Annotated in this window: 47 protein-coding genes, 2 tRNA genes and 1 pseudogene (2 of these 50 running past the window's edge); 26 read left to right on the forward strand and 24 right to left on the reverse strand. The window is 73.1% G+C overall.

Annotation, left to right across the window (positions count from 1 at the left end; genetic code table 11):
* Positions 1-22, reverse strand: the beginning of a protein-coding gene (locus ACZ6TV_RS29040) for an O-methyltransferase (protein ID WP_465300462.1). Its footprint begins 533 nt before the window's first position; the window shows 22 of its 555 coding nt (coding positions 1-22); its start codon is at positions 20-22; its stop codon lies off the left edge, out of view.
* Between the two features lie 51 nt (positions 23-73).
* Here ACZ6TV_RS29040 and ACZ6TV_RS29045 point away from each other — a divergent pair, with 51 nt between their 5' ends.
* Entirely contained in the window at positions 74-778 is a 705-nt protein-coding gene (locus tag ACZ6TV_RS29045) for a DUF4097 family beta strand repeat-containing protein (RefSeq protein WP_465300463.1), read from the forward strand.
* A gap of 4 nt (positions 779-782) precedes the next feature.
* Here ACZ6TV_RS29045 and ACZ6TV_RS29050 read toward each other — a convergent pair whose 3' ends face one another.
* The 6 genes from ACZ6TV_RS29050 to ACZ6TV_RS29075 all read right to left on the reverse strand — a co-directional run bounded on the left by ACZ6TV_RS29050 (position 783) and on the right by ACZ6TV_RS29075 (position 9,271).
* A complete protein-coding gene (locus ACZ6TV_RS29050; RefSeq protein ID WP_465300464.1) occupies positions 783-2,021 on the reverse strand; it encodes a serine hydrolase domain-containing protein in 1,239 nt (412 codons plus the stop codon).
* 170 nt (positions 2,022-2,191) lie between these two features.
* Positions 2,192-2,767 carry an ATP-dependent Clp protease proteolytic subunit gene (locus tag ACZ6TV_RS29055; protein ID WP_465300465.1) on the reverse strand — a complete coding sequence of 192 codons (576 nt, stop codon included), beginning with the start codon at positions 2,765-2,767 and terminating at the stop codon, positions 2,192-2,194.
* 87 nt (positions 2,768-2,854) lie between these two features.
* Positions 2,855-4,741 carry a propionyl-CoA synthetase gene (locus ACZ6TV_RS29060; protein WP_465300466.1) on the reverse strand — a complete coding sequence of 629 codons (1,887 nt, stop codon included), beginning with the start codon at positions 4,739-4,741 and terminating at the stop codon, positions 2,855-2,857.
* A gap of 41 nt (positions 4,742-4,782) precedes the next feature.
* Entirely contained in the window at positions 4,783-5,061 is a 279-nt protein-coding gene (locus ACZ6TV_RS29065; protein WP_465300467.1) for a DUF6295 family protein, read from the reverse strand.
* A gap of 2 nt (positions 5,062-5,063) precedes the next feature.
* Complete coding sequence (locus ACZ6TV_RS29070; RefSeq protein ID WP_465300468.1) at positions 5,064-5,813, reverse strand: dienelactone hydrolase family protein; 750 nt, start codon at positions 5,811-5,813, stop codon at positions 5,064-5,066.
* Between the two features lie 893 nt (positions 5,814-6,706).
* The gene (locus ACZ6TV_RS29075; protein ID WP_465300469.1) at positions 6,707-9,271 is read right to left on the reverse strand and encodes an FHA domain-containing protein; all 2,565 of its coding nucleotides are present in this window, start codon (positions 9,269-9,271) and stop codon (positions 6,707-6,709) included.
* Positions 9,272-9,387: 116 nt separating this feature from the next.
* On the opposite strand from ACZ6TV_RS29075, the gene ACZ6TV_RS29080 reads away from it, so the two are divergent.
* The 16 genes from ACZ6TV_RS29080 (at position 9,388) to ACZ6TV_RS29155 (ending at position 26,328) form a co-directional block, all read left to right on the forward strand.
* Positions 9,388-10,566, forward strand: coding sequence for a S8 family peptidase (locus ACZ6TV_RS29080; protein ID WP_465300470.1), 1,179 nt, complete (start codon positions 9,388-9,390; stop codon positions 10,564-10,566).
* A gap of 326 nt (positions 10,567-10,892) precedes the next feature.
* The gene (locus tag ACZ6TV_RS29085; RefSeq protein WP_465300471.1) at positions 10,893-11,447 is read left to right on the forward strand and encodes an RNA polymerase sigma factor; all 555 of its coding nucleotides are present in this window, start codon (positions 10,893-10,895) and stop codon (positions 11,445-11,447) included.
* A 40-nt stretch (positions 11,448-11,487) separates the two neighbouring features.
* Positions 11,488-11,919: a hypothetical protein gene (locus ACZ6TV_RS29090; RefSeq protein ID WP_465300472.1), complete on the forward strand. Its 432-nt coding sequence runs from the start codon at positions 11,488-11,490 to the stop codon at positions 11,917-11,919.
* A gap of 51 nt (positions 11,920-11,970) precedes the next feature.
* A complete protein-coding gene (locus ACZ6TV_RS29095; RefSeq protein WP_465300473.1) occupies positions 11,971-12,378 on the forward strand; it encodes a VOC family protein in 408 nt (135 codons plus the stop codon).
* Positions 12,369-12,441, forward strand: a tRNA-Ala gene (locus ACZ6TV_RS29100). Before ACZ6TV_RS29095 ends, ACZ6TV_RS29100 begins: the two co-directional genes overlap by 10 nt.
* Positions 12,442-12,525: 84 nt before the next feature.
* Positions 12,526-12,598: transfer RNA gene (locus ACZ6TV_RS29105), tRNA-Gly, on the forward strand.
* Between the two features lie 38 nt (positions 12,599-12,636).
* A complete protein-coding gene (locus tag ACZ6TV_RS29110; protein ID WP_465300474.1) occupies positions 12,637-13,905 on the forward strand; it encodes an SDR family NAD(P)-dependent oxidoreductase in 1,269 nt (422 codons plus the stop codon).
* Entirely contained in the window at positions 13,899-15,023 is a 1,125-nt protein-coding gene (locus tag ACZ6TV_RS29115) for a leucine-rich repeat domain-containing protein (protein WP_465300475.1), read from the forward strand. Before ACZ6TV_RS29110 ends, ACZ6TV_RS29115 begins: the two co-directional genes overlap by 7 nt.
* Positions 15,020-16,621, forward strand: coding sequence for an ankyrin repeat domain-containing protein (locus ACZ6TV_RS29120; protein ID WP_465300476.1), 1,602 nt, complete (start codon positions 15,020-15,022; stop codon positions 16,619-16,621). Before ACZ6TV_RS29115 ends, ACZ6TV_RS29120 begins: the two co-directional genes overlap by 4 nt.
* Positions 16,618-17,976, forward strand: coding sequence for a hypothetical protein (locus ACZ6TV_RS29125; RefSeq protein ID WP_465300477.1), 1,359 nt, complete (start codon positions 16,618-16,620; stop codon positions 17,974-17,976). Before ACZ6TV_RS29120 ends, ACZ6TV_RS29125 begins: the two co-directional genes overlap by 4 nt.
* 294 nt (positions 17,977-18,270) lie before the next feature.
* Positions 18,271-19,800, forward strand: coding sequence for a hypothetical protein (locus ACZ6TV_RS29130; protein ID WP_465300478.1), 1,530 nt, complete (start codon positions 18,271-18,273; stop codon positions 19,798-19,800).
* A gap of 31 nt (positions 19,801-19,831) precedes the next feature.
* Entirely contained in the window at positions 19,832-21,019 is a 1,188-nt protein-coding gene (locus tag ACZ6TV_RS29135; protein ID WP_465300479.1) for an AAA family ATPase, read from the forward strand.
* 1,528 nt (positions 21,020-22,547) lie between these two features.
* The gene (locus ACZ6TV_RS29140; protein WP_465300480.1) at positions 22,548-23,732 is read left to right on the forward strand and encodes a vWA domain-containing protein; all 1,185 of its coding nucleotides are present in this window, start codon (positions 22,548-22,550) and stop codon (positions 23,730-23,732) included.
* 99 nt (positions 23,733-23,831) lie between these two features.
* Positions 23,832-24,512 carry a YqeB family protein gene (locus tag ACZ6TV_RS29145; RefSeq protein ID WP_465300481.1) on the forward strand — a complete coding sequence of 227 codons (681 nt, stop codon included), beginning with the start codon at positions 23,832-23,834 and terminating at the stop codon, positions 24,510-24,512.
* Positions 24,509-25,681 carry a sensor histidine kinase gene (locus ACZ6TV_RS29150; protein WP_465300482.1) on the forward strand — a complete coding sequence of 391 codons (1,173 nt, stop codon included), beginning with the start codon at positions 24,509-24,511 and terminating at the stop codon, positions 25,679-25,681. The genes ACZ6TV_RS29145 and ACZ6TV_RS29150 overlap by 4 nt, the downstream gene beginning before the upstream one ends.
* Positions 25,669-26,328: a response regulator gene (locus ACZ6TV_RS29155; protein ID WP_465300483.1), complete on the forward strand. Its 660-nt coding sequence runs from the start codon at positions 25,669-25,671 to the stop codon at positions 26,326-26,328. Before ACZ6TV_RS29150 ends, ACZ6TV_RS29155 begins: the two co-directional genes overlap by 13 nt.
* Positions 26,329-26,335: 7 nt before the next feature.
* On the opposite strand, the gene ACZ6TV_RS29160 is transcribed toward ACZ6TV_RS29155, so the two are convergent.
* Positions 26,336-27,268, reverse strand: coding sequence for an SDR family oxidoreductase (locus ACZ6TV_RS29160; protein WP_465300484.1), 933 nt, complete (start codon positions 27,266-27,268; stop codon positions 26,336-26,338).
* Positions 27,269-27,353: 85 nt separating this feature from the next.
* On the opposite strand from ACZ6TV_RS29160, the gene ACZ6TV_RS29165 reads away from it, so the two are divergent.
* Both ACZ6TV_RS29165 and ACZ6TV_RS29170 read left to right on the forward strand, forming a co-directional pair.
* Positions 27,354-27,968, forward strand: coding sequence for a TetR/AcrR family transcriptional regulator (locus ACZ6TV_RS29165; protein WP_465300485.1), 615 nt, complete (start codon positions 27,354-27,356; stop codon positions 27,966-27,968).
* 77 nt (positions 27,969-28,045) lie between these two features.
* Entirely contained in the window at positions 28,046-28,960 is a 915-nt protein-coding gene (locus ACZ6TV_RS29170; RefSeq protein ID WP_465300486.1) for a proteasome assembly chaperone family protein, read from the forward strand.
* Between the two features lie 768 nt (positions 28,961-29,728).
* On the opposite strand, the gene ACZ6TV_RS29175 is transcribed toward ACZ6TV_RS29170, so the two are convergent.
* Complete coding sequence (locus ACZ6TV_RS29175; RefSeq protein ID WP_465300487.1) at positions 29,729-30,712, reverse strand: phosphoribosylaminoimidazolesuccinocarboxamide synthase; 984 nt, start codon at positions 30,710-30,712, stop codon at positions 29,729-29,731.
* Here ACZ6TV_RS29175 and ACZ6TV_RS29180 point away from each other — a divergent pair.
* Entirely contained in the window at positions 30,632-32,620 is a 1,989-nt protein-coding gene (locus tag ACZ6TV_RS29180; protein ID WP_465300488.1) for an FAD-dependent oxidoreductase, read from the forward strand. The two genes, ACZ6TV_RS29175 and ACZ6TV_RS29180, sit on opposite strands and share 81 nt — an antisense overlap.
* A 17-nt stretch (positions 32,621-32,637) precedes the next feature.
* Here ACZ6TV_RS29180 and ACZ6TV_RS29185 read toward each other — a convergent pair whose 3' ends face one another.
* The 4 genes and pseudogenes from ACZ6TV_RS29185 to ACZ6TV_RS29200 form a co-directional block, all read right to left on the reverse strand.
* Positions 32,638-33,699 (reverse strand): D-alanine--D-alanine ligase family protein, encoded by a 1,062-nt coding sequence (locus ACZ6TV_RS29185; protein ID WP_465300489.1) that lies wholly within the window; start codon positions 33,697-33,699, stop codon positions 32,638-32,640.
* Positions 33,692-34,795, reverse strand: a complete 1,104-nt coding sequence (gene alr, locus ACZ6TV_RS29190; protein ID WP_465300490.1) for an alanine racemase — start codon at positions 34,793-34,795, stop codon at positions 33,692-33,694. Before alr ends, ACZ6TV_RS29185 begins: the two co-directional genes overlap by 8 nt.
* Positions 34,796-34,861: 66 nt before the next feature.
* Complete coding sequence (locus tag ACZ6TV_RS29195; RefSeq protein WP_465300491.1) at positions 34,862-35,602, reverse strand: ABC transporter permease; 741 nt, start codon at positions 35,600-35,602, stop codon at positions 34,862-34,864.
* A 68-nt stretch (positions 35,603-35,670) separates the two neighbouring features.
* Positions 35,671-36,312, reverse strand: a pseudogene (locus ACZ6TV_RS29200) (ABC transporter ATP-binding protein); the annotation flags it as partial.
* A gap of 133 nt (positions 36,313-36,445) precedes the next feature.
* On the opposite strand from ACZ6TV_RS29200, the gene ACZ6TV_RS29205 reads away from it, so the two are divergent.
* Both ACZ6TV_RS29205 and ACZ6TV_RS29210 read left to right on the forward strand, forming a co-directional pair.
* Entirely contained in the window at positions 36,446-38,263 is a 1,818-nt protein-coding gene (locus ACZ6TV_RS29205; protein WP_465300492.1) for a sensor histidine kinase, read from the forward strand.
* Positions 38,227-38,865 (forward strand): response regulator transcription factor, encoded by a 639-nt coding sequence (locus ACZ6TV_RS29210; protein ID WP_465300493.1) that lies wholly within the window; start codon positions 38,227-38,229, stop codon positions 38,863-38,865. The genes ACZ6TV_RS29205 and ACZ6TV_RS29210 overlap by 37 nt, the downstream gene beginning before the upstream one ends.
* Here ACZ6TV_RS29210 and ACZ6TV_RS29215 read toward each other — a convergent pair.
* The 5 genes from ACZ6TV_RS29215 to ACZ6TV_RS29235 are packed head-to-tail and all read right to left on the reverse strand — an operon-like array spanning position 38,833 to position 45,534.
* Complete coding sequence (locus ACZ6TV_RS29215; protein ID WP_465300494.1) at positions 38,833-39,780, reverse strand: WxcM-like domain-containing protein; 948 nt, start codon at positions 39,778-39,780, stop codon at positions 38,833-38,835. The two genes, ACZ6TV_RS29210 and ACZ6TV_RS29215, sit on opposite strands and share 33 nt — an antisense overlap.
* The gene (locus ACZ6TV_RS29220) at positions 39,780-40,745 is read right to left on the reverse strand and encodes a glycosyltransferase family 2 protein (RefSeq protein ID WP_465300495.1); all 966 of its coding nucleotides are present in this window, start codon (positions 40,743-40,745) and stop codon (positions 39,780-39,782) included. The genes ACZ6TV_RS29215 and ACZ6TV_RS29220 overlap by 1 nt, the downstream gene beginning before the upstream one ends.
* A gap of 5 nt (positions 40,746-40,750) precedes the next feature.
* Positions 40,751-41,854, reverse strand: a complete 1,104-nt coding sequence (locus ACZ6TV_RS29225) for a DegT/DnrJ/EryC1/StrS family aminotransferase (RefSeq protein ID WP_465300496.1) — start codon at positions 41,852-41,854, stop codon at positions 40,751-40,753.
* Positions 41,851-44,217 (reverse strand): hypothetical protein, encoded by a 2,367-nt coding sequence (locus ACZ6TV_RS29230; RefSeq protein WP_465300497.1) that lies wholly within the window; start codon positions 44,215-44,217, stop codon positions 41,851-41,853. The genes ACZ6TV_RS29225 and ACZ6TV_RS29230 overlap by 4 nt, the downstream gene beginning before the upstream one ends.
* Positions 44,218-44,259: 42 nt before the next feature.
* On the reverse strand, positions 44,260-45,534 hold the full coding sequence (locus tag ACZ6TV_RS29235) for a hypothetical protein (protein WP_465300498.1): 1,275 nt from the start codon (positions 45,532-45,534) through the stop codon (positions 44,260-44,262).
* A 91-nt stretch (positions 45,535-45,625) separates the two neighbouring features.
* Here ACZ6TV_RS29235 and ACZ6TV_RS29240 point away from each other — a divergent pair, with 91 nt between their 5' ends.
* A complete protein-coding gene (locus ACZ6TV_RS29240) occupies positions 45,626-46,645 on the forward strand; it encodes an ROK family protein (protein WP_465300499.1) in 1,020 nt (339 codons plus the stop codon).
* Between the two features lies 1 nt (position 46,646).
* Here the strand turns inward: ACZ6TV_RS29240 and ACZ6TV_RS29245 are convergent, their stop codons facing one another.
* Entirely contained in the window at positions 46,647-47,213 is a 567-nt protein-coding gene (locus ACZ6TV_RS29245; RefSeq protein WP_465300500.1) for a hypothetical protein, read from the reverse strand.
* Between the two features lie 53 nt (positions 47,214-47,266).
* On the opposite strand from ACZ6TV_RS29245, the gene ACZ6TV_RS29250 reads away from it, so the two are divergent.
* Positions 47,267-48,157, forward strand: coding sequence for a pirin family protein (locus ACZ6TV_RS29250; RefSeq protein ID WP_465300501.1), 891 nt, complete (start codon positions 47,267-47,269; stop codon positions 48,155-48,157).
* Here ACZ6TV_RS29250 and ACZ6TV_RS29255 read toward each other — a convergent pair.
* From ACZ6TV_RS29255 to ACZ6TV_RS29275, 5 genes are all read right to left on the reverse strand, one after another.
* Positions 48,154-51,060 carry an RICIN domain-containing protein gene (locus ACZ6TV_RS29255; RefSeq protein ID WP_465300502.1) on the reverse strand — a complete coding sequence of 969 codons (2,907 nt, stop codon included), beginning with the start codon at positions 51,058-51,060 and terminating at the stop codon, positions 48,154-48,156. The genes ACZ6TV_RS29250 and ACZ6TV_RS29255 overlap by 4 nt on opposite strands.
* A gap of 89 nt (positions 51,061-51,149) precedes the next feature.
* Complete coding sequence (locus ACZ6TV_RS29260; protein WP_465300503.1) at positions 51,150-52,259, reverse strand: hypothetical protein; 1,110 nt, start codon at positions 52,257-52,259, stop codon at positions 51,150-51,152.
* Positions 52,256-52,843, reverse strand: a complete 588-nt coding sequence (locus tag ACZ6TV_RS29265; RefSeq protein ID WP_465300504.1) for a sigma-70 family RNA polymerase sigma factor — start codon at positions 52,841-52,843, stop codon at positions 52,256-52,258. Before ACZ6TV_RS29265 ends, ACZ6TV_RS29260 begins: the two co-directional genes overlap by 4 nt.
* 577 nt (positions 52,844-53,420) lie before the next feature.
* On the reverse strand, positions 53,421-54,272 hold the full coding sequence (locus tag ACZ6TV_RS29270; RefSeq protein WP_465300505.1) for a hypothetical protein: 852 nt from the start codon (positions 54,270-54,272) through the stop codon (positions 53,421-53,423).
* A gap of 278 nt (positions 54,273-54,550) precedes the next feature.
* Positions 54,551-55,567, reverse strand: coding sequence for a potassium channel family protein (locus ACZ6TV_RS29275; protein WP_465300506.1), 1,017 nt, complete (start codon positions 55,565-55,567; stop codon positions 54,551-54,553).
* Between the two features lie 84 nt (positions 55,568-55,651).
* Here ACZ6TV_RS29275 and ACZ6TV_RS29280 point away from each other — a divergent pair, with 84 nt between their 5' ends.
* Together ACZ6TV_RS29280 and ACZ6TV_RS29285 are read left to right on the forward strand one after the other, a co-directional pair.
* Positions 55,652-56,764, forward strand: coding sequence for a polysaccharide pyruvyl transferase family protein (locus ACZ6TV_RS29280; RefSeq protein WP_465300507.1), 1,113 nt, complete (start codon positions 55,652-55,654; stop codon positions 56,762-56,764).
* Positions 56,765-57,000: 236 nt separating this feature from the next.
* Positions 57,001-57,671: the beginning of an FAD-dependent oxidoreductase gene (locus tag ACZ6TV_RS29285; RefSeq protein ID WP_465300508.1), read on the forward strand. The gene runs 739 nt beyond the window's last position; only the first 671 of its 1,410 coding nucleotides appear in the window; it begins with the start codon at positions 57,001-57,003; the stop codon falls past the right edge of the window.

The raw sequence follows: 57,671 nt of genomic DNA on the forward strand, positions 1-57,671 counted from the left end.
ACGCGGCATCGACAAGATTCATGCCGCCGACCCTATCGAACGGGGACCGGCGGCCCGTGCGAAGCTGACGTCCGTGAAGTCACCGCGGATCCTGACGCTCGCATCCCTGCTGGCCCTCGCGACGCCGGTGGCCCTCGCCGGCTGCGGCTCGTCCGACACCCCGCCGGCGACCGGCGGCGGCGAGCAGTCCGCCACCAGCACGTTCGAGGTCAAGGACGACGTCAGCGTCGTCGAGGTGGACAGCGCGGGCGGCGCGATCACGGTGAAGGTCGGCTCCGGACCGACGATCAAGGTGACGGAGACCGCCAAGTTCAAGACCGACAAGCCCGGCCGCAAGCAGAGCGTCGAGGGCGGCGAGCTCGTCCTCACGTCGACCGGCTGCAAGAGCGGCGACTGCTCCATCTCGTACACGGTGGAGATCCCGTCGACGCTCAGCGTGCGGCTCGACAGCGCGGGCGGTGCGATCTCCCTCGCCGGCCTGACCGGCATCATCGACGTGTCCTCCGACGGCGGGGCGCTGACCGGCGAGGGCCTGGCCCCGCCGGAGCTGACCGCCCGCACCGGCGGCGGCGCCGTCCAGCTGACCATGGCGCAGGCCCCCGACCGCATCGACGTGGACAGCGGCGGCGCCGACGTGACGCTCAAGCTGACCGCCACCGGCTACGCCCTGGACGTGGAGCTCGACGGCGGCCAGCAGTCCGGCACCGTGAAGTCGGAGGCCGCCTCCGTGCACAAGGTGCACGTGGTCACCGGCGGCGGGGACCTGAAGTTCGGCTGACGCGTCAGTCCGTGAGCGCCGAGTAGATGAGCTGGCGCAGCTGGGGCCGGATCGGGTGGGTGCTGGACGGCAGCAGCTGCGTGTAGAACTCGACCGTGAGCCGCTCCGCGGGGTCGATCCAGAAGGCGGTGCTGGCCGCGCCGCCCCAGTAGTACGTCCCCGGTGAGCTGGGCGTCCTCGCCGGCACCGGATCCCGGACCACGGCGAAGCCGAGCCCGAACCCGACCCCCTCGAACGTGGTCTCGGCGAAGCCGCCGGTCTGCAACCGGTCGAGGTCGACGCCGCCGGGCAGATGGTTGCGCGTCATGAACCGCACGGTCCTGCTGCTCAGCAACGTCCCGTCCGGGCCCGCGCCCTCCCGCAGCAGCATCGCGGTGAACCGCTGGTAGTCCGCGGCGGTGGAGATCAGCCCGCCCCCACCGGACTGCATGGCGGGCTCGTCGAGGGCGTGCCTGCCGATCACGTCGAACCGGACCGCCCTGCCGTCCGCGGGACCGGGCACGTACAGCGCGGCGAGCCGCTTCGCGTCGTCCCCCTCCGGGTCGACCGACCACCGGGTGTCCGTCATCCCCAGCGGCTCGAAGATCCTCTCCCGCAGGAAGTCCCCGAGCGGCTGCCCCGCGACGACCTCGACGAGCCGCCCGAGGACGTCGGTGGACACGCCGTACCCCCACCGCGTCCCGGGCTGGAAGAGCAGCGGCAGCGCCGCCCAGTCCCGGCTGGACTCCGCCAGATCGACACCCGTCTTGGGCAGGATGTCGTACCCGGCCTTGCGGTACAGCGCGTCGACGACCGAGGTCTGCAGGAACCCGTACGTCAGGCCCGACGTGTGCGTCAACAGGTGCCACACCCGGATCGGCTCGGCCGCCGGCACCGTGAACGGCGCCCCGGCGGAGCCCCGGTCGTACACCTGCGACTGGGCGAACTCGGGCAGCCACCGGCTGATCGGGTCGGTCAGCTCGAACCGCCCCTCTTCCCAGAGCATCATCGCGGCGACGGAGGTGATCGGCTTCGACATCGAGTAGATCCGCCACAGCGTGTCTGCCTCGACCGGCAACCCGGCCTCCATGTCCCGCTGCCCGTACGTCGAAGCGTGCGCCACCCGCCCGTCCCGGCTGACGACCAGCTGCCACCCCGCCAGCCGCCCGTCGTCGACGTAGCGCGCGAAGTGCGCGTCCAGCACATCCAGCCGCTTCGCGTCGATGCCGACTTCCCCGGGCGCGACCTCACGTTCGATACTCACGCCCGGCAGCCTAAACGCGAGTTCACCTCCAGCGCGAGACCGCCCGGCGCGAGACCAACCTGACCCAAGCCGGGCTGACACGAGACCAGCCCGACAGGCGAACCGACTAGCGACCCGGCGCGAGACCCCGCGCGCGGCCGATGCGCGCGGGAGGTCGGCGTGGTGTGGGGTCAGCTCACGGCGAGCTGCTCCGCGCCGGCGACCACCTTGTCGACGAAGCCGTAGTCGACGGCTTCCTGGGCGGTGAACCAGCGGTCCCGGTCGGAGTCGGCCTCGATCTGCTCATAGGTCTGGCCGGTGTGCTCGGCGATGAGGCGCTGCATGGTCTTCTTGGTGAAGAGCATCTGCTCGGCCTGGATGGCGATGTCGGCCGCGGTGCCGCCGATGCCGCCGGACGGCTGGTGCATCATCACGCGGGAGTGGGGCAGGGCGTAGCGCTTGCCGGGGGTGCCGGCGCTGAGCAGGAACTGGCCCATCGAGGCGGCCATGCCCATGACGACCGTCGACACGTCGTTGGGCACGAAGCGCATGGTGTCGTAGATGGCCAGCCCGGCGCTGATGACGCCGCCGGGTGAGTTGATCCAGAGGCTGATGTCCTTCTCGTGGTCCTCGGCGGCGAGCAGGATCAGCTGGCCGCAGATGCGGTTGGCGCTCTCGTCGTTGACCTCGGTGCCGAGGACGATGATGCGCTTGGCGAGCAGCCTGTCGAACACGGCGCTGTCGAAGGGGACCTGCGTGTCTGCCATGTGCGGCGTCCTTTCCCGGGGCTTTCCTCGACCGTAGTGATCGCGCCCCGGGAATGGACCCCCGGTTCGCTGTGAGCGTGTTCGCTGTCAGCGTTTTTCCGGAGCGCGCAGGATCGGGCGCAGGGTGTCCAGGACCGACGGGTCCTCGATCGTGGACGGGACGACCGGGTCGCCGCCGTCGGCGATGCCGCGCATCGTCTTGCGCAGGATCTTCCCGGACCGGGTCTTCGGCAGCGCGGGCACGACCTGCACCCTGCGCAGGGACGCGACGGCGCCGATGCGCCGGCGTACCAGAGCGACCAGTTCGTCCTGCAGGGTGCCGGGGTCGGCGTCCACGCCCGCTTTCAGCACCACGAAGCCGCGCGGCACCTGCCCCTTGAGCTCGTCGTCGACGCCGATGACCGCGCACTCGGCGACGGCGGGGTGCGCGGCGAGGACCTCCTCCATGGAACCTGTGGACAGCCGGTGACCGGCGACGTTGATGACGTCGTCGGTGCGGCCCATGACGTACAGGTATCCGTCCTCGTCGAAGCGGCCGCCGTCGCCCGTCAGGTACGTGCCCGGGAACTCGGTCAGGTAGGACTCGACGAACCGTTCGTCGTCCTGCCACAGGGTCGGCAGGCAGCCCGGCGGCAGCGGCAGCCCGATGACGATCGCGCCGTCGACGCCGGCCGGGGCGGGCGTGCCGTCCGGCTGGACGACCCGCACGTCGAAGCCCGGCACCGGCACCGACGGCGAACCCGCCTTCGTCGGCATCGGCTCCAGGCCGCGCAGGTTCGCCGCGACGGGCCAGCCGGTCTCCGTCTGCCACCAGTGGTCGACGACGGGCACGCCGAGGGTCTGACCTGCCCACTCGTACGTCTGCGGGTCGAGCCGCTCCCCGGCGAGGAACAGCGTCCGCAGCGACGACGTGTCGTGCCGCGCGACCATCCTGCCCTCCGGGTCCTCCTTGCGGATCGCGCGGATCGCGGTCGGCGCCGTGAACAGGGCCGTCACCTTGTGCTGCTCGATCACCCGGAAGAACGCGCCGGCGTCCGGGGTGCCGACGGGTTTGCCCTCGTACAGGACGGTGGTGGCGCCGGCGAGCAGCGGCCCGTACACGATGTACGAGTGGCCGACGACCCAGCCGACGTCCGACGCCGCCCAGAAGACGTCACCGGGTCCCGTCGCGTACACGTTGGCCATCGACCAGGTCAGCGCCACGGCATGCCCGCCGTTGTCGCGGACGATCCCCTTCGGCCGGCCCGTCGTGCCCGACGTGTAGAGGATGTACAGGGGGTCGGTGGCGGCCACCGGTACACACGCCGCCGCCGTCGCCGCGGAGATGGCGTCCTCCCAGGTCAGGTCGCCGTCGCGCAGCGTGCCGGGCGCCTGCTCGCGTTGCAGGATGACGCGGTGCTCCGGCTGGTGCGCGGCCTCGGCGAGGGCGGCGTCGAGCAGCGGCTTGTACTCCACGACGCGGCTGCCCTCGATCCCGCACGAGGTGGCGACGACCACCTTCGGCCGGGCGTCGTCGATGCGGGCCGCGAGCTCCTTCGGACCGAACCCCCCGAACACGACCGAGTGCACGGCGCCGATCCGGGCGCAGGCCAGCATCGTGATCACCGCTTCAGGGACCATCGCCATGTAGACGACGACCCGGTCCCCCTTGCCGACCCCGAGCTTCCGCAGCGCCCCGGCGAAGATCGCGACCTCGTGTTGCAGGCGGCTCCAGGTGTACGACCTGAGCGTGCCCGTCACCGGACTGTCGTAGACGAGCGCCGTCTCCCCGCCCCGCCCGGCGGCGACGTGCCGGTCGACGGCGTTGTGGCAGGTGTTGAGCTCGGCGTCCGGGAACCAGCGGTAGAACGGCGGGCGGTCGCCGTCCAGGACCCGGATCGGCATGCGGTCCCAGTCGACCCCGGCGGCGGCGTCGCGCCAGAACCAGCCGGGATCGGTGAGACTGCGCTCGTACGTGTCGCGATAAGCGCCCATCCCTCGATGCTTACACGTCCGCCGCCCTTTCCACAGGGGTGCTAGACAGGGGCGCTCGCGCTGGCCAGTCCGGGCGGGGCGTGGTCGAGCGCGGCGGTGATCGCGGCGACCAGTGCCCGGGCCGCCTCCTCGGTCAGCTCCACGGCGACCCGCGCCGCCGGCCCCTGCGCCGGGTCGGCGAAGTCGATGTTCAGCGTGTGCCCGAACGGCGCGTGATGCGGATGGTCGACGTAGACCGCCGCCCGGGTCACGGGAAACCACCCGGCCGGCCCCTTCGCGCTGCCTTCGAGCTCGACGGTCTCGGTGTCGTACGTGCACATGCTCAGACCTCCAGCCGCTTGCCACCGAGGTGCAGGTCGAAGAACGCGAAGATCTTCTTCCACCCGTCGACGGCGGCCTGCGGCCGGTACCCGGGCCGGTCCGGCGAGAAGAACCCGTGCCCGGCACCCTCGTAGCTGTGCCGCTCGAACGCCTTGCCGTGCTCCGCGAGGATGCCGGCGAGCCGGTCCACCTCGGCGGGCTTCGGGTTCGCGTCGTCGTCGCCGAACAACCCGAGCACCGGGCAGCCCAGCTCCGGCAGCCGATCCTTGATCGACGTCATCTTCAGCCCGCTCGCCGCCGGCGGCGGCTCCAGCGCGAACGCCCCGTAACAGTCGACGGCCGCGTCCAGCGGCAGCGCCGTCGACACCAGCAGCGCCTGCCGCCCTCCCGAGCAGTGCCCGATGACCCCGACCTTGCCGTTGTGCCCGTCGAGCGCCCGCAACGCGTCCATCGCCGTCCGCACGTCCCCGATGACCTGCTCGTCAGGGACACCGCCCTGCCCCCGCACGAACGCCGAAGCGTCATCGGGCGCCGCCCCTGGGGCTTCCCGCCAGAACAGGTTGGGGCAGATCGCCAGGTACCCGTTGGCAGCGAACCGCCGCACCATCTCCTTCGTCGACTCGTCGTAGCCCGGCAGATGATGGATCACCACCATCCCGGGGAACGAGCCGGGCCCGAGGGGCCTGGCCTGGTACGCCTGAATCTGCTCGTCCCCGACGTAGACCGTCTCGGCGCGGATCGCATCACCCATACCCCCAACCTACTGCCGCCTCCCCCGCACCCACTCGGAGGAGGCTCCCGCCGCACCCTCATGATCCGGTGGACCTCGTGCACCCATAACGACACAAACTCTTCCGGATCATGGGGCGCCAACGACGGTGATCGCCGGCCTGGCACCGGCTCGGGACCGCTCCAAGCCGCCGTGGATTACGTACGGGCCAGCAGGACGGTCACGTGAACCGACCACCTCGAAACCACCTCCGAACCGAGCCGGCTCACGCAGACCGCCCCGCGGCTCGGACCGGCTTCGCAGACTGTGCCGAGCCCGCCGCAAGACAAGCGCTCCGTCCGGAGACGGGACGCTCTGGCCGCAGCTCAAGCTGACCCGGAGACAGGGGTCGACCCGGGAGCTGAGCCGATGCCGCACGCCAGGGTGACCCGCAGGCCGAGCGTTTCCTCCGAAGGCGGCCGCCCACCTGCAGTCCGCACCGGACTGGACCAGGCCGCGGGCAGAACCCGGACCGGGGCCGGACCGCGGGTGAGACGTCCCGGGGCCGCAGACCGAGCCACTCCGACCCGTAGGGCGGGCCAGGCTCCGGGCAAGGCACCTCGCCCGGAGGTGGAGCGTCCGGGCCGAAAGCCAAGCCGGACCCACAGGCTCGGCAGCCTGTGCTCCAAGCCGGACCACAGGCCAAAGGCTTTCCGGATACATGGCGGCCCGGGCCGCAGACGAAGCCGACCCGCAGACCAAGCCGGGCCGCAGACCGGACCAACCTCCCGGCCGGGCCGACCCACAGACGGGGCCGACCACAGTCAGGTCGGTCGCAGACCCGACCCGCAGACCCGACCCGCAGACCCGGCCGGGGGTCGGAGTGCGGCGAGGTGTTGGGGAAGGTCCAGGCGGGGAGGTCGGGCGAGGGGTGGTTACTGGCGGCCGGGTTCCAGGCGGCGGAGGGCGAGGCGGGCCAGGCCGATCAGGGCGGCGATCTGCAGGATCAGGATGAGGACAGAGCGCCACCAGGCGCCGGTGGTGGGGTCCCAGAGGGTGTCCGTGAAGGGGATCATGGACTGGAGGTCGACGGTGGAGGCGCCGGCGGCGAGGCCCCAGCGGGTGGGGAAGAGCCAGGCGATCTGTTGCAGGACGGTCTGGCCCTGGAGCTCGAACAGGCCGCCGGACAGGACGAGCTGGGCCATCACGACGACGACGAGGACCGGGGTCGTCTGCTCGGTGGTCTTGGCGAGGGCGCTGACGAGGAGGCCGAAGGCCATGGAGGCGAGGGCCACCAGGGCGACGGGGATGCTGATCTCCAGGAGCCAGTGCTCGGGGAAGATCAGGGGGGCCTTCGGGGGCTTCTTGCCGAGGAGGGCGAGCCAGGTGAACAGGGCCGTCTGGCCGACGATGATGACGGCGAAGACGAAGACCTTCGAGGCGAGATACGCGCCCGCGGAGAGGCCGACGGCGCGTTCGCGTTTGTAGATGGTGGCCTCGTTGACGATCTCGCGGATGGCGGCGGCGGTGCCGAGGAACGCGGCGCCGACGGCGAGGACGACGAGGAGGCGTTGCGCTTCGAGGCTGATCCTGCCGGTGCCGGGGGCCAGGCCGTTGTCGCCGGGGACGGTGCGGGTCAGCAGGGCCAGGGCGAGGGGCAGGCCGATGGTGAACAGGGCCAGGCCCCGGTCGGCGCCGATGACCCAGAACATGCGCAGGCACAGGGTGAGGAACTGCCGGATCGGCGCCGCGGGGTGCAGGGCCCGGTTGCGCAGTGAGGCGCCGCCGAGCTTGACCCTCGCCCGCCCGACCGCCCGCGCCGGCTTGCCGGAGGTGGCGGGCTCGGCGGGCGCTGCCGCAGCGGGAGAAGGCGCGGCGGGAGAGGGCGCGGCGGCCGGGGTCTCCGGGCGCTGCGGCATCGTCTGCTCGGCCGTCGGTGACTCGAGCCCTGAGGAGGCGGCGGGCGGCGCGTCCGCCGGGGTGCGCGGCATCGGGACGGTGACGCGCTCGACGGCGGCCGGCTTCGGCAGCGGCGCCTCGGCGATCTGGGCCGTCACATACCGCGTATACAGCTCCGAGCTGCGATAGGTCCGCATCCAGTGGTCGGCGTTGGTGGTGACCTCGCGGAACACCTCGGCGTAGTCCTCGGCGCCGAAGAAGGAGAGCAGCTCGCCGGGCGGGCCGAAATAGCCCATCCGGCCGCCGACGGTGAGGACCAGGACGCGGTCGCACAGGTCGAGGTGCATCACGTTGTGTGTCACGACGGCGACGGTGCGGCCCTTGTCGGCGAGGTCGCGCAGCTCCTCCATGACCTCCTTGTCCAGGGCCGGGTCGAGGCCGGACGTGGGCTCGTCGAGGAAGAGCAGCGACGGCTCGGTCAGCAGCTCCAGGGCGACGGAGACGCGCTTGCGCTGGCCGCCGGACAGCTTGTCGATGCGCATCTTGGCGCGCTCGGTGAGGTTGAGCGTGCGGAGGACCTCGGCGACGCGGCCGCGGCGCTCGTTGCGCGGCACGTCGTCGGCGAAGCGGAGCGCGGCGGCGAAGCGCAGCGCGCGGCGGACGGTGAGCTGGCGGTGCAGGACGTCGTCCTGCGGGACCATGCCGATGCGGTAGCGCAGCTCGGCATAGTCGGCATAGAGGTCGCGGCCGTCATAGCGGACGGTGCCCTGGGTGGCCGGGCGCAGGCCGGCGACGGCCTTGATGAGGGTCGACTTGCCGCAGCCGGAGGGGCCGATGACGCCCAGGAGGCTGCCCTCGCTGAGCGCGAAGCTGACGTCGTCGAGCAGGATCGAGTCCTTGATGCGGACGGTGAGGTCGTCGGCGATGAGTGAGGACGGGCCGGCGTCCTCGAACTCGTGCAGGCGCATCCCGTCGAAGATGAACTCGTGCCGGCCGATCGAGATCATGTCGCCGGCCTGGATCGCCTGGCGGGCGATCGGCTTGCCGTTGTGGAACGTGCCGTTGCGGCTGCCGAGGTCGACGACCTCATAGCCGGTCGGGGTGCGGCGGACCTCGGCGTGGTTGCGCGAGGTGCGCAGGTCGGTGAGCACGATGTTGTTGTCGGGGCCGCGGCCGAGGCGGATCAGCGCGCCCGCGTCGTGCAGGGCGGACTCCCGCTGCAGGGGCGGGGCCGCCGGGGCCGCCGGGACCGGCTCGGTGATCGTGATGACCTTGAACGCGACCTTGGGGCCGTCGGCGGCGCCGAGGTGGACCGCTCCCCCGTCGACGGCGGCGACGAACGCGGCCTTCTCGCCGTCGACATAGGTGCCGTTGCGGCTGCCGAGGTCACGCAGGAACCAGCCGTCGTCATTCCAGATCACCTCGGCGTGCCGCCGGGAGATCAGGGTGCCCTCGACCACCAGGTCGTTGGCGGCGTCGCGACCGATGGTCACGGTGTCGTCGGGCCGCACCACGGAGCGTGCCTCGCCGGCCGGGCCGGTGACGGTCACCTCGAGGACGGTCAGCTCGCGGGTCACGGTCTGCTGGTCATTGCTCGCCACGGGCATCATCATGCCGCCCACGTACGACAGAAAACAGCGGGGGGAAGTCCCGGCAAGATTTTGTATCAGGAAGCCGACCTCCCTCCTCTTGTTTGCAGACCACGTGAGGAGGAGCCATGGCACCAGCGGACGCCCGTTCGGAGCAGTGGCGGTCGCGCCGCGCCCGCCGGCTCGCCGGGCTGGGGTGGGTGCGTCGTGAGGACCGGGCGGACGGCACTCCGGTGCGGTTCGTCGCGGACGAGCTCCTGGTGCTCGACGACCACTTCGCCACCGCTCGTCAGGCGTTCGTGGAGCAGGGCTTCACCGTCCGGGACATCGTGGAGGAGGGGGATGTCCCGGAGGGCTTCCGGCGGGTGCGGCTGCCCGGTCTGGACGTCGCGCGCGCCGCGAGGCGGGTGCGGGTCCAGGCCGAGGCGGCCGGTGACACCAGGGTGGCCGCCGGGCCCAATCACGTGTTCGTCTCGACGCCGTTCGAGCACGCGGGGCCGTATGGGCCGCCGCGGCCGGCGGCGCCGGGGACTCTCACGGTGCGTGACCGTGAGGTGCCGGAGACCGAGGTGCTCGTGCTGGACACGGGGGTGTGGCTCAACAGCCCGCTGCCCAAGGACCGGTATGTCACCGAGGACTTCGAGTCCGACCTGGGGGCGGGCGACGACGAGGGGGTGCGCGACGGCGACGTCGGGCACGCCAACTTCGTCGCAGGGGTGCTGCTGGCCAGGTCGCGGCAGGTCCGGCCGCGGGTGATGAGGATCGTCGACACGTTCGGGGTGTGCCGGGAGACCGACCTGATCGCGGGTCTCGGGCAGGCGTACGACCATCAGATCATCAACCTGTCGCTGGGCGGCTACACGCTCGACGACCGGCCGCCGTTGCTGTTGACGGCGGCGCTGACGCGGCTGCTGGGCACCGGCGACCGGGTGGTGGTCGCCGCGGCGGGCAACGACGGGCAGCACGACCGGCCGTTCTGGCCCGCGGCGTTCGCCGGCACGAGCGTGTCGTGGCGGCGGCGGGTGATCGCCGTGGCGGCGCACGACGGCCGGCGGATCAGCGACTGGAGCAACACCGGCACGTGGATCACGCTCGCGGCGCCGGGTGCGGACGTCACCAGCACGTTCGTGCATCACGAGGACTTCGGCGACGGCTGGGCGAGATGGAGCGGCACGTCGTTCGCGGCGCCGTTCGTCGCGGCCGCGATCGCCGACGCGCTGCCCGGGGCCGGCTCGGCCAGGCTGGCGGCGGAGGCGGTCATCGCCGGCGCGTCCCGCCGCTACGGCCGCTACGCGGGACTCGCGTGACCGGCATGCACAAGACAGGGACACAACGCGGGACCGGCATGCACAAGACCCGGACACAGTGCGAGACCGGCGCACGCACAACATGGACGCGACGTGAGACCGGCGTGCGCACGGCACGGACACAGCGCGCGACCGGCGTGCGCGAAACACGGACACGACGTGAGACCGGCGAGCACACGAGCCCGATCCGCGTGCGCGGCAGCGCGACCAGTACGCGCCACGGCAGGGGGCACCATTGCCACACCAGGGGGAGGGGGGTGACGGGGTGCGGCACACACGTCGCCGCACCCCGTCTCCCGCAGGGCGCGATGATAGCCTTCGAGACCATGGCTGAGCCTGAAAACGCCGAGGTCCTGAGGGCGGCCGCCGCCGGCGACCAGAAGGCTTGGGAGTCCATCGTGGACAGATATGCCAACCTTGTCTGGTCGGTCGCGCGCAGCTTCCAGCTCGGCCAGTCCGACGCCTCGGACGTCAGCCAGGCGACCTGGTTGCGGCTGGTCGAGCACATCGACGCCGTTCGTGACGCGGACAAGCTCGGCTCGTGGCTCGCGACCACCGCCCGCCGGGAGGCCCTGGCGCTGCTGCGCCGCGGCGGCCGGGACGTGCCCGCGGGCGCGGCCACCGACTTCGCCGGGATCCTCGGTGCCGGCGACGACGAGGAGCCCGACGCGGGCGTGCTGCGCGACGAGCGGGACCAGGCGCTGTGGCACGAGTTCCGCGCGCTGTCGGGCCCCTGCCAGCAGCTGCTGCGGGTGCTCATCGCCGATCCGCCGCCGAGCTACGCCGAGGTGTCGGCCGCGCTCGACGTGCCGGTCGGCAGCATCGGACCGACCCGCCAGCGCTGCCTGGGCACGCTGCGACGCAGATTGGGCTCGACATGACGCACGGTGCAGGGCCGACCCGATGATCGGGGAGGAAGAGGTGCTGAGGGTGTTGCGCGACATGGCCGGACGGCGCGACCCGGTGCCCGACGACGTGCTCGCCGCCGCGCGGGCCAGCATCGCCTGGCGCGACCCGGACGCGGCGCTGGCGAAGCTGACCGCCGACTCGGCCCGGGAGCGCCTCGTCGCGGTCCGCGGTGGCGGGTCGCCCCGGCTGCTGTCGTTCTTCGGCGGCTCGCTGACGATCGACGTGCAGGCGACGACCCGTGAGGGCGCCGTCGAGGTGGTCGGCACGGTGTCGCCGGCGGTGCCGGCCAAGGTGATCCTGGAGACCGCGGCGTCCCGGTCCGAAGAGGCGGACGTCGACGACGAGGGCCGGTTCCGCTTCCAGGGGATCGCCGCGGGGTCGGTGCGGCTGCGCTGCGAGCCCGCCGACGGCGCCCCGGTCCACACCGAGTGGGTACTGCTGTAACAACAGGCAATTCGCCACGAGACGGACACTTCCGGCGGTACCCTGCAAGGCATGCCGATCGATCACGTGCAGATCGTGTCCATCCCGGTGAGCGACCAGGACCGGGCACGCGACTTCTACGTCAACGCGCTGGACTGGGAGCTGGTCAGCGACAACGACTCCGGCGACCGCCGGTGGGTCGAGGTGGCCCCCAAGCACGGGCAGACCGCGTTCACACTCGTCACCTGGTTCGAGACCATGCCGGCCGGCTCCCTGCGCGGCATCGTCCTGGACACCGACGACATCGAGAAGACCTACGAGGAGCTGTCCGAGCGGGGCATCATCTTCGAAGGACCGATCGAGGAAGGACCGTTCTCGCGGGTCACGAGCTTCTCCGACCCCGACGGCAACACCTTCGTCCTGCACCAGCTCTACCAGCCGCGCACGCGGGTACTAAGCTACCCCGCGGCAGGGTCGTAGCGCAGAGGTCGTCGCGCCCGCACAGCACGCTGGAGGACGTCGGTTCGATTCCGACCGGCCCTGCCCCGCAAGACCGGCTCTGGCCCGCAAGACCGGCTCTGCCCGCAAACCCGAAGAGCGACCCACCGCGTCTATGCTCGTCCGCGGTGGGCCGTAGCGCAGAGGTCGACGCACCGCTTTGCCAGAGCGGAGGACGCCGGTTCGATTCCGGCCGGTCCACCGAAAGTCACGCTTGCCGGCACCGGTTAGGCTCTGCCGGTGCCTCGTCTGGACCCCTCCGACGTCGCGGCGTGCCTGCGTGTGCTCGCCGCGCTCAACGGCGCGGACGACGACGACCCGTCGGCGCCGGCCGTGCGTGAGGCGGTCGTCGGGGCGTACAAGAGCCGCAAGAAGCAGCAGAAGAGCAGCCGCCGGACCGCGACCGCCGCACACGACCTGGAGCTGCTGACCGGGGACACCGCGGGGCGGGAGCTGCTGCGGGCGAGGCGCTGCTATGTCTGCAAGGAGCACTACCGCGCCGTCGACGACGCGTATCCGCTGATGTGCCCGCCGTGCTCGGCCGGCAACACGGCGCGCCGCACCGCCCGCTGCGACCTGCGCGGCCGGCGCGCCCTCGTCACCGGCGGCCGGATCAAGATCGGCTATCAGACCGCGCTGAAGCTGCTGCGCGACGGCGCCGACGTCATCGTCACCACGAGGTTCCCGCACGACGCCGCGCGCCGCTTCGCCGCCGAGAGCGACTTCGCCGACTGGCAGGGCCGGCTGCGGGTGCACGGCGTCGACTTCCTGGACCTGCCCGCGGTCGTGGGCCTCGTCGACGCGGTCACCGAGCGCTGGGGCCACCTCGACATCCTCGTCAACAACGCGGCCCAGACCATCTCCCGCCCGTTCGAGTACCACCGCGGGCTGCGGGAGGCCGAGAAGGCGTCGATCACCGCGGCGGTCCCCCTCGTCGAGGCGACCCAGGTCCCGGCGCTGCGGTCCACAGTGGACTTCTTCCCGCTCGGCGAGGTCGACGAGACCGGCGAGCCACTGGATCTGCGCCCCGTCAACAGCTGGGTGCTGCACCTGCACGAGGTCAGCCCGCGGGAGTGGATGGAGGTGCAGGTCGTCAACGCGTTCGTGCCGTTCCTGCTCACCGCCCGCCTGCGCCCGCTGATGCTCGCCTCCCCGCACCCCGACCGTTACGTCGTCAACGTCTCGGCGATGGAGGGCAGCTTCAGCCGCCGCAACAAGACGAGCCGGCACCCGCACACCAACATGGCCAAGGCCGGCCTCAACATGCTGACCCGCACGATCGCCGAGGACTACGCCCGCGACGGCATCCACGTCACCAGCGTCGACACCGGCTGGGTCACCGACGAGCGGCCGCAGGGCACCAAGGAGGCCTTCCACGAGGCCGGCTTCCGGGTGCCGCTCGACGTCGTCGACGGCGCCGCCCGGGTCTACGACCCGATCGTCCGCGGCGTGCACGGCGACCGGATCTCCGGTGTCTTCCTCAAGGACTACCAGGTGGTGGAATGGTAGAGATCGTTTGCCCGGTGATCGCGGTCCCGGTCGTGCCGCAGGCGGACCTCGACGACCTGTCGCCGCTGCTGGCCCGGCTCAGGGATCCCGAGCCGGTCCGCGACACCGAGCGTTTCCCCCTCGGCACGCTCCAGCCCGACGGCCGCCTCGACCTGTGCAAGCAGGGCCTCGGCGCCGAAGGCGTCACCCAGGTCCTCGACCGCGCCGCCGGCTCGCCGCACGCCGTGCACCTGCTGCTGGGCACGAACGGGCTCGGCGCCGCGGGCACGGCCGCGCTCGCGACCGGCCTGCCCGACGGGCACCGGGTCGAGACGCTGTACCTCGGCTGCAACGCGATCGACGCCGCCGGCGCGGCACCGCTGTTCGAGCGGCTCGCCGACGACGACCGGGTGCGGGCGCTGTGGCTCAAACGCAACCCGCTCGGCGACGAGGGGGTCACCGCCCTCGCGGACACGTTGCGGCGCAACACGACCATCGACACCGTCGACCTCGTCAACACCGGCCTGACCACCGCCGGCCTGGAGGTCCTCGTCGACGCGCTCGCCGCCCGGCCCGCGCCGGTGCGGCGGGTCTTCCTCGGCGGCAACGGTCTCGGCCCCGAGGCGGGCCCGCTGCTGCGCAGGCTGCTGCGCGACGCGGGCGTCCAGGGGCTGTTCCTCGCCGCGAACCGGCTGGGCGACGCCGGCGCCGCCCCGGTCGTCGAAGCGGTCAGCGCCGGCGGCACCACGCTGGGCCTCGGCGGCAACGGACTGACCCGGGCCACCGTCGCCGGCCTCGCCGAGCGGCTGACCGTCATGGACAGCCTGGACCTGAGCCGGCCGCAGTCGCTGCGGGTGCTCGGCGCCGCCGACAACGTGGTCGGCGACGACGGTGCCGCGCTGCTCGCCGCCGCCCTGCCCGGCACCCCGCTGCGCCGCCTCGACCTGCGCCACACGGGCGTCGGCGGCCGCGGCGCCAAGGCGCTCCTCGCGGCGCTGCCCGCAACGGACCTCACCCGCCTCGCGCTCGGCCCGGACGTCCCGCGCCGCGTGAAACGGGCCATCAGCGCGCTGCTCCCACCCGCCGACGGCGGACCTGGTAGTGCAAACAGCAGCGAGATCGTGAGCGTGTACCGGTGACCTCCCTGACCAGAGCGGCCGCCGGCAACTGGCGCCGGATCCGGCGTTGGGCGACGCCCCCGGCGATGATCCGGGCCGCGACCGACGCCCGGCTCGCCGGTGACTGGCGGGCCGCCTGCGCCGCCGCGAACGTCGACGTCGAGCTCGGCGACGAGCAGGCGAAGCCGTTCGAGGACGACCTCGCCCACTTCGCCCCGGACCTGCTGCGCTGGCACCTGCCCCGCAAACCGGCCCGCGGCGACACCCACCTCGACGCCCGGCAGGTGTTCCACCTGGCCGGCGGGGACGACGGGCCCGGCCTGTACATCGGCGGCACCAGACTCGGGTTCGGCTCCCAGCGGCTGCGGCTGTTCGCCACCGCCGAACCCCTCGACCCCGACGCCTGGGACGACTGGGAGTGGGACGAAGGGCCGCGGCCGTTCCACGCCCTGCACGACTACCGGGCCCGGCGGCACCTCTTCGACGCCCGCGAGAGCCGGCACCTGCTCGACGGCTGCGGGTGGACGCACCTGCCGTTCCACGACCCGGCGGGCCGGCCGCTGCCGGAGTCCGCGTGGGGGCTCACCGAGCGGATCCTGGCCCTGCACGACGCCGGACGGTTCCGCGAGGCGTGGCAGGCCGCGGGCGCCGACGTACCGGAGCCGCCGGAGGACAAGAACCGCTGGATCACGCGAATCCTGGGGCGGCTGTGGACCGGCTTCCTCGGCGAGCACACCGCCGTCCTGAACGCCGCCCGCGCCCGGGGCACCGACCTGGTCGGGCTCAACTTCGGGTGGAACCACGTCCTGAAGCTCACCGGGTTCGACGGGCCGCGGCTGACCGGCGAATGGGAGGCGACCGGCTACCGGGAACGCGACGCCGACTGGCACCTGGACACCGGCCCGTACGAGCGGCCCATCGACGCCGACCTGGTCCGCTTCGGCGTGATCCCCGTGTCGTGGCTGCACCCCCTGGTCCACGCCGCGTTCTTCCCGGAGGCCGAACCCGTCGGCAGGACGGTCCCGGCGGCGCGGACCGAGGCACGGCTGCGCTGCCGCGACGGCGCGTGGCATCACGTGCGGATGACCGGCGGGCGCTTCGACATCCCGCACACCGACGAGGAACGCCGCCGCGAACAGGCCCTCCTCGCCCTCGGCGGCCAGGTGCACGGCTGCATCGCCGCCGAACGGGCCTGGCGCGACGGGCAGGCCGGGCTCCCCCGCGCCCTGCGCGAGCTGCGCGCCGACCTCATGCTGCGGGCCCAGCAGGGCGACCTGCCCGGCGTCCTGGAACTGCTCGACGCGGGCGTCGACCCGCACGCCCGCGACCCGCACGGCCGGACGCTGCTGCACCACATCAGCGGCCTGATGGCGGCACCCGGCGACCTGACGCTGTTCCACCGGCTGATCGGCGCCGGGCTCGACGTCCACGCCCGCGACCGGCGCGGCATGACCCCGCTGCAGACCGCCGCGTACGACACGGGCTCCCTCGAGCTCGTCCAGGCCCTGATCGCGGCCGGGGCGGACCTCGACGGCGAGGACGACAACGGCGTGTCCGTCGTCGAGACCATGGACCGGTTCGGCCGTCCCGAACTGAAAACCCTGCTGCACGACCGGTGAGGGCGCTCCGGACGGCGCGGCGGTTCGCCGTCCCGCACTGGATGATCGAGCGGGCGACCGAGCGCCGGCTGGCCGGGGACTGGCACGGCGCGTGCGACGCCGCCGGCATCGACGTCGCGCTCGACGCCGGGCAGGCGACCCTGTTCGAGGACGACCTCGCCCACCTCGCCCCGGACCTGCTGCGCTGGCACCGGTTCCCGGAGCCGCTCACGAGCGCCGCCGTCGTGCTGGCCGTACACGGGCGGCATGCGCTGCAGGTCCGGCCGAAGCATCCGGGCACGCCCAGCCGGCGGCTGGAGCTCGTGTTCGCCCCGCACCACGGCGGCGAGGCGTTCCCGCGGGAACGGTGGGACACCCGGCGCACCGGCGAGCTCCTCGACCGCTGCGGCGGCTACGACGGCCACCTGCCGGGGTTCACCGGCACCGGGGACCGGCTGCCGCCGGAGGCGTGGACGGACCAGGAACGGATCATCGCCGCGCAGGACGCCGGCGACTGGGCCGGTGCCTGGACCATGGCCGGCTTCGACGTCGGGCCGCTGCGGGCCGAGACCGGCCACGGGCACTGGCTCGACCTGCTGCTGCGCGCCGGCCGGCACAACCTGCCCCAGCTGCGCGCCGACGCCGCGGGACGCCGCGAGCTCGTCGTGCGCGCCGGCGGCGATCAGGGGGTGCCGCTCAGGATCGACGCCGACCTGCGGGTCTGGCGCGGCGCCGGGGTCGTGTCGCCCGCCGAGGTGCCCGCCGTCCGCGCCGAACGCCCCGTCGACTTCGACCTGGTACGCCACGGGATCCTGCCGCTGGAGGACCTGCACCCGCTCGTCGGCGACGCCCTCTTCCCCGGCCTCGCCGGGCTCTTCGAAGGGACCCCCGAGACCGTCCCCGACATGGCGCCGGTCCGCGTGCGATGCCAGGGCGAGTGGCACATCCTCGGCGGCCACCGGCACACCGCCGAGGAGACCCGCCGGGAGCTGACGCTGCGGGCGCTGGGCGGGGCGCCGCTGCGCGGGTGCTTCGCCGCCCAGGCCGGCTGGCGGGACCCGGACACGTGGACGCCGAAGGCGCTGCGCCTGCGCCGCCGCGACATCGTGCAGCACGCCGTCAACGGCGACGGGCCGGCGCTCGTCGCGTGGCTCGACGCCGGCCTCGACCCGCACCTGCTCGACCAGGAGGGCCGCACGATGCTGCACCTGATCGCGTGGCTGCCGGACCCGGGCCCCGTGCTGGCGCGCCTGCGGCACGCCGGGCTCGACCCGAACACCCGCGACCGGGCCGGCCTGACCCCGCTGGAGCACGCGCTGACCTGCGGCGGCACCCCGGCCGCGATCGAAGCGCTGCGGGGGCTCGGCGGCAGATGACGCGCCTCTGCCATTGGCGGCGGATCCGCCGGTACGGGGTGCCCGCGTGGCTGATCGAGCGGGCCACGGCAGCGCGGCTCGCCGGCGACTGGGCCGCAGCGTGCACCGCCGGGCAGCTCGAGGCCGGCGGGACGCCTGATGCCGCCGCTGCGCCCCGCCTCCGGCGCGGGATGCCTTCAGATGCTCGACGCCTTGCCTGCGCTCGATGCCTTGCCGGCGGCCGGCTGCTTGCCGGTGCTCGATGGCTTGCCGGCGTTCGGCGGGTTCGGGGGCGGTTGGTTCGCGGGGGGCTTGATGTGGCGGCGTGAGCTGGCGGCGGCGCGGTGGGTGCGGCGGGTCGGGGTGCCGGCGTGGATGATCGCGGCGGCGACCGCGCGGCGGGCCGCCGGGGACTGGCGGGGCGCGTGCGCGGCGGCGCGGGTCGACGTCGAGCTCGACCTTTCCGCGATCGCCCGCGGTGACGGCGGCGAGGTCGCGGCGCGGATCGAGGACGACCTGCGGCACCTGGTGCCGGACCTGCTGCGCTGGCACCTCGACCCCGCGCGGCCGGTGACCGTCCTCAGCGTCCACGGCGACCGGGCGCTGTTCGTGCTGCGGCGCGAGCCCGAGCGGCTGGCGCTGCGCTACGGTGCCGTGCCGCCCGACACGTGGCGGTGGTCGCTGGTGTACAGCCGGGAGCTGTGGGACAGCCGGCACACCGCGTCCCTCGGCGAACGGACGGCCGCCGCGGCCGGGTCGCTGGAGCCGTTCCCCGGCACTGCCGGGACACGGGAGCCGTTCCCCGGTGCGGCCGGGTCGCGGGAGACGCCGCCCGGCACGGGTGGGGCGCCGGGGGCGCCGCTCGGGACGGCCGGGTCGCGGGTGCCGTTTCTCGGCGCGGACGGGACGCGGCTGCCGCCGGAGGCGTGGGGGCTCGCGGAGCACGTCATCACGCTGCAGGACGCCGGGGACTGGATCGGGGCGTGGCGGCTCGCCGGGTTCGACCTCGGGCCGCTCCTCGCCCGGCGGGCCGACCTGCGGGCGTCGGTCCGGACTCCCCGCAGCGGCCCGGCGCGGCGGATGTGGCGTCTGGACCTGACCGCTCTGCCTTTCGCGGTCAGGACGACGGGCGCGCCGGAGGCGCTGCTGGACCAGCTGGACGACGCGTACACCTGCCGCATCCGCGAAAAGACGGTCTTCGGGCTGCCGGACCCGCCCGGACTCCGGCTCCCGGCGGCGCTGGTCGAGCGGCCCGTCGACGCCGACCTCGTGCGGCTCGGGATGCTGCCCGCGACCGCGTTGCACCCACTCGTCGGCGCCGCCCTGTTCCCGGCGCTGTCGACGATGCCGCCGTCGCCGGTGCCGGACACCGGCCCGGTCCGCGTCCGCCGGGACGGCGCCTGGCACCTCACCGACCCCGGCGACCTCGGCTGGCACGACCCGCTCGCCCCGATGCCGGCGGCGCTGCGGTTGCGGCTCGCCACGCTGGTACGCCTCGCGCGGCACGGCGACGCTCCCGCGCTGACGGCGTGGCTCGCGGCGGGCGGCGACCCCTGGTTCCGGGACCGGTCCAGGAGGACGATGCTGCACCTGCTGGCGTACGTGCCGGACGCCGACCCGCTCCTGCTTGACCTGCTCGCCGCCGGCCTGGACCTGGAGGCCCGCGACGCGGCCGGGATGACTCCGCTGCTGTTCGCGGTCGCTCACGGCGGCCCCGCGGACACGATCCGCGCCCTCGCCACGATGGGCGCCGACGTGAGCGCCGTCACGTTCGCCGGCGCCGGCTGGGCCGACCTGGCCCGCGCCGCAGGACGCCTCGAGGAGCTGTGGTTCCTGGCGGCGTGAAATGTCGTACCCGGGGGCTACCGTGTCGCGCATGACCGCAGAACCGACGGCGCTGACCCTCCTCGCGGCGGCCGACGAGCTGATCGCCGCCACCCGCTCGACCCGCGTGGAGCGCCGCGACAACACCGCGCTGGAGGCGCTCGCCCTGGCGGTCTCCGCCAATCTGCCGGTCCTGCTGTGGGGCGAGCCCGGCATCGGCAAGTCCTCGGCACTGCAGCAGCTGTCCGACCGGCTCGACGTGCCGATGGAGACGGTCATCGCCAGCATCCACGAGCCGTCCGACTTCGCCGGCCTGCCGGTCGTCGGCGACGACCCCGCCACCCAGGGCGTGCCGATGGCCCCGCCCGACTGGGCCGTCCGCCTCGCCGCACGCGGCCACGGCCTGATCTTCTTCGACGAGCTGTCCTCCGCCCCGCCCGCCGTCCAGGCCGCGCTGCTGCGCGTCGTGCTGGAGCGCCGCGTCGGCAGCCTCGAGCTCCCACCCGCGGTCCGCGTCGTCGCCGCCGCCAACCCACCGGCGAGCGCCGCCGACGGCTGGCACCTGAGCCCGCCCCTGGCCAACCGGTTCGTCCACCTGCACTGGACCCACGACCCGGCCGTCGTCGCCCGCGGCCTCGCCGGCACCTGGCCGACCGCCGACATCCCCCGCATCGACCCGCGCAAGGGAGCGTCTGCGCTGGCCCGCGCCCGCGGCACCCTGTCCGGCTTCCTCACCGCCCGCCCCGGCCTCGCCCACCACCTCCCCGCCGACGCCGAGGCCCGCGGCGGCGCCTGGCCGTCCCCGCGCACCTGGGAGATGGCCCTGCGCCTGCTCACCTTCGGCATGGCCAGCGACGCCTCCCGCGCCGCCCTGTCCACCGCCCTCATCGGCGCCATCGGCGACGGCGCCGGCCTCGAGCTGGTCAACTACCTCGACGAGCTCGACCTCCCCGACCCCAACCGCGTCCTGGCCAACCCCGACGCCTTCCAGCTCCCCACCCGCGGCGACCGCCAGCTCGCCTTCCTCACCGCCGTCGTGTCCGCCGTCCAGAGCAACACCACCCGCGAGCGCTGGGAAGCCGCCTGGACCGTCCTGTCCAAGGCCGTCGAGGCCGGCGTCCCCGACGTCGCCGCCCGCGCCGCCGCCGACCTGGCCGCCATGCGCAAACCCGCCTGGCCCGTCCCACCCACGATCGACGCCTTCATCGACATCCTCAGCCTCTCCGGCGCCCTCCGCTGACCCGTCCCGTTCCTGCCACCGACCCCGGCGCAGGTCCGGGCCCCGCCTTCGCCACTTGAGCCGTCTCCGTCTCCGTTGTTCGCGGCCAACTCTGCCGTTTGCGCGGCCGTGTCCGCGTTCGACGTCCGTGCCGCTTGCCCTGTCCCTGGTCCGTCTGTCACTCGTGCTTTCCAGTTCCGTCTTTCGCTTGCGCTTTCCTTGTTCCGTCTTTCGCTTGCGCTTTTCCTTGTTCCGTCTGTCGCTCGCGCTGTTCCCGTCAGGTGCGCCGCGCCACGTTCCCCGCACTGCGGTGACCGGCGCGCGGCACCTCTGGTTCGCCGTTCCTGGTACTTGCGCCGTCTCCGTCTCCGTCTCCGTCGCCATCCCCGTCAGTTGCGCTGCCGCAGTGCCCATCGTTCGTCGCCGTCCCTGCCAATGCCGCCGTCTGCCGCTGGCATCGTGTCCCAGAGCTGCCGCTGTCCCGGCCGCGGACGCCGCCCGGTCTTGCAGTCATTCCCTCCCCTGCCACCAGCACCGATTCCCGGTGCTGCCATCGTCCTTGCCGCTGATGCCCTGCCGCTGACACCGTCCTGCCGCTGACACCGTCCTGGCCCTTGCCGCTCTGTTCACCGTTCCCGCCGCCGTTCCCGACGGTGCCTCCGCTCCTTGCACACGCACCGTCCCCCAGTGCCGCCGCAGCAGCCGCTGCCGCCGTCCGGGTTGCCGCCGCCACCCGTGTTCCCGCCGTCGTTCCGTTCCTGTCTTTGCCGCCCTTCCGCCGCTACTGCCGTTTCCACTGCTGCCGCCGGCCTTGTCCTCTGCCGCTGTCCGCGTTCGTGCCGCTGCCCCTGTTCGGTCTCTGCCGCTGTCTCGCATCCGCCGCCAACGCCGGATCGCCGCTGCCGTTGTCTGTCACCGGTGTCGTTCCTGCACGGCTCCGACCGGTGGCTGCCGGTGCAGCCGTCCCCCGCTGTCACCGTTGCGATGGTGTGCCGGCCGCGGCGCTCCGCGGTGGGTTGCGCCTTCTGTAGGCGCTCCGCAGTGGTCGGCGCCGTCCGTGGACGACGGTGCATCGCGGCGGCGGGGTGCCGATCGTGCGGTGCTGATACCCGCCGCGGTCCGTGTGGACGCGGTGCTTGGAGTGACCGTTTTCGCTACGTGGGCATAGAGATCGGTTTGGCATAATGATCAGGTGCCATCGCCGACGCCGCCAGCACCGATGGCTGAGCCAGTGCAGCCGCCGCGCACCGGGACCACTTCGCCGGGGCTGACCGGCCGGGTTCCCGATCCGTCGCAGACGTCGTCGTCCGTGCAGGCGCCGATCCCCGCTCCGGCACCGGTTGCGAGTCCGACGCGGGCAGCTCCTGCGGACCCCAGGACGGCGGACGCGGACACCAGCGACGCAGACACCGCGGACGCGACCGACGCGGACACCACCGATGTGGACATCGCGGACGTGGACATCGCGGGCACTGGGACGGCGGTTGTCGGCACAGCGGGCGCGGCAGGCACGGGCGCGGCAGGCACGGGCGCGGCGGGGGTGGAGGTGGTGCCGGCGGGGAAGGCGCTGGACCGGACGAAGCTGCTGGCGGCGCGGTACAAGGCGGCGATGCTGCGGCCGTACCTCGCGACGGCGCTGTACGCGCTGTCGGTCGTGCCCAGCCGGCATCTGGCGACGATGGGGGTCGACCGGCGGTGGCGGCTGTACGTGGCGCCCGAGTTCGTCGACGGGCACAGTGTCGAGGAGCTGGCCGGGGTGTGGGTCCATGAGGTGGCGCACCTGTTGCGGGATCATCACGGGCGGGCGGAGCGGTTGCCGGCGGGTGACCGGGCGGATCATCTCAGGGTCAATCTCGCGCAGGACTGTGAGATCAACGATGACCTGATCGCGGACAAGCTGGTGTTGCCGGCGTCGCGGGTGGAGCCGGGGACGTTCGGGTTGCCGGAGGGGCGGCTGTTCGAGGAGTACCTCGCCGGAGTGCCCCACACGCACGTGCACCAGGTGCAGTGCGGGTCGGGGGCGCACGGCATCCCGGTCAAGGGGGAGGTCGGGGACGCCGCGGGACCCGGGGTCAGGGACGTGGAGGCGGTGGCGATCCGGCGGCAGACGGCGGACGCGATCCGGGCGCACGTGCGGTCGCGGGGCACGGTGCCCGGCGGGTGGCAGCGGTGGGCGGACGAGATCGCGGAGCCGGTCGTCGACTGGCGGCGGCTGCTGACCGGGGCGTTGCGGCAGGCGGTGGCGTGGGCCAGCGGGGCCGTCGACTACACGTACGCGCGGCCGGGGCGGCGGACCGGGGCGATGCGCGGGGTGGTCCTGCCGAGCCTGCGCCGGCCGCTGCCAAGGGTCGCGGTCGTCGTCGACACGTCCGGCTCGATGGGCACCGACGATCTGGCCGCGGCGCTCGGTGAGGTGACGGGTGTCCTGCGTACCGTCGGCATCCGCGGCAACCGGGTGACGGTCGTGGCGTGTGACGCCGACGTGCATGCCGTGACGCGGGTGGTGAAGGCGGAGCAGGTGGAGCTCGGCGGGGGCGGCGGCACCGACATGCGGGTGGGGATCGCGGCGGCGCTGCGGTCGCCGGACCGGCCGCAGATCGTGGTCGTGCTCACCGACGGCGGCACGCCGTGGCCGGACGAGCCGGTCGGCTGCCGCCTCATCGCGGGCCTGATCGGCCAGAACCCCCCGCCGCCACCGTCGTGGGTCGAGTCGGTGCACATCACGAGCGGCTGACGAAAAGCAGCAGCAACGGCTGGCGAAAAGAAAAAGCAGCAGCGGCCGGCGACTTTCGGAGACTGTCCGGGTGCGGTCCCGCTGCCTACCGTGAGTCGTATGGCAGAACACGAGCTGGGACTCTCCCGCGGCGACCGGTGGCTGATCGGCGTGGGGTTCCCCGCGGTGGGGCTGGCCGCCGGGTGGGCGTTGCCGCTGCTGGCGCGGTGGCTGCTGACGCTGCCGTGGGTGCCGTTCGGCGGGCCGGTGCGGCTCGTGGCGGCGCTCGATGAAGGGTTCGGGCGGGTCGCGTTGATGGGCGCGGGACTGTTGCTCGGCCTGGTGCTGGTGTTCGTCGCGGTGCATGAGACGCTGACCGTGACCGTGGCCGGTGACGAGGTGCGGCTGCGGCTCGGGGACAACGCGTGGAGTGTGCCGAAGGCGGACGTCTCCGCGGTGTTCGTCGACGGGCGGATGCTCGTCGTGCTCGACCGGGAGTCACGCCAGGTGGTACGGGAGAAGCTGGAGCGGGCCGGTGACCCGGCGGTGGCGGAGGCGTTCCGGGCGCACGGCTACCCGTGGCAGAAGGAGGACCCGTTCCGGGACCTGTTCCGCCGCTGGGTGCCGGACCTGCCGGACCTGCCCGGCGCCGTCAACGCGGTCCTCGCCGCGCGGGCCGTCGCGTTGCGGAGCAAGAGCGCCACCGACGCCGGGGAGCTGCGCGACGAGGTGCAGAAGCTCGGGTACACGGTCCGCGACGACGGCACGACGCAGCACTGGCGTCCGCTGGTGCGGTCATGAAGGGGCGTGATGTCGCCGTCGACGTGTCGGTGTTCGTCATCTCGGCGCTGACGATGGTGGTCGCGGCGACGGCCGGGCTGGAAAACGGCACGCTCAGCGACGAGCGGCTGGTGGTGTCGACGGCGGTGACCCTGCCGGCGCTGGTGCTGCTGTGGTGGCGGCGGCGGTGGCCGGTGCCGGTGGCGCTGCTGCTGCTCATCCCGGCCGCGCTGACCGACTTCGTCGGCGGGGCCACGATCATCGCGGTGTTCACGGTGGCGGTGCACCGGCCGTTCCGGGTCGCGATCGCGGTCGGCGTCGCGCACCTCGTCGTGCCGATCCCCTATATGGTGCGGTACCCGGACCCCGACCTGCGGGTCGTCGGCAACGCGTCGGCGGCGCTCGTGCTGACGGTGATCGTCCTCGCGTGGGGCTCGACGGTCCGTGCCCGGCGGGAGCTGATCGCGTCGCTGCGGGAGCGGGCGGTGCGCGCCGAGGCCGAGGCGCAGCAGCGCGCCGACCTGCTGCGCGGACTGGAGCGGGAGCGGATCGCCCGGGAGATGCACGACGTGCTCGCCCACCGGATCTCCCTGATCAGCCTGCACGCCGGGGCGCTGGAGATCCGCCGGGACCTGTCCCGGGAGCAGGTCGCGGCGGCCGGCGGCACCATCCGCGCCAGCGCCCACCAGGCGATGGAGGAGCTGCGGGAGATCCTCGGGGTCCTGCGCAGCAGCGACGACGACGGGCTGCGGCCGCGGCAGGACCTCGCCGACCTCGACGAGCTCATCGAGGAGGTCCGCCGCGCCGGCACCCCCGTGCGGCTCGACAACCGTCTCACCGGCGACGGCGACGACGGCCCGGAGACGCTGCCCTCGGCGGTGAACCGGACCGCGTTCCGGCTGGTGCAGGAGGGCCTGACCAACGCCCGCAAGCACGCGCCGGGCGCGGAGGTCGCCGTCCGGCTGGACCGGACCAGCGAGGGCGAGCTGCACGTGTGGCTGCGCAACCCGCTGCCGGCCGAGCCGGTGCGCCCGGCGCTGCCCGGGTCCCGGTCGGGGCTCGTCGGCCTCGCCGAACGCGTCACCCTGGCGGGCGGCCGGCTGCGGCACGGCCCCCGGCGGACGGAGCACGCCACGCACCCGGAGCAGGTCGGGTTTCATCTGGAGGCGTGGTTGCCGTGGCGGGTGTGATCCGGGTCGTGGTCGTCGACGACGACGCCCTCGTCAGGGCGGGGCTGGCGATGGTCCTCGGCGGCGACCCCGACCTCGAGCTCGTCGGTGAGGCCGGCGACGGCGCGGCGGCCGTGCGGGTCGTCCGGGCGAGCCGGCCCGACGTGGTGCTCATGGACATCCGGATGCCGCGGATGGACGGGCTCGCCGCCCTCGAGGCGTTGCGGGCCGAGGGGACGCCGGGGGCCGTGGTGGTACTGACCACGTTCGACACCGACGAGCACGTGCTGCGGGCGCTGCGGCTCGGCGCGCACGGGTTCCTGCTCAAGGACACCCCGCCGCTGGCCATCCTCGACGCGGTCCGGCGGGTCGCGGCCGGTGAGCAGATGCTGTCGCCGTCGGTGGTGCGGCGGCTCGTCGAGCACGTGGTCCGCGACGAGACCGCCGACCGGCGCGCCGCAGCGGAGCAGACCCTGGCGGTCCTGACGCCCGCCGAGCGGAAGGTCGCCGACGCCGTCGCCGAGGGCCGGTCCAACGCCGAGATCAGCGCGGCGCTGCTGATGAGCGTGGCCACCGTGAAGACGTACGTGTCGCGGATCCTCGGCAAGCTCGGCTGCACCAACCGCGTCCAGGTCGCGATCATGGTGCATGAGAGCAGGACCGCCTGAGGCGGCCTCAGCGGCGGTGGTACCGGTCCGCGATGAAGCCCGGAGCCTGCGGCTCGGCGGGCACCGGGGCCGCGGGCAGGCCGGGAGCCGTGTTGGCCCCGAAGCCGCGCCGCAGCGAGCGCACCTGCTCCTCCATGGCCGGCACGCTGGTGCGCGCCTGCCGTTCGACGGCCAGCTCCACGAGGCGGCTGTTGAAGAACGTGCGCAGCCAGTACACGACGGCGACACTGCGCGGCACGAAGACCTTGCGGCGGCGGTGCTCGATGCCCGCCACGAACGCCGCCGCGCAGCGCTGCACCGACGTCGTCGAGCCCAGCGGCGGTGGCAGCCTCTTCAGGGTCTCGCGGAACGCGGGCAGGTCGTCCTGGGCGTCGCGGACGAGGTCGGTGTCGACCCACGACGGGTGCGCGGTGCCGACCCGGACCCCGTGGTGGGCGACCTCCAGGCGCAGCGCGTTGCCGAAGTGCTCCACGCCGGCCTTCGAGGCGCAGTACGGCGCCATGCCCGGCAGCGCGGCGAACGACGCGGCGGACGCGACGATGAGCAGATAGCCGCGCGACGCGATGAGATGCGGCATGACCGCCGCGGCCGTCCGCATGACGCCGACGAGATTGACCTCGACGGTCCGTACCAGAGCCTCGACGTCACCGCTGGCGACGGTCCCGCGGCTGGCGACGCCCGCGTTGGCGACGACCGCGTCGAGCCGGCCGTGGGCGGCGACGGCGCCCTCCACGGCGGCTGCGAGACTGGTCTGGTCGGTGACGTCGCAGAGGAACCAGGGCGCGTCGAGGTCGGCGGCGACGGCGGCGAGACGGTCTGGCTCGAGACCGGCGAGGACCACCTTGGCGCCGCGGGCCGCGGCGAGGCGGGCGGTGTGCTCCCCGATCCCGCGCGCCGCCCCGGTGACGAGCACCACCTGGCCGGACAAGCTGTGCTGCACCGTGTGCCCCTCCCGTCGGCGGTACCGTTCAGTACCAGGCAAACTAACACCCACCGACATTCTGGCGAAAGGCCAAGGCAGGCGCATGACGAGCACGAGAACCGCCGAGGAGGTCCGCGAGGCGCTGACCGGCGGCCTGGCGGCGGCGATCGCCGACAAGGGCTACGCGGCGACCACGATCGCCGACGTGGTCATGCACGCGAGAGTGTCGAAGCGCACGTTCTACGAGCACTTCACCGACAAGGAGTCGTGCCTCATGGCGCTGTACGAGCAGGGCTGCGGCTACCTGCTCGCCGTCGTGCGCAGCGCCGCCACGCGGGGCGACGGCTGGAAGGCGATGGTCAACGACGGGGTGACCGCCTACCTCAACGCGCTGGAGAGCATGCCGGCGGTGACCCGCACCCTGCTGGTGGAGATCCAGGCGGCCGGCCCGAAGGCCTACCGGCTGCGCCAGCAGATGCAGCGCCGGTTCGCCGATACGCTGGTAGAGGTGGTCGATGCGGCCCGCGCCGCGGACCCGGCCATCCCGAAGCTGTCACCGCTGCTGGCGATCGCCCTGGTGGGAGGGGTGCACGAGATGATGCTGCAGGTCTCCGACCCGTACACGGGCGCCGGGGAGTCCTTCACGTCCCTGGCCCCGGCCGTCGACGAGCTGGTCTACGCGATCCTCACGAATCCCTGGTCCGCCGGGATGGAATGATCGAGCGGACCATTGGGTTGCTTCGTTGCACATGCTTTTGCTTCGTTGCACATGCTTTTTGAGGAGGCTGCGTTCCGGTGCTCAACCCCAGCGAGCTCTACACGCTCACCGAGGACCTGCCGGCCGTCGACCGGCCGGTGCTCGTGCATGCGCTGACGGGCTTCGTCGACGCCGGCAACGCGAGCCGCCTCGCCCGTGAGCACCTGCTGACGGTCGGGTCGCCGCGCACCCTCGCGACGTTCGACCTCGACCAGCTCTACGACTACCGCAGCCGGCGCCCGGCGATGCTGTTCGTCGAGGACCACTGGGAGCACTACGAGCAGCCGCGCCTGCTGCTGCGCGTCCTGCGCGACGCGACCGGCACCGAGTTCCTCCTGCTCGACGGCCCGGAGCCGGACCTGCAGTGGGAGCGGTTCACCGCCGCGGTCATCGAGCTGATCGAGCGCTTCGACGTGCGGGCGACCGTCGGCCTGACCGCGATCCCCATGGCGGTCCCCCACACCCGCCCGACCGGCGTCACCGCGCACGGCACGAGCCGTGACCTGATCGCCGGGTTCGAGCCGTGGCTGCAGCGCGTCCAGGTGCCGGGCAGCGTCGGCAACCTCCTGGAGTTCCGCATCGGCCAGCAGGACCGCGACGCGTTCGGCTTCGCCGTGCACGTGCCGCACTACGTCGCGCAGGCGGAGTTCCCGTCGGCGGCGGAGAAACTGCTCACCTGCGTCTCCGAGGCGACCGGGCTGCAGCTGCCGACCGAGGAGCTGCACGCCGCCGCCGAGACCGTGCGCTCCGAGATCGACGTGCAGATCGCGCAGGCCGACGAGGCGGCCTCGCTGGTGCGCGCCCTGGAGGAGCAGTATGACGCGTACACCCGCGGCCGCCAGGGCCCGAACCTTCTCGCCGACTCCCCCTCGCCACTGCCGACCGCCGACGAGATCGGCGCCGAGCTGGAACGCTTCCTCGCCGAACAGACCCGCAACGACGAAAACCCGTAGGCCGGCCCCCGCAAGTGGTGGGTCCGTCACCCAGCGAACAGGGCGATGCCGCGCCTCACGCCCTGGTGAGACGGCCCGAACTACACGCAGTCACGACGCTGGAGATCAATTTCTCTGGCGATGCTAGAGTGCGGTAAAGCGGCGCCCAGCACACCCGAGCAGCCGCTGCGCCTACTCGCTCAGGGCTCGGCCCGTGCGGGTCAGCTGTGCGGACGCGGACCTGTATGGACGCGCGCCACACGAACAGTCGCGTCGCCCCTGCGCACACGAGCGGACGCCTCGCCCAGAGCTCAGGCAGCCCGTTCGTCCCGTTCGGCTCGTCCCGTTCGGCGCCGAGCTGGTCGGCGGTCGGTAGCGGCAAGGCGGACGCGGGCCACGCGGGCGGGCGTTGTGCGGACGGGCGCGCCACGCGGACGGGCGCGCCACGCGGACGGGCGCGCCACGCGGACGGGCGCGCCACGCGGACGGGCGCGCCGGACCCTGCACAGCGGACGGGCCCGCCACAGCAGTCGCATCGCCCGGGGGCTCAGGCCGTGCGGGCCGGCTGCGCGGACGTGGACGGTGCGCCACACGAACGGCGGCGGCTGCCCCTGCACACCACGAGTTGGTCGCCTCGCCCGAAGGCTCGGGCGGCGTTGTGCGGACGCGGACTGTGCGGACTGGCGCGGCACACGAACGGGCGCGTCGCCCCCGCACACCACGAGTGGTCGCCTCGCCCGAAGGCTCAGCCCGCGCGGACGCGCGGGCCGTGGCACGGGCGGGCGGGGGTCAGAAGGTCTCGCCGGTCAGGCGTTCGTAGACCTCGACGTAGCGGGCGCGGGTGCGGTCCACGACGTCGGCGGGGATCTCCGGGCCAGGGGCGGTCTGGTCCCAGCCGGTGCTGCGGGACCAGTCCCGCACCGACTGCTTGTCGAAGGAGTGCTGGACGCGGCCCGGCTCCCACTCGTCGAGGGGCCAGAAGCGCGACGAGTCCGGGGTGAGGACCTCGTCGGCGAGGACGATGGTGCCGTCGGGGGTGAGGCCGAACTCGAGCTTCGTGTCCGCGACGATGATGCCGCGCGCGGCGGCGACGTCCCGGCCGCGGGCGTAGACGCGCAGCGTCAGGTCGCGCAGCTCCTCCGCGAGCTCCTTGCCGATCTGCTCGACGACCTCGTCGAACGTGACGAACTCGTCGTGCTCGCCGACGGCGGCCTTGGTCGTCGGGGTGAAGATCGGGGTGTCGAGCGGGGAGGACTCGACGAGGCCCGGCGGGAGCGTGATGCCGCTGACGATGCCGTTGCGGTTGTACTCCTTGAGGCCGAGCCCGGTCAGGTAGCCGCGGGCGATGCACTCCACCTGCACCATGTCGAGGCGCTTGCAGCGGATGGCCCGGCCGGCGAACTCGGCGGGCACGTCCATCGCGGACAGCACATGGTTGGGCACGAGGTCGGCGAGCTGCTCGAACCACCACAGGGACAGGCGGGTGAGGACCGCGCCCTTGTCGGGGATCGGGGTCGGCAGGACCACGTCGTAGACCGAGATGCGGTCGGAGGCGACCAGGATCAGGTCGTCGCCGTCGAGATACACGTCGCGGACCTTGCCGGAATGCAACAGCTTCACGCCCGCCACCCTAACGTTTAGACTCCCTTCAATCTCAGGGGTACGGCGGCCCCGTAACGACAGGGAGCCGCCATGCCGCACACCCGCCGCCAGGTCATCGCCACCGGTCTCCTCGGCACCGGTGCCGTCCTGCTGAGCCCCGCACGGGCGCACGCCGCCGTCACCACCGTCGATCTCGTCGTCTTCGGGGCCACGCCCGGCGGGCTGGCGGCGGCGATCCAGTTCCGCAGGTCGGGCGGCACCGCCGTCGTGGTCGAGCCGGGCACGCACGTCGGCGGGATGACCACCGCCGGCCTCGGCGCCACCGACACCGGCAACACCGCGGCGATCGGCGGGCTGTCGCACGAGTTCTACCGGCGGGTGTACGGCAAGTACAACGGCACCCCGGTCACCGCCACGTCGCCGGCGCGCTTCAAGTTCGAGCCGCACGTCGCCGCCGCCGTGTTCGCCGACATGCTGGCCGAGGCGGGGGTGCCGGTCCACACCGGCCGCAGGCTGCAGACGGTCACCAGGAGCGGCAACCGGATCACCGAGCTGGCCACCGCGGACGGCGGCGTCTACCGGGGGCTGATGTTCGTCGATGCGTCGTACGAGGGTGACCTGATGGCGAAGGCGGGGGTCGCCACGACGATCGGCCGGGAGGACAACGCCCAGTACGGCGAGAGCATCAACGGCGTCCAGCTGCGCGACAAGCACCAGTTCACCAAGCCGGTCGACCCGTACGTGACGCCGGGGAGCCCGGGCAGCGGTCTGCTGCCGGGCGTCCAGGCCGCGACCCTCGCGCCCAACGGCACCGCCGACGGGAGGATCCAGGCGTACAACTTCCGGATGTGCCTGACGAAGGCGGCGAACCGCCTTCCGTGGACGATGCCGGCAGGCTACGACGCCGGCCGGTACGCGTTGCTGCTGCGGTACATCGAGGCGGGTTACACGGGCCCGTTCTTCAACACGATCGACGTCGGCGGCGGCAAGACCGACTCGAACAACGACGGCGCGTTCTCCACCGACGACATCGGCATGAACTACGCGTATCCGACGGCGAGCGACGCGCAGCGGGACACGATCGTCGCCGAGCACCGAACCTACCAGCAGGGCCTCATGTGGTTCCTGAGCAACGACTCGAGGGTCCCGGCGGCCGTCCGCGCCGCCACCGCGAGCTGGGGGCCCGCCCCGGACGAGTTCGCCGCCTCCGGTTTCTGGCCGCCGATGCTGTACGTGCGGGAGGCCCGCCGCATGGTGAGCGCCTACGTGATGACGGAGCACAACTGCCGGGGCTCGGCGACCGTCGCGGACTCCGTCGGCCTGGCCAGCTACACGATGGACTCGCACAACTGCCAGCGGCTGGTCGTCGGCGGGGTGGCGAAGAACGAGGGCGACGTGCAGGTCGGGGTTCCCGGCCCGTACCAGGTGAGCTACCGCTCGATCGTGCCGGTCGAGGCGCAGTGCGCGAACCTGCTGGTCCCGGTCTGCCTGTCGGCGAGCCACATCGCGTACGGCTCGATCCGGATGGAGCCGGTGTTCATGGTGCTGGGCCAGTCGGCGGCGGTGGCGGCGCGGCTGGCGATCACCGGCGGCACGCCCGTGCAGCGGGTCAGCGTGACGACCCTGCAGGGGTTGCTCCGCGACCTGGGCCAGCGGATTGACATTTCGGGCAATTCGGAAATTATTATCGACAGCCGCGGTGGTGGGGTGACGCGGGCCGGGACGTGGCTGTCGAGCACGTCGATCGGCGGCTACTACGGCAGCGACTACGAGCACGACAACAACACGGCGAAGGGCGTGAACCGGTTGCGGTTCACGCCCTCGCTGCCCGCCGCGGGCGCGTGGACGGTGCAGCTGCGCTGGACCGCGCACGAGAACCGGGCCAGCAACGTGCCGGTCGACGTGGTGCACTCGGGCGGGCTGAGCACGTTCAGCGTCGACCAGCGCGCGTCCGGCGGGCAGTGGGTGGCGCTCGGCACGTTCCAGTTCACGGCCGGCAGCGCCGGCTCGGTGCTGATCCGCACCGAGCAGACGAACGGTTACGTGGTCGCCGACGCGGCCAGGTTCGTCAGAGCGTAAGGACGGGCGCCGCCCGGTCAGGCCCCGATGGCGGGCCTGGCCAGGGCGGTCGCCAGCAACACGTCCAGCAGCGCCGGGTAGTCCAGGCCCGCCACCCGGAACATCTGCGGGTACTGCGACACGGCCGTGAACCCGGGGAACGTGTTGACCTCGTTGATGACCGGCTCGGTGCCGTACCGCAGGAAGAAGTCGACCCGCAGCAGCCCCCGGCACTCCAGGGAGCGGAACGTGCGCACGGCGAGGTCCTGCAGCTGCTCGATGATCGCCGGCTCCAGCTTCGCCGGGATGTCGAAGATGGTGGTCGGGTCGAGGTACTTGGCCTCGTAGTCGAAGAACTCGTGCTTGTCCGGGAAGCTGATCTCCAGGGGCGGCCCGACCTGCAGCGAGCCGTCGGGGTGCTCCAGGACGCCGAGGTCGACCTCGCGCCCGTGCACCATCTCCTCGACGAGGACCTTGGCGTCGCTGGCCCGCGCCTCCGCGAGGGCCTCGTCCAGCGCGGCCCAGTCGTCGACCTTGGACACGCCGAGGCTGGACCCGGCCCGGGACGGTTTCACGAAGACGGGCAGGCCCAGCCGCTCGCGTTCGTCCAGCGAAAGCGTGCCGACGCCGCCGCGCAGGACGACGCCGTCGGCGACGGGCAGCCCGTCGGCGACGAGGAGCCGCTTGGTGAACTCCTTGTCCATGCCGGCGGCGCTGGCGAAGACGCCGCTGCCCACGTACGGCAGGCGGACCATCTCCAGCACGGACTGGATGGTGCCGTCCTCGCCGTAGGGCCCGTGGATGGCGGGGAACACGACGTCGCAGCCGCGCATGGCGCCGATCGCCTCGGCGAGGCTGGCCAGGGCCGGCACGTCGGTCTCCTTGGTCAGCGCCAGGAGCCCTTCGAGGTCGAGGGCCTCCGGGGAGTCGGCGTCGCGGCCGAAGACCCATGTGCCGCTGGGCGTGATCCGCACCGGCACCACCTCGTAGCGGGTCCGGTCGAGGAACCGCACGATGCTCAGCGCCGACTTGCACGAGACCTCGTGCTCGCCGCTGCGCCCTCCGAAGACGACGGCGACGCGGGTGCGACGATCAGCCATGCGGTGACTCCTTACCGGTGTACCTTCGCGGAACGCGGGCGCCGATGCCCGTCAAGATCTCGTGCGGGTTGGTGCCCGCCCACGCCGCCCACTCTTCCACGGTCGGCTCGGCACCGTCGCCCGGCCCGAACAGCACGATCTCGTCACCGAGGGCGACGTCGAGGTCACCGGCGTCGACGACGAACTGGTCCATGGCGACCCGCCCGGCGATCGGGCACCGCCGGTCGCCGACGGCCACCGCGCCCCGGTTGCTCAGCTGCCGCGGCACCCCGTCGGCGTATCCGGCGGGGACCAGCACCATCGTCGTGTCGCGGTCCGTCACGTACTGGTGCAGGTAGGACACGCCGGTGCCGGGCGGGACGCGTTTGACGTTGACGGCGTGCGCCTTGAACGTCATCGCCCGCCGCAGCCCGGCGACGACCCCTTCGATCGGCTCGACGCCGTAGACCGCGAGCCCGGCCCGGACCAGGTCGTAGTGGCTGGCGGGCACGTCGACGATCCCGGCGGAGTTGGCGAGGTGCCGCAGCGGCGGCTCCAGGCCGGCCTTCGCAGCGATCGCGAGAGCGTCCTCGAAGCGCTCGATCTGCAGTGCCACGGACGGGTTGCCCGGGTCGTCGGCGGAGGCGAGGTGCGACCAGATCCCGCGGACCATGATCACACCGGCGCGCTCCAGGTCGGCGGCCCGCGCGACCAGGGAGGGCCAGTCGGACCAGGCGACGCCGTTGCGGGTGAGGCCGGTGTCGACCTTGAGGTGGACGGCCGCGCCGGGCGCCATCGCCTCCAGGTGCTGCGGCGTCGACACCGACAGGTCCACGTCGTGCCGGACGGCCCACGCGAAGTCGTCGCCGGTGCCATACAGCCAGGCGAGGACCGGCGCGGTGATCCCCGCGTCGCGCAGCTGCCGGGCCTCGGTGATCGAGGTGACGCCGAGCCAGGTGGCGCCGGCGGCGAGGACGGTGCGGGCGACCGGTAGCACTCCGTGACCGAACGCGTCGGCCTTGACGACCGCCATGGTCTCGGCGCGGGGGGCGGCCAGACCGGCCAGGAGCCGCGTGTTGTGCGCCACGGCGTCGAGATCGACGACCGCCTCTGCCATCGGTTGCACCTGCCACCCCCTCGTCCCGCCGATCATAGTGGTCACCGTGCGTCACAGCGGTGTCGGTTAACCGGCACGGTACAGCCGGACGGACAGTCCGCCGGCGATCAGGAACGTGCCGGCGAGGACCGCCAGGTGCAGCGGGCTCGGGACGTCGCCGACCCACGCGGCCTGGACCGCCTGGCGGAACGCGCCGAGCGGGGTGAAGTCGCCGATGCGGCGCAGCACCGACGGCATGACCTCGACCGGCACGTACAGGCCGGCGAAGAACGCCGACGGGAACCACAGGGCGAGGGCCCAGCCGGTCGCGGCCTTCGCCGTGCTCGCGGCGGACGCGATCAGCAGCCCGACCGGGAAGAGCCCGAGGACGCCGAGGACGAGCACGGGCAGGACCAGCGTGAGGTCGGGCAGCCGCATGTCCATCAGTGTCACGCCGACGAGCAGGGTCAGCAGGGTGGAGACGAGCACGACGCCGCTGTTCATGAGCAGCTGCGCGCCGAGCATCGCCGACGGTTTGACGGGCGTCGTCGCGAAGCGGCGCAGGATGCCCTTCTCCCGGTACGAGGTGAGCACCGTCGGCAGCATGAAGAACGCGATCATCGCCATGGCCACCATGACCGACATCGACGGGATGTAGGTGTCGATGCCGCGGTGCCCGCCGAAGTTGGGGTCGGGCCGCCGGACACTGGGTGCCCAGCCGAAGACGAGCAGCAGCGCGACCGGCAGCAGGACGGTGAACAACGGCGGCGCCACCTCCCGGAGCATGAGCCGGGTCTCGACGATCGTGAGGCGGGTCAGGGTACGCATGATCAGACCTCCGGAGCGGACGACGTGAGGGCGACGAAGGCGGATTCGAGCGAGTCGGCGCCGCCCCGCAGCGCGACGGGGGTGTCGACGGCGACCGTGCGGCCGGCGTGGATGACCGCGATCCGGTCGCACAGGCGCGAGGCCTCGTCCATGAAGTGGGTGACGAGCAGCACGGTGACGCCGCGGTCGCGGATGCCCTCGATGAGCTTCCACGTCTCGCGGCGGGCGTGCGGGTCGAGGCCGGTGGTGAGCTCGTCGAGGACCGCGACCTCAGGGTTGCCGATCAGCGACAGCGCGATCGACACCCGCTGCTTCTGCCCGCCGGACAGCTGCTTGTACTGCTGCCGGGCGTGCTCCGCGAGGCCGAGCGAGGCGAGCACGGCGGAAACGGAGGCCGGCTCGCGGTAGAAGGAGGCGAACAGCTCCAGGGCCTCGCCGACCCGGATCCGGTCGGGCAGCTGCGACTCCTGCAGCTGCACGCCGAGCCGCTCGCGCAGCGCCGGGTCGCCGGGGTCGAGGCCGAGGACCCGCACGGTGCCGCCGTCGGCGGTCCGCAACCCCTCGATGATCTCCACGGTGGTGGTCTTGCCGGCGCCGTTGCGGCCGATGACGCCGAAGATCTCGCCGCGCTCGACGGAGAAGGTCACGTCGCTGACCGCCTGCCGGTCGCCGTAGCGCTTCTGCAACTGGTGGACGTCGATGACTGTCATGCCATCGATCCTGCGAGATCCGGGGAGCGGGCAGAATGAGGCTGGACGCCGGACCGGGGTGGGGTTAAGTGCACCCCATGGACGGCGGTCAGGGCCGATGTGCGGGCCCGGCCGGATCAAGAGACTGAGAAGCATGACCTGGTTGAGGGGTGTGTACCGCAGCGGCGTCCTGCTGGGCGTCGCGGTCGTCGTGTTCGCGCAGCTGCTGCTGTCGCTGGTGCTGCTGCTGCCCGGCGTGCTGCTCGGCCTGGTGTTCCTGATCCCGCCGCCGGTGCTGTACGGGCGCCGCCTCACCAACCGCTGGCGGGCGATGTTCGAGGACTGGACGGGCCGCCCGGTGCCGGCGCCCTACCTGCCGCCGCCGGCGGACCCGCAGCCGGACGAGGACGGCATGTACCGGCACGACGCCACCCTGTACAAGAGGCCGTTCTTCCCCAGGTTCTTCCACCGCCTCGACTGGGTGATGAAGGACCCGGCGACGAAGCGGGACATGACGTGGCAGCTGTGGTTCCCGCTCCTGGTCCTCGCCGTCGTGCCGCTGGGCGTCGTCGCGGCCCCGGTGACGGTCCGCGCCGTCGCGTCGTGGTCGGCGTGGCTGCTCACCCCGATGGACCCGGCCCGCGCCGCCCGCCGCGCGCAGCGCGAGAAGTGCACCCAGCGGGTCCTGCTCGCCTGGGCGCGGGCCGGGCTGCTGGTCTGCTGCGCCGCCCTGGAGGTGGTGCTGTTCGCGTTCACCCTCGCCTGCTTCACCCTCGGCTTCGGCATCGGTCTCATCTTCCTCATCCCGGTCGCCGTGTCGCACTACCGCTGGCTGGCCAACCTCCGCCGGCACTTCGCGAGCTGGAGCGGGGTGCGCATCGACCGGCCGTACACGCCGGAGCTGCTGCCGAAGCGGCGCCCCGACGGGATGCTGCAGGTGCAGAACAACCTGTACAAGTCCGAGGCGATGGCGTCGTTCAACGCCCGCTGGCTGTGGACGTGGCACGACGTCGCGTCGTGGCGGGACCTGGTGTGGCTGGCCGTCGACCCGGTCGTCACGGTCGCGCTGCTCGGCGCGCCGGTCGCCGCCGCCGTCTACGGCGCGTTCGGTCTCGCCCTGCCGTGGCTGTGGACGACGCTGTTCGACGCGGAGTTCTCCGCCTGGTACGGCGCCGCCGACGGCAACCGGACCGCCGGGCTGGTCCTCGGTGTCGCGCTCGTCGCCGCGGGGCTCGCGGTCGCGGAGCAGCTCGTCGGCGTGCACGCCCGGTGGACGGCGCTGCTGCTGCGCCCGACGAGGGAGGCGGCGCTGCGGCTGCGGGTGGAGCAGCTGACCCGCAGCCGCGCCGACGCCGTCGACGCGCAGGCCGCCGAGGTCCGCCGCATCGAGCGGGACCTGCACGACGGCGCGCAGGCCAGGCTGATCGCGGTCGGGCTCACGCTGGGCGCGATCGAGCGGCTCATGGACACCGACCCGGCCGCCGCGAAGCTGCTCGTCAAGCAGACGAAGGAGACCGCGGCGGCGGCGCTGACGGAGCTGCGGGACCTGGTCCGCGGCATCCACCCGCCGGTGCTGTCCGAGCGTGGGCTCGCCGACGCGGTCCGCGCCCTCGCCCTCGACACGGCCGCGGACGTCGCCGTCACCGGGACGCTCGCCGGGCGGCCGCCGGCGCCGGTGGAGTCGGCCGCCTACTTCGCGGTCAGCGAGCTGATCGCGAACGCGACCCGGCACGGCGGCGCCGCGACGGTCACCGTCGACCTGGAGCACGCCGGAGGGCTGCTGCGGTGCACGGTCGCCGACGACGGCACCGGCGGCGCGGACCCGTCGCGGGGCACCGGCCTGCGCGGCATCGAACGGCGGTTGGGTACCTTCGACGGGACCCTGACCCTGAGCAGCCCGCCGGGCGGGCCGACCGTCGCGACGCTGGAGCTGCCGTGCGTGTTGTCCTCGCCGAAGACCTCTACCTCCTGAGGGACGGCATGGTGCTGCTGCTGCGCAGCCACGGCTTCGAGGTCGTCGCCGCCGTCGACACCGGCCCCACCCTGCTCGCCGCGCTGCTGGAGCACCGCCCCGACGTCGCCGTCGTCGACGTGCGGCTCCCGCCGAGCTTCACCGACGAGGGCCTGCAGGCCGCGCTGGCCGCCCGCCGGGAGGTGCCGGGCCTGCCGGTCCTCGTGCTGTCGCAGCACGTCGAGCAGCTGTACGCCCGGGAGCTCCTCGCCGACGGCACCGGCGCCGTCGGTTACCTGCTGAAGGACCGGGTGTTCAACGCCGACCAGTTCGTCGACGCGGTCCGCGCGGTGGCGGCCGGTGGGACCGTCATGGACCCGACCGTCATCGCGAAGCTGGTGGCGAAGCCGGCCGCGACGGGCACGCTCACGCCGCGGGAGCGGGAGGTGCTGACGCTGATGGCGGAGGGCCGCTCCAACGCCGCGATCGGCAAGCAGCTGTTCCTGTCCGACAGCGCCGTCGGCAAACACATCGCGAGCATCTTCGGCAAGCTCGACCTGCCCGTCTCCGACGACGACAACCGCCGGGTCCTAGCGGTCCTGGCTCACCTGCAGGGCCTCTGACACGAACGACGCGTGGTCGCGGATGTAGTCGGCGTTGTCGTAGTAGTGCGACGCGAAGACCAGCAGCGCCGCGTCCGGCGAGTAGCGGTACTGCGTCGCCCACGTCATCGGCGGCAGGTACAGGCCGGTCGCGGGACTGTCGAGGAGGAACTCCTGGCGGGACACCCCGTCGTCGGCGACGACGCTGCACCGCCCGCGCACGCAGATCAGGAACTGGTGGCACTCGCGGTGCGCGTGCTGGCCGCGGACCTTCTCGTTGGGCACGTCGAAGACGATGAAGTACCGCCGCACGGGGAACGGGATGTCCCGCTCGAACTCCCCCACCGACAGGTCGCCGCGCAGGTCCCGCACGTAGTCGAGCCGGTGCACGGTCACCCCGCGCACCGACGTGGCGTTCACCCGCTCGCCCAGCCGGGTCTCGTGCGGCTGGGCCTGCGACGGCACCGGCGCCGCGTCGACGTATCCGGTCAGCCGGGCGGGGTTGCCCACGACGATTGCGTACGGCGGCACGGACCGGGTGACGACCGCGCCGGCGCCGACCATCGCGTGCCGGCCGATCGTCACCCCGGGCAGGATCGTGGCGTTCGCGCCGATCGACGCGCCGGCCGCGACCGTCGTGCGGGCGAACGCCTCCGGGTACCGGCGGCTGCGCGGCATCCGGTCGTTGGTGAACGTGACGTTGGGCCCGACGAACACGTCGTCCTCCAGGGTCACGCCGTCCCACAGCTGCACGCCGCACTTGACGGTGACCCGGTCGCCGACGACGACGTCGTTCTCGACGAACACCCCGTCGCAGACGTTGCAGTCCGCGCCGATGCGCGCGCCCGGCAGTACATGGGCGAACGCCCAGATCCGGGTGCCCGCGCCGACGGCGGTGCTCTCGCACAGGGCGTTGGGATGGGTGTAGAACGACATCAGCGCCGGCCTCCCCGCAGGAGCGTGGTGGTGCGCCGGCCCGCGTAGTGCAGCTCGCGCGCGGCGACGGCGAGGGGGCGGCGTTTCGTGTTCTCGTAGCCGCGCCACGCGTAGGAGCCGACGACGCCGAGGCCGAGGGCGTTCATGCCGCCGAAGAACAGCACGACGAGGACCGTCGCGGCGTAGCCGGGCACGTCGAACAGGCCGGCGAGGCGGGCGGACAGGACGACCGCGCCGAGGGTCAGCGACACGAGCAGCCCGACGATCCCGGACGTCATCAGCAGCCGCACCGGCAGGTCGGTGAACGCGAAGACGCTGTCCATCAGGTACGTGACCTTCTTGCGCAGCGTCCAGCCGGAGCCGCCGGCGGCGCGGGGGCGCCGGGTGTAGGCGACCTGTTTGCGCCGGAACCCGAGCCAGAACAGCAGCGCGACCAGCGACGTGTTCGCCTCCTCGCAGGCGAGGAGGCAGTCGCGGAACGCCCGGTTGCAGCCGAACATGTCGACGCCGCCGCTGGGCATGTCCCGCACGACGACCCGCCGGTACACGCCCCAGAACAGTCTGGCCGCGACCCGCTGGCCGAGGGGGTCGGCGCGGCCCTCGCGGGTGCCGACGACGACGTCGTGCTCGTCGGCGGCGAGGGTCCGGAAGAACTCCAGCGCGAGCTCCGGCGGCTCCTGCAGGTCGGCGGCCATGACGGCGAAGTAGTCGCCGGTCGCGTGCTGCAGCCCGACCCGGATCGCGGCGAACGACCCGAAGTTGCGCGACAGCAGCACCAGCCGCGCCGGGAAGTGCCGGGCGGGCAGCAGCGCCTGCAGCAGCTCCGCGGACCGGTCGGGGCTGCCGTCGACGACGAACACCGCCTCGAGCCGGCCGTCGAGCTGGTCGTGCAGGTCACCGACGGCGGCGAGGAGGTCATGGATGGTGTCCTCGTTGCGGTACACGGGGACGATCAGGGAGTACAAGACGCTCAGCCCTTTCCGAACGCCGTGACGGCGGCGGCGATGTCGTCCACCCGGGCCGGGTCGAGCCTGGGGTCGAGCGCGGGGTGGCACGGCAGGCTCAGCACCTCGGCGCAGAGCCGTTCGGTGACCGGCAGGCGGCGGCCGGCGAACCTGCCGCCGTGCACCAGCTGCCGGTGGTCGGGCAGCGGGTAGTGCACGTCGTGGGGCACGCCGCGGGCGCGCAGGTGCGCCGACAGCGCGTCCCGGTCGGTGCAGCGCAGCACGTACAGGTGGCCGACGTGGCCGGGCGCCTCGACGTCGGGCAGCGTCACCTTCGGGTGCCGGATCGCGTCGCGGTAGCGGGCGGCGACGGCGACCCGGGCGGCGTTCCACCCGTCGAGGTGCGGCAGCTTCACCGACAGCAGCGCCGCCTGCAGCTCGTCCAGGCGGCTGTTGCGGGCCTGGCCGGTGACCTGGTGGTACTTGCGGTCCCAGCCGTACTGCCGCAGCCGCCGCACCCGGGCCGCGACCTCGGCGGAGCCGGTGACGACGGCGCCGGCGTCGCCGAGCGCGCCGAGGTTCTTCGTCGGGTAGAAGCTGAACGCGGCCGCGTCGCCCCACGCCCCGGCCCTGCGGACACCGGAGGGGCCGTCGCCTGACGCGCCGTGCGCCTGGGCGCAGTCCTCGACGACGGCGGCGCCGTGCCGGTCCGCGACCGCGCGGAGCGCGGGCATGTCGGCGAGCCGCCCGTACAGGTGCGTGACGAGGACCGCGTCGAAGCGCTCCCGGTCCAGCAGCGCCGGGTCGAGGGTGGCGGTGTCGACGTCGACGTCGACGTGGACGGGTTCGGCGCCGAGGGCGAGGACGGCGGTGGTGCCGTAGCCGCCGGCGTTCGCGGCGAGGGCGACCCGGTCGCCGGGGCCGACCCCGACTCCGGCGAGGGCGAGCTCGATCGCGTCGGTGCCGTTGCCGACGCCGACGGCGTGCCCGGTCCCGCAGTAGGCGGCGAACGCCTCCTCGAACGCGGCGACCTCCCGGCCGAGGACGTACCAGCCGCTGCCGACGACCCGGCGCACGGCCGCGGTGAGGTCGTCGGTCAGGTCGGCGTGCAACGCCAGAAGATCGTTCATCGCACCTCATAGACGGTGATCTGCCCGGCGGTGAACCGGGGTTCGGCGGTGCCGCCGGCGGCACGCAGGTCGCCGACCGGTCCTGCGGTCGCGTCGGCGACGAGCCAGCGGACGTGGTACCGGTCGCGGAGCACGCCGACCGTGCCGGGGCCGGGATTGGTGAACGCGGCGTCGTTGGCGGCGAGCCGGCCGGGGTCCCAGAAGTCGGCGAACCACGGCGGCACCCCGTCGGCGGCGGCCCGCTCGTACGTGGTGTTGGTGAAGCCCCAGCCCTCGACGAGGACCCGGCGGCCGCTGGCGGCGGCGAGCGCGAACCGGCGGTTGTCGCACATCCCGCCCGGCGGGCGGACACCGAAGCAGTGCGCGTTGGTGGCGAGCAGGTCGCCGGGGCCGGCGTGGGCGCGCAGCCAGCGGCCGGCGGTCCAGGTGTCGTGGTCGATGGCGCTGGTCCGCCCGTCGAGGGCGACCTGGTCGCTGACGGGGACGGCGCGCCAGCCGCCGACGGCGGTGTCGGTGACGACGACGGCTGTCTGGTCGTAGGCGGACGGCAGCCCGAACCCGGCGCACAGGGCGACCGCCACGGCGGCGATCCGCCCGTCGCGGCGCACGAGCGCGGCGGCGGCGACCGCGACGGCGAGACCGGCGAGGATGACGTACGGCCGGGCCAGCTCCCACCCGAGCCGCTCACCGGTGGGCTGGACCGTGTCGTAGCGGCGCATCAGGAGCACCGCGGCGCTGCCGGCCGTCGCGGCGAGGGCGAGGATCCCGCCCTTCGCCCACGTCATCGTGCCCGCGACCGCGGCCAGCCCCACCACGGAGGCGAGCGCCAGGTACGGCCGGGCGGACACGATCAGGTAGGACTGGGACCCGCCGGGGTGGCCGAACAGCAGGACCCCGGCGACGCCGCCGGCGCCGACGGCGAGCAGCAGCAGGACCGGGGCGTCGAGGGCGCGGCGGCCGAGGACGAGGACCCCGGCCCAGATGAACAGCCAGCACAGGACGGTGACCAGGGCGGCGAGCCGGGCGTGGCCGGCGGGGGTACCGGGGCCGGTGTAGCCGGTCCAGGTGGCGGCGACGGTGACGAACCCGTTCATGGTGGCGAGGGGCCGCACGACGAGACCCTGGTTGGCGCCGCCGTCGTACAGGACGAGCTGCGCGACGACGGTGCACGCGGCGGTCAGGGCGGCGGCGAGCAGCGCCGGACGGTGCAGCCCGCGCCGGGTGACCAGCCGGACCACCACGACGAGGACCAGGGCGCCGGTGAGCAGCGGCAGGTAGGGCGACTTCGCGCCGGCGAGCCCCACGAGCAGCACCGCGAGCGGCACCATGAGCGGCACCATGAGCGGGGGGTGGGGACCCCGCCCGTCGAACAGGTCGAGCAGGACCAGGACGACGGCGGCGAACAGGAACGCGCCGAACGTCTGGGTCGGGCTGGTCCAGGCGACCATCCGGTACATGGACCCGTCCTCGTACGCGCCGAAGCCGAACCAGCCGTCGTAGTGCGGCCAGCCGTACGGGTCGGGGGCGAGGACGAGCAGGGTCACGACGGCCGCGACGGGCCCGGTCCACCAGCGGCCGGTGAGCCGCCGGGCGAGGACCGCGACGAGCAGCAGGGTGCCGGCGAGCATCGGCAGCGGGGTGAGCCGCACGAGCAGGGTCAGCGGGTCGATGCCGGTGACCCAGCTGGTCGCGGCCATCTCCGGGTAGACGAACCAGTGGTAGACGAGGGGTTCGCCGGACACCCAGGGCGCCTGCATCGGCATGTGCTGCTTCGCCTCGGCGACGAGCGCCAGGTGGAACGGGGTGTCGGCGTCGGTCGCGCCGGTGACCGGCCAGCCCAGCCCGTGCGAGCGGAACATGCGGACGCTGCGCAGGACGAGCACGGCGACGACGAGCAGCATCGACCACGCCCACAGCGCCGGGGTGCGTTCCCCGGTCCCCTTCCAGGCCCTTCGCAGCCGCGGTACGGCCAGCGACGCGCCGATCATGCCGGCGGGCCAGGCGAGCACCAGCAGCGGCTGCCCGGCGGTGCGGGCGGCGACGTAGGCGAGGACCTCGACGACGTAGCCGAGGGCGGCACCGGCGGCGACGTCGGCGACGAGCCAGCCGGACCGGCGCAGCAGCACCCGCCACAGCAGCAGGCCCGGCAGCACGACCCCGGCGGTGAGCCAGCCGGCGAACGCGAGCGTCGTGGGCAGGGGCACGCCGTAGAACCGCAGCGTGCACGCGATCCCGGCGAGCCCGACGGCGAACGGCAGCGCGGACGGCGGCGGCGCGCCGCGGAGCCGGCGGCGGCCGGCGGTCACCGGTGGCTCGCCCGGACCCGCGGCGGGTTCACGTGTCGCGTCCAGTGTCGTGCTCACTGCACCGCCCAACGGCGCCGGAGCCGGGTGGGTCGCGCCTGATCACCCGTTCGCGGCACACCTGGCGGCGGTCGCCGGGCCGGGCTCCAGCGGGTGGGCGACGCCCTGGGCGGCCACGCAGAACACGGCCGCCGAGGTGAGGAGCACGACAGCGGCGAGGCGGAGACGGTGCGGGGCGGCGGCGGTGACCGCGCCGCAGCCGGCGACGGCGAGCAGGACCAGCGGCAGCGCGAAGCGGGTCTCCGTCGCCGACGTCATCAGCGACCCGCAGACGGCCGCGGCCAGGACCGCCACGGCCCGGACGCCGGGCGTGCGGCAGGCGGCGGCGACCCCGGCGACGACGATCAGGACGATCGGGGCGGCGAGCTCGTAGCGTTCCGTGTACCCCGCGGCGCTGTACGGCGTCGACCAGGACCAGGCCAGGGCGGCGGCGACCTTCTCGACGAGGAACAGCGCCGAGCCGGGCAGGTTCCCCAGGAGGGCGGCGACCAGGCCGCCGGTCGAGTCGACGGGGTGCGCCTCGACGGCCGCCGCCATCGACGGGTCGCAGTAGAACTGCTGCGGCGCGCCGGTCGCCGGCTCGATCGTGTCGTAGCGCACGACGTAGGACGCGTACCCGGCCTGGAACCCGGCGAGGCCCGCGGTGCCCGGCGGGGTCGGGCCCGGCGAGAACCCGCGCACCGCGTTGAACAGCACCTGCGGCAGCGACCCCGCGACGAGCCCCGCCGCGGACCAGGCCGCCTGCCGCCGGTGGGTCACCACGACGATCCCGGTGAGGGCGGCGAGCGGCAGCAGGTAGGCGGGGCGCAGGTTGAACGTGACCGCCGCGGCGACGCCCGCGACGCCGAGGGACCACCGGCTGCGTTCCCGCAGGGCGAGCCAGACCGCGGTCAGGAAGGCGGCGACGGCCGGGAGGTCCATCAGCGGGTACGGCGCGAACCGGGCCGCGACGAGCCAGGTCAGCGGCGCGCACACCCACACGGCGCCGGGCCGTCCCGCGATCCTGGGCAGCAGGAAACCCCCGATGACCGCGACCAGCAGCGCGTTGAGCACGAGGACGGTGTACCGCCCGGCGCCGCCGGCCAGCTGCTCGGCCAGGGCCGCGGGCGCGTAGACGAGGCTGGTCAGCACGCCCCGGAAGTCGAGGTCGCCCTCCCGGACCAGGTCCGCGTCCGTGAACAGGGCGAGGGAGCCGTTGAAGTAGCGGGCCGCGTCGTAGACGAACCCGTCGGCCGGCCTCTGCGCCAGGGTCGCCGCCGCCGTGAGGGGCACCGCCCACCTGGTGGTGCGGTGCCGCTGCAGGTCCCGCACCACCATGAGGTTCCTAACGATCGGACGGCCCGCCGGGGAACGCGGTGCGGTACCGTGTTCGCCGCTCATGTTTGAACTTCGGTGAGGAGCAGGACCGATGGGGAACGTGGAGGACTGGGTCGTCGTCGGCCTGGACAACGGCGGCACCGCCAACAACGCGACGGTGCTCTCCCACGACGGGGCGTTCCTCGTCGACGGCCTGGTCGAGGTGCCGAGCCGGGTCCTGGAGGGGCCGGCGATCGCCGTCGAGGCCCTCGCGGGGGCGTTCGACAACATCCTCGCCGTGACCAAGATCGAGCGGGAGCGGGTCGTCGCCGTCGGCCTGGACACGCCGGGACCGGCCACCGCCGACGGGGTCATCTCCTCGAAAGGTTCGACGAACTTCTCCCAGCAGGCCTGGTGGGGCTTCGACTTCCGGGGCGCCCTCCAGGAGCGGCTCGGGCTGCCCGTCGTCTACAACAACGACGGCAACGCCGCCGCGCTCTACGCGCACCACGTGCACTTCGGCGCCGACGCGAACGCGCGGTCCTCGGTGTCCGCGATCGTCGGCACCGGCCTCGGCGGCGGTGTCATCGAGCAGGGCAACGTGATCAAGGGTGCCGCCGGCATGGCCGGGGAGCTCGGCCACGTCCACATCCCGATGCACGGCCTCCTCGAGGAGGGGCAGCCGCTGCCGTCGTGCGGGTGCGGGTTCCTCGGCGACGTGGAGAGCGTCAGCTCGCTGACCGGGATCGTGCGCAACCTGCTGCCGTACTGGCTGACCCGCTTCCCGGACCACCCGCTGCACCACGCCGACACGGTCCGGGCCGCCGCGAAGCAGGTCCGGTCCTTCGCCGAGCAGGGCGACGAGCTGGCGCTGCGCATCTTCGACCAGCAGGCGATGGGCCTGGGCCGGCTGTTCACGATCGCCGCGAACTTCACCGACCCCGACTGCTACTTCGTCGGCGGCGGTGTCGTCGAGGCCGCCCCGCACTTCCGGGAGTGGTTCCTGGCGAAGGTGCGCGAGTACACGCTGCTGCGCGAGGAGCAGGCGGCGGTCGCCACGTTCGCCCTGGTCCCCGACCGCGACATGGCCGGCGCCAGAGGCGCGGCGATCGCGGCGGCGGCCAGCCTGTAGGTCAGACCTGCTCGACCGGGGCCGGGGCGCGGGCGACGTTCTCGCCGGCCTGGGTCAGGATGCCGTGGTCGTCGCGCTGCCAGCGGCGGCCGCGGCTGTCGGTGAAGCGCAGCTCGACGTGCATGTCGGCGGACGGGGCGAGCCGGATCGTGCCGTCCTCGTTGATCCGGTCCCGCTCCACCGGCCCGTCGGTGTTCTCCTCGTCGAACCCGGCGTACACCTCGGGCTGCTCCGACGGCGGCACGATCCGCACCCGGCGGATCGCGGTCCACGCGGCGGGCGGGTCCCGGAACACGATCTCCAGGTCGTAGACGGGGGTGCCGCCGGCGTTGCGGATCGCGGCGCCGACCACGCCCCGCGTGATGATCTTCTCGAAGGTCTCGCGTTCGCTGACCGCCCACGCGCAGACCCGCTCGGCGTCGGCGCGCGCCTCGGCGAGCTGATACGCGGCGAGGAGGCCGGCGGCGCCGGCGACGGCGCTCCGGACGCCCTGCAGCACCTGGAAGGCGAGGAACACGGCACCGCCGGCGACGAGCATCGCCAGCGCCGCCACCACAAGTCCCATCACACCGGACAAATTACCCGTTCCGGGTTGCGCCGGAGCGCGCGAGGCAGAATCGGATGATGGAACTCCTCGAAGGCCGGGACGTGCCGCTGGGCCGCTACTCCGTCGTGCGGCGGACGCTGCCGAACAAGGGCCGGCGGACCGTCGGCGCGTGGTGCTTCCTCGACCACTTCGGGCCCGAGGAGGTCACCGGGCGGCCGGGGATGCGGGTCCCGCCGCACCCGCACATCGGGCTGCAGACGGTGACCTGGCTCTTCGACGGGGAGATCCGGCACCGCGACAGTCTCGGCTCCGACGAGCTGATCCGCCCCGGCCAGCTCAACATCATGACGTCGGGGCGGGGCATCGCGCACTCCGAGGACTCCCCCGCCGGCAAGCCGCCGCTGCTGCACGGGGTGCAGCTGTGGGTGGCGCTGCCCGCGGACTCCCGCGACCGGGCGGCACGCTTCGAGCACCTGGAGGATCTCCCGGTCGCGGAGGCGGCGGGGGTACGGATGACGGTCGCCGTCGGGTCCCTGGGCGGGGTCACGTCGCCGGCCGTCGTGCACAGTCCCCTGGTCGGCGCCGAGGTGCGGGTCGCTGCCCGTACACCTGCCGAGATCGCGATCGATCCGGCTTTCGAGCACGGTGTGGTGGTCACCGACGGCGGCGTGCGGGTCGAGGGGGTCGACGTCCCGCCCGGGTCGCTGCTGCACCTGCCCGAGGGGCGCGCTTCGGTGCGACTGGACGGCGACGGCCGGCTGTTCCTCATCGGCGGGGTGCCCCTCGAGGAGGACCTGGTCATGTGGTGGAACTTCGTCGCGCGCTCGCACGAGGAGATCGTGGCGGCGCGCGACGAGTGGGAGGCCGGCTCGGACCGGTTCGGGGTGGTGCCGGGCGGGCAGGAGCCGTTGCCGGCCCCCGCCCTGCCCACCACGCGGCTCCTGCCGCGGCACCGTTTCTCCTAGAGCAGCCGCCACAGGTGGTCGGCGGTGCCGTTGTCGTCGAACTGGACGACCTGCGCCGAGTTCGCCGTCGACATGCCCGACACGCCGAGCACCTTCATGCTGTGCTGCACCTGGATGCGCACCCAGCCGTCGCCGTTGTCGACGAGCCGCCACAGGTGGTCGGCGGAGCCGTTGTCCTCGTACTGCTGCACGAGCGCCGAGTTGGCCGTCGACATGTTCTGCACGGCGAGCATCTTGCCGCTGTGCTGGTTCACGATCTTGAACCAGCCGCCGCCGGCGTCGACGAGCCGCCAGTTGTGGTCGGCGGTGCCGTTGTCGTCGAACTGCACGACGTTGGCGCTGTTCGCCGTCGACATGCCGTCCACGCCGAGGACCTTCAGGCTGTTCTTGTTCTGGATCCGCTTCCAGGTGATCGGGGCGGTGCTGCCCTCGACCCGCATCTCCAGGATGCCGCCGGAGACGCCGGCCTTGAGCTGCACGAGGACCCGGATCGCGGTGGTGGTGACGCTGGTGAAGGTGACCCGGTTGAACGTGTTGACCGCCGTCCCGGCCGCCGACGCGCCGGACACCGCGACCCAGGCGCCGCCGGCGTTGCGGTACTGCACCTGCCACGACTGCGGGACCCGGCACTGGCCGGTGCCGGTGTCGTCGAACCAGTACACCGACACGGCGTTGGTGGTGATCGCGCTGGAGTAGGTGAGCTGCGCCCACTCGCTGGTGCCGAGATGGTTCCAGAACGTGAGCCGCGGGATGCTCTGGTCGGCGGAGCTGCTCGGGACCTTGCCGTCGTTGAGGGCCGCGACGGTGTCGCCGGGGTTGCAGTACGACGCGGACGGGGTGGCCGGGATGACCCAGTCGACCGCGTCGGCGCCGTCGCTGACCCGCGGGAACGTGGTGATCCTGACCCGCTGCGCGCCCATCGGCAGCAGCTGGACGGTCTCGTTGGGCTGGGTGGAGCGGGCCGGGCTCTGCTGCAGCGGCCGCACGACCCCCTCGGCGTCCGCCTGCCAGTTGGGGATCTTCCGGGCGGTGACGCTCAGCGAGATCGGCGCGCCGTCTCGGGTGAACGGGTTCGCCGCGAGGGCACCCGGCTTGCGGGTCACCGTCACCTGCGGGTTCGCCGGGTCGATGAGCAGGCCGTAGTTCCACGGTGAGTTGGCGTACACCTCGTTGGTCGGCCACGCGTCGGTGCCGCCGATGCGCTGCCAGCGCTCCGCGATCGACAGCGAGAACGTCAGCGGGCCGTTGTCGACGCTGACCGCGTTGCCGTTCTTCGCCCAGGTCCGCACGGTGGTGCGCATCGGCAGCGTGACGGTGACCTTGTCGCCGTTGTTCCAGGTCCCCTCGACGATGACGAACGAGCCCGCCTCGACGGTGCCGGTGACGACCGTGCCGTTGACCCGCACGACCGCGCCGTTGCTCCACTTGGGGATCCGCAGGTACAGCGGGAACGCCACCGCACCCGGGGTGCCCATGGTCAGCGTGATCGTGTCGCTGAACGGGTAGTCGGTGTCCTCGGTGACGGTCACGGTGGTCGCGTTGGCGCCGACCTTCGCGGTCACCTGCGAGTTGCCGTACATCGCCGCGCACAGGCCCTTGTCCCAGGTCGCGAACCACAGCTCCTGCGCGTAGTACGGCCAGCCCATGCCGTAGTTGTGCGGGCAGCAGCGGTAGTTGTGGATGCCCAGCATGTACGCCAGCATCGGGAAGTTGTTCTGGAACTGGCCCTGCGTGAGGGTCGCGTTCGTCAGCCCGATGCTGTTGGCGCAGGTGATGTAGTGGATGCCCTGCTGCGCCGGGTCGAGCGACGCGGGCAGCATGTTGAACGCGAGGTCCTCGCAGCGGTCCAGCCACACCGAGTCGCCGGTCATCCGGGCGAGCATCTGGTGGCTGTGCATGAACTCGACGATGCCGCAGGTCTCGAAGCCCTGCCGCGGGTCGGTGAAGCCGGGCCGGCAGTTCTCGTCGCCGGCGAAACCGCCGCCGGGGAAGTTGCCGTAGAGGCCCATGACCGTGTCGTAGTCGCGGTAGGTGGCGGCGGGGAACTTCGGGTCCGGGTCGAGCAGGCCGAACTGGGCCGGCTCGCGGAAGCCCTGGGCGAGGTTCACGTTGTGCCAGTTGGGGATGCCGTTGGTGTAGTCCGCGGACCCGGCGTGGATCTTGCGCACCAGGTCGAGGAGCCAGGTCTCGCCGGTACGGTTGAACAGCCAGTACACGCTGTCGATGTTGTCGCCCCAGCGCAGGGCGGCCCAGCTGCGGTTGAACACGGCGGCGGGCTGCGCGTTCTGGAACTGGAAGTACTTGCGCATGAACGTGTTGACCCGGTTGTCCGGCGTACCGTTGCGCTCGTTGTACTCCGCGTGGCTGCGGATCGCGTCCAGCAGCGGCATGTGCGGCCAGAAGTCCGGGCCGCCCTCCAGGCTCGTCCGGAGCGCGTTGGGCCCGAAGAAGCCGTCACTGCCCTGGTTGTTGATGATCCCGTCGATCCACTGGCGGGCCAGGGTCAGGATGCGGGTGTTGCCGGTGACGTAGCCGAGGTCACCGAAGCCACGCAGCCAGTAGGGCAGCTCCTCCCAGGCGCCCTTGGTCTTGTCGACCCAGCCGTTGCCATTCATCTGCAGGTAGTCGGACACCTCGGTCATCCGGCCGCAGAGCCCGTCGGCCTCGATGTTGAGCTGTGTGCGGAGCCAGCCGCGGGGCTGGACCGCGCCCGGCGGAAGTTTCAGGAAGGCGGTGGCCTTCAACGGGGCGAGGTTCGGCCAGTAATGACCTCCCCGCGCACCCGGCGTGACGGTCTTCGCCGTCCGCACCGCGGCGCTCGCGGGGCTGGCTACGGCGGTGGACAAGGCGATCGCGCCACCCGTGAGGGCGACACCGCTCGCGACGAACGTTCTGCGGTCCATGGACCGGACTCCTTTGCTCCTGGCGGGGAACATCGACGCCCGATTATGCTTTTTTACGGGTCTTTATGAAAGAACCCGTTGATTTTTGTTTACTTATCGCTTGCTGGTGTGCGGTACCAACGCTGCGCTCCGGCGGCCAGGAGCCCGAGACCACCAGCGAGCGCGGTCGCCACCGCCCACCGCCCCCAGCCCGGCCCGGCGAGGCTGCCGTTGCTGAACACGGCCGCGTCGGCGAACCCGGTCATCACCGCCAGGCACGCCCCGCCGATGGCCGTCACGATGCCGGCGACCGGTTTCCGCAGCGCCTGCAGGACCGCCGCCGCCAGGACCCCGACGCCGGTGAGCAGCGGCCACAGCCGGGCGAGCAGCTGCGTGGCGAGGTTCTCGGTGGGCGAGGTGGCCAGCCCCGCGCTGACGACGATCCACGCGACGACGACCCCACCGGCCACCGCGGCGACCAGCGCGAGCGCCACCCTCGAACGGTGCGCGAAGGCCCCGACCACGACCGCGGCGAGCAGCGCACCCGACCACCACCAGCCGGTCGCGGGCGGGCTCGCGGCCCGGATCGTGCCCCGGATGATGCCCGGCGTCGTGCCGTCCACCTCGAGCGGGACGCTCCACGCGCGGGCGGGCAGCTCCCTGGCCCGCTCGTCGTGCCAGCGCACGACCCGCTCCGTGGACACCCGGCGCCAGTCGGGCGGCGCCTGGGGGTCGGCGGTGCCGTCGACGACGCCGGTGAGGGTGCGGCTGGCCGCCCACGTCGAGGACCGCCGGTTCTCGTCCACCCCGCCCGGCGAGACCCGCAGGAACGCCTCGCCCTGCCTGCCGAGCACGACGACCGTCCTCGGCGAGGTGCTGCGCAGCTCCAGCCGCGCGCCCCCTTCGACGGCCCTGACGCTCACGCCCGGCTCCGACACGGTGTCGACGCGCACCACGTACCCGAGCGCGGCCGGCGCGTCTGCCCCGTGCGCCTGCGCCGGCGTGCCCTGCCCGACCGCCACAATGACGCCGAGCAGCACCGCCAGCAGTGCTTTCGTGACCGCGTCGCGGGCCGCTTTCGTCACCGTGCTGCGGGCCGCTTTCGTCATCGCGTCGCGGGCCGCTTTCGTCGCTGTGCTGCGGGCCGCGTTCGTGACCGCGTTGCGGGCCGCTTTCGTCGCCGTGCTGCGGGCCGCTTTCGTTTCCGCGACGCGCGTCATCCGGCTCGCGCGGCGGCGATGGCGGCGACCAGGTCGGCGCGGGCCCGGGCGACCCGGGACCGGATCGTGCCGACGGGGACGTCCTCGATCTCGGCTGCCTCCGCATAGGACAACCCGAGCACCTGGGTCAGCACGAACGCCACCCGGCGCTCCGCCGGCAACCCCGCGACCAGGTCGGCGGCCGCGTGCAACCCGGCGTGGTCCGCCCCGGCGAGCTCCTCCGGCTCCGCCGCGACCCGCGCCTCGAGCCGGCGCCCCCGCACCGCGGCCCGGACATGGTCGGCACAGGCCCGCCGCGCGATCGCGAGAATCCAGGTCCGCCCGGACGACCGCCCGGCGAACTCGGGCAGCGCCCGGAACGCCCGCAGGTATGTGTCCTGGGTCACGTCGTCGGCATGATGCGCCCCGACGAGCGCCGCCACGAACCGCCACACCTCAGGCTGCGTAGCCCTGACGAACACGGCGGCCGCGGCCCGGTCCCCGCCGCGCGCGGCCAGCAACGCGACCGTCACAGGATCAGGGCGCTGGTCGTGGCTCGGGTCCCTGCCCGGGCCCGCCACCGCCGCACCGTCCTCTCCAGTCACGCGGGAAGCCTAGCGCCCGTTCCTGCCAGCCGACCCCCCGCCTCGCCGCCCATCCCACACAGTGATAGCCATCTACGTCTTCCATCGCCTCCGTCTCGGTTTTCCACAGGCGAGGTGCTGTCCACAGGTCCCGGGCCCACGCCCGGCCGTCGCACTCGTCCCGGTCTTACGCTGAGGTGGTCACACAACGAGGTCGCCACCCGCCGAAGCGACGACCCGCCAAGACCCGCCGCCCTGAGACTCGCGGCGTCTCAAGGCCGCACGGTGTAGACGGGGCCACCCACGGTGGAACGGCCGCTCGCACCGGGACGGCCCCCCACGACGCGACGGCCCACGACGCGACGGCCGACGACGGAGCAGGGACGACGGAGCAGGGACGACGGAGCAGGGACGACCGAGCAGGGACGACCGAGCAGGGACGACCAGAGCGGGGCACTCACGGAGCAAGGACGAGAGGAGCGGGCACGCATGGAAGTGAACGCGACAGGGGCGGGCAAAGGTCGGGCGCGACGGAACTGAGCGCGACGGAAGCTTGCGCGACGGAAACTTGCGCGACGCCGGCCGGTCGCGGTCCGGGCTACTTGGCGCTGCGGCGGCGGCGAACGACGAACTCAGCGACGATCGCGCCCCCGACGAGCAACACGCCGAGGGTGACCCACAGCGGGACCAGGCTGCCGCCGGTCGAGGAGGGTTCCGCGGCCGGCCCGGTGGCCCCGGTGGCCGCGATCAGGCACGCGACCTCGACCGGCTGCGCGGCCGCGTCGCCCCCGGGCGCGGACGGGACCAGCGCCTGGCAGTGCCCTTCGACCGGTGCACCGAGGTCGATCGCCACCCGCCACGCTCCTGGGGGCAGTACGCCGCTCCAGGTCTGAGTGCCACGCTCGTCACCGGTCTGCGTCAGCTTCTGCCCCACGATCGGCGTCGCCTGCCCGCTCCCTGCGGGTCCGGCACCCGACCCGGAAGACGTGGGTGCGGCACCCGACGCCTCAGAAGGCACAGGTGCGGCACCCGACCCCCCGGAAGGCGCGGGCGCGGCCCCGCTCTCGGAGGCACCCGGGGTCCCGGCGGCGGACGTGGCGGGAGTGGCGGTCAGGGTCACCGGGGTCGGTTCGTTGATCGGGTGACCGTCCTGCCACTGCGCGGTGATCCACACGGAGCCGCGCCCGTCGGAGTGGATCGTGACCGAGGCACCTCCGTGGGCCGCAGCGGGCGAAGCCTGGCCGAGTGCCGCGGCCAGGACCAGCGCGACCACCCCGGCCCGCCGGCCCAACGCCACCAGCCGCGATCGCCCACCACCGAAGAACCGTCCGGCCAGCACCCCGACCAGCGGCAACACCACCGCCGCGATCCGCCGACCCGCCGCGACGAGCCGCGAACGCACCCCACCGACGAACCAACCAGCCAGCACCCCGACCAGCGGCAACACCATGGCCGCAGCCCACCGGCCCGACGCCACCAGGCGCGACCGCACTCCGCCGACGCGTCGTCCGGCCGGCGCTGCGAACCGTGCAGAGGCCGCACCGGCGAACCGATCGACCGGCGACGCGGACAGCACCGCAGCAGCGGCGAGCCGGACCCGGGAGGGAGCCGTGGAAGAGGCGGGCGTGAGCAGTACCGCGGCAGCACCGGCGCACCCGTCGGCGGGCAGCACGCGCCGGTGGCCGGCGGGGGTTGCCGGCCGTCCGTGCGGGACGGCGCCGGAACGGGTCACGGCATCGCGGGGACGGCCTGGGGGCGGTCGTCGCGGACGTAGACGACCATGTCGCCGGTCTGGATGGTGGTGCCCTCGGGGTCGGCGAGGGAGAGGACCTTGCCGCGGCGGAACAGGGCGATGACCAGCTCGGTCAGCTCGCGCGGGGAGGAGCCCACCTCGTCGCGGCGGGCGGAGCGCATCGCGAGGGCCATGCCCTGGCCGGGGGTGAGCAGGTCCTCGACGACCTCGATGAGCGGCGGGGCGGTCGTGGACAGGCCCAGCAGCCGGCCGGCGGTGGCCGAGGAGACGATGACGTGGTGGGCGCCGGACTGGCGCAGCAGCGGTGCGTTCTCCGCCTCGCGGGCGGCGGCGATGATCGAGACCTTGCCGGCGGTCAGCTGGCGGACGGTGAGGGTGACCAGGACCGACGCGTCGTCGCTGTCGGTGGCGATGATGATCGCCTTGGCGTCCTCGACGCGGGCCTCCTTGAGGACCGTGGAGCGGGTCGCGGAGCCGTCGACGACGACGAGGCCGTCGGACTGGGCCTGGCGGACGGCGGCCGGGTTGTTCTCCACCACGACCACCTGGGAGCGGTCCAGACCGTTCTCCACCAGGGTGCCGACCGCCGCGCGGCCCTTCGTGCCGTAGCCGCAGACGATGACGTGGTTCTTCACGCGCTTCCTCCACCGCTGCAACCTGAGGTTCGTGCGGTACTGCTCGGTCAGGACTTCGAGGGTGGTGCCGACCAGGATGATCAGGAACAGCACGCGGGCCGGGGTGATGATCAGGATGTTGGCCAGGCGGGCCGACTCGGAGACCGGGGTGATGTCGCCGTAGCCGGTCGTGGAGAGGGTGACCACGGCGTAATAGAAGCAGTCGAGGAGGGTGAGCCCGTCCTCGTTGACGTCCCGGTAGCCGTCCCGGTCGACGAAAATGACCAGGACGATCGCGGAGACGAGCAGGACCGCGAACCCGAGCCGGGCGCTGATCGCCCGCAGGGGGCCCCGCCGCACTGCCGGAAACTGGATCACGTGCCCCGCCCACGGATTGCTGAATGGTCGAAACCCACCATACGTGCCAGGTATGACAGGACGGGCGCTGGGTAGCGAGCGCGCATGACAAGAGTGGGCGTGCTCGGCTCGTACGGTGGCTGCAATCTCGGCGACGAGGCGATCCTGACGAGCGTTCTCGCCGACCTGCGCGCGCGGCGGCCGGACGTGGACGTCCTGGTGTTCTCCCGTGAGCCCGGGCACACCTCGGCGGCCCACCCGGACGTCGAGGTCGCGCCGTGGGAAGGGGTGAGCCGGGACCGGACCGCGGCCGAGCTGCGACGGCTCGACCTGCTGGTCCTCGGTGGCGGCGGCATCCTGTACGACACGGAGGCCCGCCGTTACCTGCGGGTCGTACGCACGGCGCAGGAGCAACGGGTGCCGGTGTTCGCGTACGCCCTCGGCGCCGGCCCGCTCACCGAGGAGATCGACTGCGCGATGGCGCGGGACGTGCTCGCCCAGGCGGTCGAGGTCACCGTCCGCGACGAGGAGTCCAAGGTCGCGCTCGAGGAGGCCGGGGTGACCTGCCGGGTGTCGGTCACCGCCGACCCGGCGCTGCTGCTGGCCCCGGAGGAGTTCGACATCGGCCTGCTGCGCGACTCGCTGCCGCCCGGCCGCCGGGTCGTCGGGATGAGTGTCCGCGAGCCGGGCCGCGCCGCGCAGCACCTGGACGCCGACGGGTACCACCAGCTGCTCGCCCACGTCGGCGACTTCATCGTGCACCGGCTCGACGCGTCGCTGCTGTTCGTGCCGATGGAGCGCTCCGACATCCGGCACGCCCACGCCGTGCTCGCCCGGATGACGGCGGCCGAGCACTGCCGGGTGCTGCACGGTGAGTACCGGCCGGGCCAGATCCTCGACCTGATGAAGCACCTCGACCTGGCCGTCGGGATGCGGCTGCACTTCCTGATGTTCGCCGCCCTGGCCGGGGTACCGCTGCTGGCGCTGCCGTACGCGGGGAAGGTCTTCGACTTCGCCTCCCGCATCGGCGCGCCCGTGCCGCGCGGCGTGGTCCGTGAGGCGGCCGGCCCGCTGCTCGCCCAGGTCGACCGGCTGTGGGACGAGCGACCGCAGCGGCTGGAGGAGACCGCCTCACGGGTCGCGGCGCTGAAGCAGCGGGCCACCGAGACGGGCCGCCGCCTCGGGGCGCAGCTCGAACGGGCGAAGGTGGCGGCATGAGCGGCCAGCGAAGCGGCTCGGGCCGCTCATCATGTGACAGGTTGAGCTCAGGCCGACGCCGGAGCGCAGCGGAGGTGACGGCATGAGCGGCCGCTCATCATGTGACAGTTCCGGCTCAGGCCGACGCCGGAGCGCAGCGGAGGTGGCGGCATGAGCGGACAGCGAAGCGGCTCGGGCCGCTCATCGTGTGACAGTTTCGGCTCAGGCCGACGCCGGAGCGCAGCGGAGGTGGCGGCATGAGCACCCTCGACCGGGCCGACGGTGCGGCACGCGTACACCTGCCGCCGCGGACGGCCGAATACGGCGGGCACACGGAGGTCCTCGTCGTCGGCGGCGGCCCGGCCGGGTTCGGCGCGGCGATGGGCGCGGCCGCCGCGGGCGCCGACGTCGTGCTCGTCGAGCGTTACGGGTTCCTCGGCGGCAACGCCACCGCGGCGCTGGTCATGCCGCTCATGAGCTTCCACAACGAGATGAAGCAGGCGGTCGGCGGTGACGACAACCGGCTGCTGCCGACCGACCACGGCGAGGGCGAGCCCGTCGTCGCCGGGGTGCTGTGGATGCTGCTGGACCGCCTGGTCAGGGTGCGCGGGGCGATCACGCCGACGCCGGACACGGGCTACACGGTCCCGTTCGACCCCGAGGTGTTCAAGCTCGTCACGTACGACCTGCTCGACGGCGCCGGCGTGCGGCTGCTGCTGCACGCGTTCGCCTCGGACATGATCGCGTTGCCCGACTCGTCCCGCGTGGTGTTCGAGACGAAGTCCGGGCCGGTCGTCATCGACGCCGACGTCGTCGTGGACTGCACCGGCGACGGCGACCTGGCCGCGTCGGCGGGCGCGCCGTACGAGGTCGGCCGCCCCGAGGACGGGCTGACCCAGCCGATGACCCTGATGTTCCGGGTCGGCAA

Source organism: Dactylosporangium sp. NPDC051087 (assembly GCF_055586325.1).

Bases quoted from the DNA above. Each gene is read 5' to 3' on its own strand.
- ACZ6TV_RS29115 (WP_465300475.1), top strand. From the start codon at position 13,899: ATGGTAGAGATCGTTTGCCCGGTGATCGCGGTCCCGGTCGTGCCGCAG.
- ACZ6TV_RS29065 (WP_465300467.1), bottom strand. From the start codon at position 5,061: ATGTGCACGTACGACACCGAGACCGTCGAGCTCGAAGGCAGCGCGAAG.
- ACZ6TV_RS29135 (WP_465300479.1), top strand. From the start codon at position 19,832: ATGACCGCAGAACCGACGGCGCTGACCCTCCTCGCGGCGGCCGACGAG.
- ACZ6TV_RS29165 (WP_465300485.1), top strand. From the start codon at position 27,354: ATGACGAGCACGAGAACCGCCGAGGAGGTCCGCGAGGCGCTGACCGGC.
- ACZ6TV_RS29150 (WP_465300482.1), top strand. From the start codon at position 24,509: ATGAAGGGGCGTGATGTCGCCGTCGACGTGTCGGTGTTCGTCATCTCG.
- ACZ6TV_RS29205 (WP_465300492.1), top strand. From the start codon at position 36,446: ATGACCTGGTTGAGGGGTGTGTACCGCAGCGGCGTCCTGCTGGGCGTC.
- alr (WP_465300490.1), bottom strand. From the start codon at position 34,795: ATGGCAGAGGCGGTCGTCGATCTCGACGCCGTGGCGCACAACACGCGG.
- ACZ6TV_RS29270 (WP_465300505.1), bottom strand. From the start codon at position 54,272: ATGGTGTTGCCGCTGGTCGGGGTGCTGGCTGGTTGGTTCGTCGGTGGG.
- ACZ6TV_RS29070 (WP_465300468.1), bottom strand. From the start codon at position 5,813: ATGGGTGATGCGATCCGCGCCGAGACGGTCTACGTCGGGGACGAGCAG.
- ACZ6TV_RS29235 (WP_465300498.1), bottom strand. From the start codon at position 45,534: ATGGTGGTGCGGGACCTGCAGCGGCACCGCACCACCAGGTGGGCGGTG.
- ACZ6TV_RS29145 (WP_465300481.1), top strand. From the start codon at position 23,832: ATGGCAGAACACGAGCTGGGACTCTCCCGCGGCGACCGGTGGCTGATC.
- ACZ6TV_RS29280 (WP_465300507.1), top strand. From the start codon at position 55,652: ATGACAAGAGTGGGCGTGCTCGGCTCGTACGGTGGCTGCAATCTCGGC.
- ACZ6TV_RS29185 (WP_465300489.1), bottom strand. From the start codon at position 33,699: ATGGCTGATCGTCGCACCCGCGTCGCCGTCGTCTTCGGAGGGCGCAGC.
- ACZ6TV_RS29130 (WP_465300478.1), top strand. From the start codon at position 18,271: ATGTGGCGGCGTGAGCTGGCGGCGGCGCGGTGGGTGCGGCGGGTCGGG.
- ACZ6TV_RS29240 (WP_465300499.1), top strand. From the start codon at position 45,626: ATGGGGAACGTGGAGGACTGGGTCGTCGTCGGCCTGGACAACGGCGGC.
- ACZ6TV_RS29055 (WP_465300465.1), bottom strand. From the start codon at position 2,767: ATGGCAGACACGCAGGTCCCCTTCGACAGCGCCGTGTTCGACAGGCTG.
- ACZ6TV_RS29060 (WP_465300466.1), bottom strand. From the start codon at position 4,741: ATGGGCGCTTATCGCGACACGTACGAGCGCAGTCTCACCGATCCCGGC.
- ACZ6TV_RS29260 (WP_465300503.1), bottom strand. From the start codon at position 52,259: ATGACGCGCGTCGCGGAAACGAAAGCGGCCCGCAGCACGGCGACGAAA.
- ACZ6TV_RS29225 (WP_465300496.1), bottom strand. From the start codon at position 41,854: ATGAACGATCTTCTGGCGTTGCACGCCGACCTGACCGACGACCTCACC.
- ACZ6TV_RS29195 (WP_465300491.1), bottom strand. From the start codon at position 35,602: ATGCGTACCCTGACCCGCCTCACGATCGTCGAGACCCGGCTCATGCTC.
- ACZ6TV_RS29215 (WP_465300494.1), bottom strand. From the start codon at position 39,780: ATGTCGTTCTACACCCATCCCAACGCCCTGTGCGAGAGCACCGCCGTC.
- ACZ6TV_RS29085 (WP_465300471.1), top strand. From the start codon at position 10,893: ATGGCTGAGCCTGAAAACGCCGAGGTCCTGAGGGCGGCCGCCGCCGGC.
- ACZ6TV_RS29095 (WP_465300473.1), top strand. From the start codon at position 11,971: ATGCCGATCGATCACGTGCAGATCGTGTCCATCCCGGTGAGCGACCAG.
- ACZ6TV_RS29180 (WP_465300488.1), top strand. From the start codon at position 30,632: ATGCCGCACACCCGCCGCCAGGTCATCGCCACCGGTCTCCTCGGCACC.
- ACZ6TV_RS29080 (WP_465300470.1), top strand. From the start codon at position 9,388: ATGGCACCAGCGGACGCCCGTTCGGAGCAGTGGCGGTCGCGCCGCGCC.
- ACZ6TV_RS29255 (WP_465300502.1), bottom strand. From the start codon at position 51,060: ATGGACCGCAGAACGTTCGTCGCGAGCGGTGTCGCCCTCACGGGTGGC.
- ACZ6TV_RS29250 (WP_465300501.1), top strand. From the start codon at position 47,267: ATGATGGAACTCCTCGAAGGCCGGGACGTGCCGCTGGGCCGCTACTCC.